Annotated in this window: 56 protein-coding genes and 2 pseudogenes (2 of these 58 only partly in view); 36 read left to right on the plus strand and 22 right to left on the minus strand. The window is 73.1% G+C overall.

Annotated features, from left to right (window positions below; genetic code table 11):
• Both ACQP0N_RS17410 and ACQP0N_RS17415 read left to right on the plus strand, forming a co-directional pair.
• Positions 1-481: the 3' portion of a DUF5919 domain-containing protein gene (locus ACQP0N_RS17410; protein ID WP_433111568.1), read on the plus strand. 410 nt of this gene lie to the left of the window's left edge; the window shows 481 of its 891 coding nt (coding positions 411-891); its start codon lies off the left edge, out of view; the stop codon is at positions 479-481.
• Complete coding sequence (locus tag ACQP0N_RS17415; RefSeq protein WP_433111571.1) at positions 478-1,284, plus strand: inositol monophosphatase family protein; 807 nt, start codon at positions 478-480, stop codon at positions 1,282-1,284. The genes ACQP0N_RS17410 and ACQP0N_RS17415 overlap by 4 nt, the downstream gene beginning before the upstream one ends.
• Positions 1,285-1,306: 22 nt before the next feature.
• On the opposite strand, the gene ACQP0N_RS17420 is transcribed toward ACQP0N_RS17415, so the two are convergent.
• On the minus strand, positions 1,307-1,642 hold the full coding sequence (locus ACQP0N_RS17420) for a hypothetical protein (RefSeq protein ID WP_433111573.1): 336 nt from the start codon (positions 1,640-1,642) through the stop codon (positions 1,307-1,309).
• Between the two features lie 125 nt (positions 1,643-1,767).
• Here ACQP0N_RS17420 and ACQP0N_RS17425 point away from each other — a divergent pair, with 125 nt between their 5' ends.
• Complete coding sequence (locus ACQP0N_RS17425) at positions 1,768-2,343, plus strand: RNA polymerase sigma factor (protein ID WP_433111576.1); 576 nt, start codon at positions 1,768-1,770, stop codon at positions 2,341-2,343.
• Positions 2,336-3,073: a hypothetical protein gene (locus ACQP0N_RS17430; protein WP_433111579.1), complete on the plus strand. Its 738-nt coding sequence runs from the start codon at positions 2,336-2,338 to the stop codon at positions 3,071-3,073. Before ACQP0N_RS17425 ends, ACQP0N_RS17430 begins: the two co-directional genes overlap by 8 nt.
• A gap of 4 nt (positions 3,074-3,077) precedes the next feature.
• On the opposite strand, the gene ACQP0N_RS17435 is transcribed toward ACQP0N_RS17430, so the two are convergent.
• From ACQP0N_RS17435 to ACQP0N_RS17445, 3 genes are all read right to left on the minus strand, one after another.
• On the minus strand, positions 3,078-3,578 hold the full coding sequence (locus tag ACQP0N_RS17435) for a cupin domain-containing protein (protein ID WP_433111582.1): 501 nt from the start codon (positions 3,576-3,578) through the stop codon (positions 3,078-3,080).
• 166 nt (positions 3,579-3,744) lie between these two features.
• Positions 3,745-4,689, minus strand: coding sequence for an NADP-dependent oxidoreductase (locus ACQP0N_RS17440; protein ID WP_433111585.1), 945 nt, complete (start codon positions 4,687-4,689; stop codon positions 3,745-3,747).
• 64 nt (positions 4,690-4,753) lie between these two features.
• Positions 4,754-5,608: a helix-turn-helix domain-containing protein gene (locus ACQP0N_RS17445; RefSeq protein WP_433111588.1), complete on the minus strand. Its 855-nt coding sequence runs from the start codon at positions 5,606-5,608 to the stop codon at positions 4,754-4,756.
• A 117-nt stretch (positions 5,609-5,725) separates the two neighbouring features.
• Here ACQP0N_RS17445 and ACQP0N_RS17450 point away from each other — a divergent pair, with 117 nt between their 5' ends.
• From ACQP0N_RS17450 to ACQP0N_RS17460, 3 genes are all read left to right on the plus strand, one after another.
• On the plus strand, positions 5,726-6,229 hold the full coding sequence (locus tag ACQP0N_RS17450; RefSeq protein ID WP_433111591.1) for a hypothetical protein: 504 nt from the start codon (positions 5,726-5,728) through the stop codon (positions 6,227-6,229).
• Positions 6,230-6,353: 124 nt separating this feature from the next.
• Positions 6,354-8,513, plus strand: coding sequence for an RNA polymerase recycling motor ATPase HelR (gene helR, locus ACQP0N_RS17455; protein WP_433111594.1), 2,160 nt, complete (start codon positions 6,354-6,356; stop codon positions 8,511-8,513).
• Between the two features lie 10 nt (positions 8,514-8,523).
• Positions 8,524-9,186, plus strand: a complete 663-nt coding sequence (locus ACQP0N_RS17460) for a hypothetical protein (protein WP_433111597.1) — start codon at positions 8,524-8,526, stop codon at positions 9,184-9,186.
• Between the two features lie 70 nt (positions 9,187-9,256).
• Here the strand turns inward: ACQP0N_RS17460 and ACQP0N_RS17465 are convergent, their stop codons facing one another.
• Both ACQP0N_RS17465 and ACQP0N_RS17470 read right to left on the minus strand, forming a co-directional pair.
• Positions 9,257-10,153 (minus strand): aldo/keto reductase, encoded by an 897-nt coding sequence (locus ACQP0N_RS17465; protein WP_433111600.1) that lies wholly within the window; start codon positions 10,151-10,153, stop codon positions 9,257-9,259.
• A 73-nt stretch (positions 10,154-10,226) separates the two neighbouring features.
• Positions 10,227-11,495 (minus strand): MFS transporter, encoded by a 1,269-nt coding sequence (locus ACQP0N_RS17470; RefSeq protein WP_433111603.1) that lies wholly within the window; start codon positions 11,493-11,495, stop codon positions 10,227-10,229.
• 161 nt (positions 11,496-11,656) lie between these two features.
• On the opposite strand from ACQP0N_RS17470, the pseudogene ACQP0N_RS17475 reads away from it, so the two are divergent.
• From ACQP0N_RS17475 to ACQP0N_RS17485, 3 genes and pseudogenes are all read left to right on the plus strand, one after another.
• Positions 11,657-11,761, plus strand: a pseudogene (locus ACQP0N_RS17475) (LacI family DNA-binding transcriptional regulator); the annotation flags it as partial.
• 272 nt (positions 11,762-12,033) lie between these two features.
• The gene (locus ACQP0N_RS17480; protein WP_433121679.1) at positions 12,034-12,645 is read left to right on the plus strand and encodes a substrate-binding domain-containing protein; all 612 of its coding nucleotides are present in this window, start codon (positions 12,034-12,036) and stop codon (positions 12,643-12,645) included.
• Between the two features lie 76 nt (positions 12,646-12,721).
• Positions 12,722-13,423, plus strand: a complete 702-nt coding sequence (locus ACQP0N_RS17485) for an alpha/beta hydrolase (protein ID WP_433111606.1) — start codon at positions 12,722-12,724, stop codon at positions 13,421-13,423.
• A gap of 13 nt (positions 13,424-13,436) precedes the next feature.
• Here ACQP0N_RS17485 and ACQP0N_RS17490 read toward each other — a convergent pair whose 3' ends face one another.
• Both ACQP0N_RS17490 and ACQP0N_RS17495 read right to left on the minus strand, forming a co-directional pair.
• Positions 13,437-14,561 (minus strand): FUSC family protein, encoded by a 1,125-nt coding sequence (locus tag ACQP0N_RS17490; protein ID WP_433111609.1) that lies wholly within the window; start codon positions 14,559-14,561, stop codon positions 13,437-13,439.
• 153 nt (positions 14,562-14,714) lie between these two features.
• On the minus strand, positions 14,715-15,344 hold the full coding sequence (locus ACQP0N_RS17495; RefSeq protein ID WP_433111612.1) for a TetR/AcrR family transcriptional regulator: 630 nt from the start codon (positions 15,342-15,344) through the stop codon (positions 14,715-14,717).
• Positions 15,345-15,411: 67 nt separating this feature from the next.
• Here ACQP0N_RS17495 and ACQP0N_RS17500 point away from each other — a divergent pair, with 67 nt between their 5' ends.
• The 12 genes from ACQP0N_RS17500 (at position 15,412) to ACQP0N_RS17555 (ending at position 25,671) form a co-directional block, all read left to right on the plus strand.
• Positions 15,412-16,575 carry an FAD-dependent oxidoreductase gene (locus ACQP0N_RS17500; RefSeq protein ID WP_433111615.1) on the plus strand — a complete coding sequence of 388 codons (1,164 nt, stop codon included), beginning with the start codon at positions 15,412-15,414 and terminating at the stop codon, positions 16,573-16,575.
• Between the two features lie 158 nt (positions 16,576-16,733).
• A complete protein-coding gene (locus ACQP0N_RS17505) occupies positions 16,734-17,540 on the plus strand; it encodes an LppM family (lipo)protein (protein ID WP_433111618.1) in 807 nt (268 codons plus the stop codon).
• Positions 17,541-17,688: 148 nt separating this feature from the next.
• A complete protein-coding gene (locus ACQP0N_RS17510) occupies positions 17,689-18,024 on the plus strand; it encodes a hypothetical protein (protein ID WP_355051204.1) in 336 nt (111 codons plus the stop codon).
• A 12-nt stretch (positions 18,025-18,036) separates the two neighbouring features.
• Positions 18,037-18,645: a glycine zipper family protein gene (locus tag ACQP0N_RS17515; protein ID WP_433111621.1), complete on the plus strand. Its 609-nt coding sequence runs from the start codon at positions 18,037-18,039 to the stop codon at positions 18,643-18,645.
• Complete coding sequence (locus ACQP0N_RS17520; RefSeq protein ID WP_433111624.1) at positions 18,642-19,256, plus strand: hypothetical protein; 615 nt, start codon at positions 18,642-18,644, stop codon at positions 19,254-19,256. The genes ACQP0N_RS17515 and ACQP0N_RS17520 overlap by 4 nt, the downstream gene beginning before the upstream one ends.
• 106 nt (positions 19,257-19,362) lie before the next feature.
• On the plus strand, positions 19,363-20,592 hold the full coding sequence (locus tag ACQP0N_RS17525; RefSeq protein ID WP_355051207.1) for a phage tail sheath subtilisin-like domain-containing protein: 1,230 nt from the start codon (positions 19,363-19,365) through the stop codon (positions 20,590-20,592).
• A gap of 1 nt (position 20,593) precedes the next feature.
• Positions 20,594-21,076, plus strand: a complete 483-nt coding sequence (locus ACQP0N_RS17530; protein ID WP_355051208.1) for a phage tail protein — start codon at positions 20,594-20,596, stop codon at positions 21,074-21,076.
• 321 nt (positions 21,077-21,397) lie between these two features.
• Positions 21,398-22,378, plus strand: a complete 981-nt coding sequence (locus tag ACQP0N_RS17535) for a hypothetical protein (RefSeq protein WP_433111628.1) — start codon at positions 21,398-21,400, stop codon at positions 22,376-22,378.
• Entirely contained in the window at positions 22,378-24,258 is a 1,881-nt protein-coding gene (locus ACQP0N_RS17540) for a contractile injection system protein, VgrG/Pvc8 family (RefSeq protein ID WP_433111631.1), read from the plus strand. The genes ACQP0N_RS17535 and ACQP0N_RS17540 overlap by 1 nt, the downstream gene beginning before the upstream one ends.
• On the plus strand, positions 24,225-24,905 hold the full coding sequence (locus ACQP0N_RS17545) for a phage baseplate assembly protein V (protein ID WP_433111634.1): 681 nt from the start codon (positions 24,225-24,227) through the stop codon (positions 24,903-24,905). Before ACQP0N_RS17540 ends, ACQP0N_RS17545 begins: the two co-directional genes overlap by 34 nt.
• Entirely contained in the window at positions 24,905-25,243 is a 339-nt protein-coding gene (locus tag ACQP0N_RS17550) for a hypothetical protein (RefSeq protein ID WP_433111637.1), read from the plus strand. The genes ACQP0N_RS17545 and ACQP0N_RS17550 overlap by 1 nt, the downstream gene beginning before the upstream one ends.
• A complete protein-coding gene (locus tag ACQP0N_RS17555; RefSeq protein WP_433111640.1) occupies positions 25,240-25,671 on the plus strand; it encodes a GPW/gp25 family protein in 432 nt (143 codons plus the stop codon). Before ACQP0N_RS17550 ends, ACQP0N_RS17555 begins: the two co-directional genes overlap by 4 nt.
• 160 nt (positions 25,672-25,831) lie before the next feature.
• Here the strand turns inward: ACQP0N_RS17555 and ACQP0N_RS17560 are convergent, their stop codons facing one another.
• Positions 25,832-26,128 carry a hypothetical protein gene (locus tag ACQP0N_RS17560; RefSeq protein WP_433111643.1) on the minus strand — a complete coding sequence of 99 codons (297 nt, stop codon included), beginning with the start codon at positions 26,126-26,128 and terminating at the stop codon, positions 25,832-25,834.
• Between the two features lie 78 nt (positions 26,129-26,206).
• Here ACQP0N_RS17560 and ACQP0N_RS17565 point away from each other — a divergent pair, with 78 nt between their 5' ends.
• Genes ACQP0N_RS17565 through ACQP0N_RS17590 form a run of 6 tightly spaced genes read left to right on the plus strand, consistent with a single transcriptional unit; the run spans position 26,207 to position 31,056 of the window.
• Entirely contained in the window at positions 26,207-26,506 is a 300-nt protein-coding gene (locus ACQP0N_RS17565) for a hypothetical protein (protein ID WP_433111646.1), read from the plus strand.
• A 17-nt stretch (positions 26,507-26,523) separates the two neighbouring features.
• Entirely contained in the window at positions 26,524-28,317 is a 1,794-nt protein-coding gene (locus ACQP0N_RS17570) for a hypothetical protein (protein ID WP_433121681.1), read from the plus strand.
• The gene (locus ACQP0N_RS17575) at positions 28,298-28,843 is read left to right on the plus strand and encodes a phage tail protein (protein WP_433111648.1); all 546 of its coding nucleotides are present in this window, start codon (positions 28,298-28,300) and stop codon (positions 28,841-28,843) included. Before ACQP0N_RS17570 ends, ACQP0N_RS17575 begins: the two co-directional genes overlap by 20 nt.
• A 9-nt stretch (positions 28,844-28,852) precedes the next feature.
• On the plus strand, positions 28,853-29,785 hold the full coding sequence (locus tag ACQP0N_RS17580) for a hypothetical protein (RefSeq protein WP_433111651.1): 933 nt from the start codon (positions 28,853-28,855) through the stop codon (positions 29,783-29,785).
• Positions 29,782-30,240: a hypothetical protein gene (locus ACQP0N_RS17585; RefSeq protein WP_433111654.1), complete on the plus strand. Its 459-nt coding sequence runs from the start codon at positions 29,782-29,784 to the stop codon at positions 30,238-30,240. The genes ACQP0N_RS17580 and ACQP0N_RS17585 overlap by 4 nt, the downstream gene beginning before the upstream one ends.
• A 45-nt stretch (positions 30,241-30,285) precedes the next feature.
• Entirely contained in the window at positions 30,286-31,056 is a 771-nt protein-coding gene (locus tag ACQP0N_RS17590; RefSeq protein WP_433111657.1) for a hypothetical protein, read from the plus strand.
• A gap of 39 nt (positions 31,057-31,095) precedes the next feature.
• On the opposite strand, the pseudogene ACQP0N_RS17595 reads toward ACQP0N_RS17590, so the two are convergent.
• From ACQP0N_RS17595 to ACQP0N_RS17620, 6 genes and pseudogenes are all read right to left on the minus strand, one after another.
• Positions 31,096-31,835, minus strand: a pseudogene (locus tag ACQP0N_RS17595) (PmoA family protein).
• A 136-nt stretch (positions 31,836-31,971) separates the two neighbouring features.
• A complete protein-coding gene (locus ACQP0N_RS17600) occupies positions 31,972-32,655 on the minus strand; it encodes a hypothetical protein (RefSeq protein WP_433111660.1) in 684 nt (227 codons plus the stop codon).
• The gene (locus ACQP0N_RS17605; RefSeq protein ID WP_433111663.1) at positions 32,639-33,520 is read right to left on the minus strand and encodes a carbohydrate ABC transporter permease; all 882 of its coding nucleotides are present in this window, start codon (positions 33,518-33,520) and stop codon (positions 32,639-32,641) included. Before ACQP0N_RS17605 ends, ACQP0N_RS17600 begins: the two co-directional genes overlap by 17 nt.
• On the minus strand, positions 33,520-34,503 hold the full coding sequence (locus ACQP0N_RS17610; protein WP_433111666.1) for a carbohydrate ABC transporter permease: 984 nt from the start codon (positions 34,501-34,503) through the stop codon (positions 33,520-33,522). Before ACQP0N_RS17610 ends, ACQP0N_RS17605 begins: the two co-directional genes overlap by 1 nt.
• Positions 34,504-34,535: 32 nt before the next feature.
• Entirely contained in the window at positions 34,536-35,879 is a 1,344-nt protein-coding gene (locus tag ACQP0N_RS17615; RefSeq protein ID WP_433111669.1) for an ABC transporter substrate-binding protein, read from the minus strand.
• Between the two features lie 19 nt (positions 35,880-35,898).
• On the minus strand, positions 35,899-37,029 hold the full coding sequence (locus ACQP0N_RS17620) for a LacI family DNA-binding transcriptional regulator (RefSeq protein WP_355051224.1): 1,131 nt from the start codon (positions 37,027-37,029) through the stop codon (positions 35,899-35,901).
• A 240-nt stretch (positions 37,030-37,269) separates the two neighbouring features.
• On the opposite strand from ACQP0N_RS17620, the gene ACQP0N_RS17625 reads away from it, so the two are divergent.
• The 8 genes from ACQP0N_RS17625 to ACQP0N_RS17660 all read left to right on the plus strand — a co-directional run bounded on the left by ACQP0N_RS17625 (position 37,270) and on the right by ACQP0N_RS17660 (position 48,059).
• Positions 37,270-38,598: a Gfo/Idh/MocA family protein gene (locus tag ACQP0N_RS17625; protein WP_433111673.1), complete on the plus strand. Its 1,329-nt coding sequence runs from the start codon at positions 37,270-37,272 to the stop codon at positions 38,596-38,598.
• Between the two features lie 20 nt (positions 38,599-38,618).
• Positions 38,619-40,052: a glucuronate isomerase gene (uxaC, locus tag ACQP0N_RS17630; protein WP_433111676.1), complete on the plus strand. Its 1,434-nt coding sequence runs from the start codon at positions 38,619-38,621 to the stop codon at positions 40,050-40,052.
• Positions 40,049-41,353 (plus strand): enolase C-terminal domain-like protein, encoded by a 1,305-nt coding sequence (locus tag ACQP0N_RS17635; protein ID WP_433111679.1) that lies wholly within the window; start codon positions 40,049-40,051, stop codon positions 41,351-41,353. Before uxaC ends, ACQP0N_RS17635 begins: the two co-directional genes overlap by 4 nt.
• Positions 41,344-42,837 carry a mannitol dehydrogenase family protein gene (locus tag ACQP0N_RS17640; RefSeq protein WP_433111682.1) on the plus strand — a complete coding sequence of 498 codons (1,494 nt, stop codon included), beginning with the start codon at positions 41,344-41,346 and terminating at the stop codon, positions 42,835-42,837. The genes ACQP0N_RS17635 and ACQP0N_RS17640 overlap by 10 nt, the downstream gene beginning before the upstream one ends.
• 52 nt (positions 42,838-42,889) lie before the next feature.
• Positions 42,890-44,065 carry a Gfo/Idh/MocA family protein gene (locus ACQP0N_RS17645; RefSeq protein WP_433111685.1) on the plus strand — a complete coding sequence of 392 codons (1,176 nt, stop codon included), beginning with the start codon at positions 42,890-42,892 and terminating at the stop codon, positions 44,063-44,065.
• A gap of 191 nt (positions 44,066-44,256) precedes the next feature.
• Complete coding sequence (locus tag ACQP0N_RS17650) at positions 44,257-45,612, plus strand: pectate lyase family protein (RefSeq protein WP_433111688.1); 1,356 nt, start codon at positions 44,257-44,259, stop codon at positions 45,610-45,612.
• An 81-nt stretch (positions 45,613-45,693) separates the two neighbouring features.
• Entirely contained in the window at positions 45,694-46,422 is a 729-nt protein-coding gene (locus tag ACQP0N_RS17655) for an HD domain-containing protein (RefSeq protein WP_433111691.1), read from the plus strand.
• A 149-nt stretch (positions 46,423-46,571) separates the two neighbouring features.
• A complete protein-coding gene (locus ACQP0N_RS17660; protein ID WP_433111694.1) occupies positions 46,572-48,059 on the plus strand; it encodes an FAD-binding protein in 1,488 nt (495 codons plus the stop codon).
• A 307-nt stretch (positions 48,060-48,366) separates the two neighbouring features.
• Here ACQP0N_RS17660 and ACQP0N_RS17665 read toward each other — a convergent pair whose 3' ends face one another.
• The 7 genes from ACQP0N_RS17665 to ACQP0N_RS17695 form a co-directional block, all read right to left on the minus strand.
• On the minus strand, positions 48,367-49,137 hold the full coding sequence (locus tag ACQP0N_RS17665; RefSeq protein ID WP_433111697.1) for an AfsR/SARP family transcriptional regulator: 771 nt from the start codon (positions 49,135-49,137) through the stop codon (positions 48,367-48,369).
• Between the two features lie 137 nt (positions 49,138-49,274).
• The gene (locus ACQP0N_RS17670) at positions 49,275-50,402 is read right to left on the minus strand and encodes a hypothetical protein (protein ID WP_433111700.1); all 1,128 of its coding nucleotides are present in this window, start codon (positions 50,400-50,402) and stop codon (positions 49,275-49,277) included.
• A 13-nt stretch (positions 50,403-50,415) separates the two neighbouring features.
• Positions 50,416-52,761 (minus strand): hypothetical protein, encoded by a 2,346-nt coding sequence (locus ACQP0N_RS17675; protein WP_433111703.1) that lies wholly within the window; start codon positions 52,759-52,761, stop codon positions 50,416-50,418.
• Positions 52,762-52,772: 11 nt separating this feature from the next.
• Entirely contained in the window at positions 52,773-54,209 is a 1,437-nt protein-coding gene (locus ACQP0N_RS17680) for a baseplate J/gp47 family protein (RefSeq protein WP_357169816.1), read from the minus strand.
• Entirely contained in the window at positions 54,202-54,705 is a 504-nt protein-coding gene (locus ACQP0N_RS17685) for a hypothetical protein (RefSeq protein ID WP_355051237.1), read from the minus strand. Before ACQP0N_RS17685 ends, ACQP0N_RS17680 begins: the two co-directional genes overlap by 8 nt.
• Position 54,706: 1 nt before the next feature.
• Positions 54,707-55,030, minus strand: a complete 324-nt coding sequence (locus tag ACQP0N_RS17690; RefSeq protein ID WP_355051238.1) for a hypothetical protein — start codon at positions 55,028-55,030, stop codon at positions 54,707-54,709.
• Positions 55,031-55,040: 10 nt separating this feature from the next.
• Positions 55,041-55,816, minus strand: the final stretch of a protein-coding gene (locus ACQP0N_RS17695) for a hypothetical protein (RefSeq protein WP_433111707.1). The gene runs 1,252 nt beyond the window's last position; only the last 776 of its 2,028 coding nucleotides appear in the window; its start codon lies off the right edge, out of view — the gene reads right to left on this strand; it ends in the stop codon at positions 55,041-55,043.

The following is a 55,816-nucleotide window of genomic DNA, read 5'->3' on the forward strand; positions in this document are numbered from 1 at the left end:
CCTTTTCGACCATGCCACGGACATCCGAGCGGCCGGGCTGTCACTGAACCTCATCTGTCAGCAGTACGGCGACAATCGCCTCCTGAGACTCCTCGCCGCCGGCACCCGCCTCCGCTGCCTGTTCCTTGACCCGGCCGGCGAGGCGATCAGGCGGCAGGAGCGGGAGGACGACTATCCAGATGGGCACCTCAGCGCGCTCACCGAACTCAACATCCAGAACCTGGCCCGTCGCATTCGTGACCGGCTCCCGGCGGACGCCCGGGACAACCTCACTATCGGCGTCTACGACGAGTCCATCCGCGCCAACGTCCTTCTGATCGATGGTCGACTCTGCGTTGTCCAGCACTACCTACCGCAGATGCGCGGTGTCGACTGCCCGACGCTGGTCATCGAGCGCAGCGCCACCCCCAGCCCTTCCGGCCTCTACCCGATATTCGACGAGATGTTCAACTCGCTGTGGGAGCGCAGCCGCCAGCTATGACCGGCTACGCGCACCTCCTCCCCCTCGCACAGGAGGCCGTCGACCTGGCGCACGACCTGATGCGCAGGCTCCAGCCCGGTGCGCTGACCTTCAAGGGTGACCGCGACATGGCCTCGGACGTGGATTACGCCATCGAGCGAGCGGTCCGCGAGCATCTGGCCGCCAAGGCGCCTGACATCGGTTTCCTCGGTGAGGAGTACGGCAGCAGCGGCGACACCAGCGCGCTGACCTGGGCGCTCGACCCAGTCGACGGCACCGTGAACTTCATCCACGGCTCGCCCCTGTGCGCGATCTCTCTCGGCCTCATCCACCGCACACACGCCGTCCTTGGTGTCATCGACCTTCCGTTCCTCGGCACCCGCTACCACGCCGTGCAGGGGCACGGCGCCTATGCCGACAACCGGCGCATCCGCGCCAGCCAGGTCACCGATCTGCGGGACGCCGTCGTCGCCATCGGCGACTATGCGGTCGGTGCCGGGGCCAGCCGGAAGAACACTGAGCGCCTCGCCATCACCGAGCAGCTCACCCGGCACGTCCAACGGATACGCATGCACGGGTCAGCCGCAATCGATCTCGCCTGGTTGGCGCACGGCCGGATCGACGCGTTCGTCATGCTCAACAACAACCCGTGGGACACCGTCGCGGGCGTCGTCATCGCCAGGGAGGCTGGCGCGCTGGTGGTCGACATCGACGGCACGCCCCACCACGTGAACGCTGCCGCCACGATCGGCGGCGGTGAGCTGATCCTTCCACCCGTCCTCACGCTCATCCAGCGATCACTCGCGCAGGCGAAACCCGCTTGAGCCCGGTTACGGCCTGACCGGCTCAGCGGGCGTGGCGTTCCGGGTGTGCCCGATTCCACACCCGCATCCGCTCCGGGTAGCCGGTGCGGGCCGCCTCGTACAGCGGCACCGCGTGTTTGCGGGCGATGTCGCCCGCCGCACGGGGTGTGCCGGTGCGACGACGGATCCACTCCCCGTCGTGGGCGATCGCGACGACGGTGGTGTCGGTGGCGGTCGTCTCCGGTTCCAGGTAGAACTCCACGCCCCGCCGGCTGGTGACGAACGCCTCCAGCGCGGCGAGGTCGTCCCGGGTGGCCTCACGGTCCAGCTTCGTCGGGGTCGCCTCGCCGCCGCGAGACCGCCGGTTGAACCAGCCCATGCCCAGCCCCTCTCCTTCGACGCCACTCCCAGTTGAGCACCGATTCCTGGCAATAGGCTGCACGGCGGGTGGGAGAAATCTGACTCCGCTGGGGCGGAACCCGACGGGCGCGGGTGGTGTCATCAGTGCGAGTCCGACCGGAGGTTCCCCTGGACGACGACGTGCTCGTCAGCCGCGCCCGAGCCGGTGACCTGGAGGCGTACGACCTCCTGGTCGCCCGGCACACCGCGTCCGCGTACCGGACGGCGGTGCTGCTCGGCGCGGGTTCGGACTCCGAGGACGTCGTCCAGGAGGCGTTCGTGAAGGGCTACCGCAAGCTGTCCCGTTACCGGGGAGAGTCGTCCTTCCGCTCCTGGTTGCTCGCGATCGTCGCCAACGAGACCCGCAACCTGCACCGGTCCCGTTCGCGGCGGGATGGCCTGGTCCTGCGGGCGGCGGCGAATCCGCCACCGGAGATCGTCGAGGACGACGCTGTCGACGCGGTCCTGGCCGCCGAGCGTCGGGCCACGCTGGTGGCGGCTCTGCGACAACTGCCGGTACGCGACCGCGAGGTGATCGTCTGCCGGTTCTTCCTCGATCTCGGCGAGCAGGAGACGGGCGTCATGCTCGCTTGGCCGCGGGGAACGGTGAAGTCGCGCACCTCCCGCGCACTGGCGAAGCTACGTGCCCTGCTCGCCGACGAGGAGGTGCGTCATGGATGACCTCGCCCGGGACGGCCTGGAAGCGGAGCTGCGTGACCTCGGCGGCTGGCTGGAAACGCCCGCCACGCCGGACATGACCGCACGGGTGCGCGACCGGCTCGTCGGGGACGTACGCGGGCGACGTCGGTGGCGCTCCCTGGCCGCGGCGGCGCTCGTGGCCCTGCTGGTCGCGGCGCTGCCGCCGACGCGTGCCGCCGTCGCCGACGCGGTCGGCGAGGTGCTGCGCTTCGCCGGCGTCGGCATCGACACGTCGTCCAGTCCGTCGCCGCCCGGGGACGAGCCGTCGCCCCTGCCGTCGCTGCGGTCGGTGGGACTCGAGGAGGCGCGGCGGGCGGTGCGCTTCCCGATCCGGGTGCCGGCCGCGCTCGGTCCGCCGGAGCGGGTGTCGATCGCCGACCCCGACGGCGCCGGCGCGTACCGGGTCGCGACGCTGCTCTACCAGGGCGGCACGGTACGACTCGACGCGTTCGACGGTCGCCTCGACCTGACCTTCCACAAGCGGACCAGCCGGCCGGGAGCGGAGTGGACGCAGGTCGAGGGCGACTTCGCCATCTGGGTCGACGGTCCCCACGTGCTCTCCTACGTCGACCGGTCGGGTCAGATCCGGCGGGAGACCGCCCGACTCGCCGCGTCGACCCTGATCTGGGAGCAGGCCGGCGTGACCTACCGGCTGGAGGGCGCACGCACCCAGGCCGAGGCGCTGGAGATCGCCGGCTCGCTACCCCGGTGACGTGTCAGAGGAATTCGCTGCGGTACGTCGAGGCCAGTTCCGCCGCGCGACGGCGGCGTTCCCCCAGCTCGTCGGGTGTCAGCTGCGGCGGCGGCGCGTCCGCGCCCGCGACGACGTCCCCGATCCGCATGAAGTACTCGTCCTGCCCGGCCGGGGTGCACATGCAGAGCATCCGGGCCGGCGCTCCCGAGACGTTACGGAAGTTGTGCGGCGCATTGGCCGGGATGTTGATCGTGGAACCGGCCCGTACGGTGTGCTGCTCACCGCGGAAGGTGAACTCGATCTCGCCCTCCAGAATCGTGAACATCTCCTCGAAGTCGTGCCGGTGCGGCGGCGGCCCGCCGCCGTCGGGGACGCGCATGTCGATCAGGCAGTACCTGCCGTTGGTCTGCTCGCCTGTGATCAACATGCCGTACGTGTTGCCCACCAGCGAGAGGTACGTCGTACCGGGGTCGTCCGGGTCGGCAACGGTCAGCGACCGGGACGGGTCGTCGTCGGGGATCATCCTGGTTTCTCCTTCGTAAATCTCGGTTCGAGAGCGACTCAAGCACTCGGATGCCGTCGGCGACGGCGCGTCGCGCGAAGGTCGGTCACGTCGTCGGGCCGCGCCGCAGCGGCTGTACCGTCTCCTCGGGGTTGGTCCAGGCCGTGGGCGCGCTCCTCGGGGTGGCTCAGGCCGTGGGCGCGACGACGATGGTCTTGCCCGGCAACTCACCCTCGCCGGCCCGCGCGTGCAGGGCCGGCAGATCGGCCAGCGGCACCCGCTGGCCGACCTCGACGCGCAGCTCACCGGTGCCGACGCGGGCGACCAGGTCGGCGAGCTGATCGGCGTCGCTGCGCACGAACAGGTCGATGCCGCGCACGCCGCGCCCCTCGTCGGAGGGGGCGGGCATCCAGACGGTGGTGTTGACCAGGGCGCCACCGTCCCGGATCACGGTGACCAGCGCGGCCAACTGCTCCGGGGTGACCGGCGCGAGGTTGAGGACCAGGTCGACCGGCTGGGTCACCGCTTCGGTCACGTCGGTGGTGGTGTGGTCGATCACCTCGTCCGCGCCCGCGGTCCTGACCCGTTCGGCGCTGCGAGGGCTGGCCGTGGCGATGACCCGGGCGCCCACCTCCTTGGCCAGCTGCACGGCGTACCCGCCGACCGCTCCTCCAGCGCCGTTGATCAGTACCCGCTGGCCGGCGGTCAGCTTCCCGTGGTCGAACAGCGCCTGCCACGCGGTCAGGCCCACCAGCGGGAGCGCCGCCGAATCGGCCAGGGGGATGTTCCCGGGCGCGCCGGTCAGGATCTCCACCGGCGCGATCACGTACTCCGCGGACGCTCCGGTCCCCGTCATCGGCAGGAAGCCGACGACCTGGTCGCCGACCGCGACGTCGTCCACGCCGTCACCGAGCGCGTCAACCGTGCCGGCGACGTCGAGGCCGGGAGTGTGCGGCAGCTCGACCGGGATCGGGCCCTGCATGAAGCCGGCCCGGATGTTGCCGTCGACACCGTTGAACGACGTCGCGGCGACCCGGATCCGGACCTGACCGGCACCGGGGGTGGGCAGCTCGACATCCTCGTACCGTAGGACCTCGGGACCACCGAACTCGTGAAAACGCACTGCCTTCATTGCTGGACCTGCTTTCGTTGGGTGTCGCTGGGGACGTCACCCACTCTGGCTGGATCCGGCGCGGTTAACCTGGGCCGGCTTGGCCCACCCTGACGATCGTCGGTTCGCCGGCTGCGTCGACGATCTCGGCGAGACGCGCCGCGTCGGCCGAGCCGGGCGCCGCGGTGAGCATCAGCGCCGCCAGATCGTCGCCCGGGATGGCGAGCATGCTGCCAACGAGCGTGACCGGGCCGGCGTCCGGATGGATGAAGGCGGCACTGCTCTCGTGGGCCGCCACCGATCGTGGCACCCGCCACAGGTCGTCGAACCGGCGACTGCGACTCCGTAGCTCGTCCACCAGCGCGGCGAGTGGCACGTCGGCTGGGTAGCGCAACTGCGCGCTCCGCAGCCGGGCGACCAGGACCGCCTCATGATCGGTCGCGTCGGCGGCGGACTGCATGAAGCCGTCGAAGGGATCGCAGAACGACCGCCAGGCGATGTTCCACTCCCACGGGTCCCCGGTGAGCTGCCAGTGCTTCAGGGCCAGGAAGGCGCCGTTCACGGCGACCAGGTTCATCGCCGCGTCGGAGACGAACATCGGAGTGTCGGTGAACCGTTCGAGCAGCCGCATCGCACCCGGGCCGACCTCGGTCGGCACCTGCCCGTCCGCGGCGGCGTACCCGGCCAGCGCGCAGAGCCGCTCGTAATCGGCCCGCCCGGCGCGCAGAGCGCGGGCGATGGCGTTCACCACCCCGGCCGAGGGGTGGCTGCGCCCCTGCTCCAACCGGCGCACGTAGTCGGCGGACATCCCGGCCAGCTCGCCGAGCTCCTCCCGCCGCAACCCTTGGGTCCGTCGACGGCCGACCGGCAGGCCGACCTTCTCCGGAGCGGTGCTCTCCCGCAACTGGCGCACGGCGGTGCCGAACTCGTGACGTTCCACGGCGCCAAGTGTGCCCGAAGAGGTGGTCGGCGCAGGTGGCGGCGTCCCCGGCCGAGGAACCCGCCCGGCCCGGGCGGTGTCTGACTGGTGCGGGACATCCGTATGAGAGGGGGCGCAATGATCACCTGGGGCAGTTTCGTGCTGGGGTCGGTACTGGTGCTGGCGGGCTGCTCGGTCGGGGAGCGGGCCACGCCGCCGGCGGCCGGCGATCCCAGCGCGCCGACCGGCTGCGCGGGACACGTCGAGACGGGTTCACTGCCCGACTGGGCGGACGAGGGGTTCCACGGGGACACCCGCATGCCACACGTCTTCGGCGCACGGGGTGAGATCGTGGCGGTGCTGTTCGGCCACCCGCTGGCGCAGGTCCGACCGGACGCGTCGAGCAACAAGATCCTCTGGGTGGCCCGACCCGCGACGACCTCGCCGGACCCGGGCGAGTCGACCACGCTGAAGATCACCGCGACGCTGGACGGCACCGACACCAGGGTGGCGCACGAGGTCGCCGGCGGGCCGGGCCCGTCGATCATCGACCTGCCCGAGGCGGGGTGCTGGCATCTCGACCTGCGGTGGGCCGGGCGCACCGACACGATGGATCTCGTCTACGCCGAACGGAAGCCGTGAGGGCGGGGACAACCCTCCCGCCATATCCAACATATACCGCATGGGGGGACTTGCGGCAAGGCCCCCGTCGTGCCGCAGAATGGCCCGTCCAAGGCCATGACCTGCGGAAACGGGAGCCATGAGGATGAACGTGTCGTCGGCGGCGGCCAGTGTGTTCGACCTACCGGGGAACCTCGCGGCCAAGGCCGACCCGGCGCTCGTCGCCCGGGACGAGCAGCACTTCGCCGTGATCGCGGCGAGCCTCGAGCGGTCCACCGCCGAGCTGTCCGACCGGCTCGACGCCGAGCGTCGGGCACCGGCGGGCAAGGGTCGGCAGGCGGTCGTCCGGGACGAGGAGATCCGACGGCTGACCGCCCGCCTGCGTGCGCTGTCTCGTTTCGGTCTGGATCTGTGTCTCGGCCGCATGGTCCACGCGGACGACCCCGAGCCCGTCTACATCGGACGGTTCGGCCTCAGCGACGGCGATGGCCGCCGGCTGTTGCTCGACTGGCGCTCACCGGCCGCCGCGCCGTTCTTCGGAGCGACCCACGCCAACCCGATGGGCCTGGCGAGCCGACGTCGGTACCGCTGGACCCTCGGCCGGATCAGCGACTACTGGGACGAGGTGTTCACCCCGGACGGGTTCGAGGGGCACGCCGCGCTGGACGACCAGTCGGCGTTCATCGCCAGCCTCGGCGGCAACCGGTCGGCCCGGATGCGCGACGTGCTCGGCACCATCCAGGCCGACCAGGACGCCATCATCCGGGCCGGATCACGGGGCGCGCTCGTCGTCGACGGCGGTCCGGGCACGGGCAAGACCGTCGTCGCCCTGCACCGCACCGCGTACCTGCTCTACTCCGACCCGCGCCTGCGGCAGGGGCGCGGCGGGGTGCTGTTCGTCGGGCCGCACCAGCCCTACCTGGCGTACGTCGCCGACGTCCTGCCCAGCCTCGGCGAGGAGGACGTGCAGACCTGCACCCTGCGGGACCTCGTACCCCAGGGCGCCTCGGCGACCGTCGAGAGCGACCCTGAGGTGGACCGCCTCAAGTCCTCGCTCGGCCTGGTACGGGCGATCGACGCGGCCGTCCGCTTCTACGAGGAGCCGCCGACGACGGCGCTGACCGTCACGGCCGGCGACACCGACATCCGGCTGAGCGCCGACGACTGGGCCCAGGCGTTCGAGGCGCCCGGACCGGGCACCCCGCACAACGAGGCCCGCGACGAGATCTGGGACGAGCTGCTGAGCATCCTGGTCGGCAGGTACGACGGCGACGAACCCGAGAACCTCGTCCGCGCGTCGCTGCGGCGCGACGCGGAACTCCGTACGACGGTCAACCGCGCCTGGCCGCTGCTCGACGCGGCCGACATCGTCGCGGACCTGTGGTCGGTACCCGCCTATCTGCGCAGGTGTGCCCCCTGGCTCGGTCCCGACGACGTCCGCCGGCTCCAGCGTGCCGACGCCCGCGCGTGGACGGTGTCCGACCTGCCGCTGCTGGACGCGGCACGACAGCGGCTCGGCGATGCGGAGGCGTCGCGGCGTACCCGCCGCCGCGAGGCCACGATCGCCGCCGAACGGGCACGCATGGCGACGGTCGTCGACGAGCTGATCGAGGCGCACGCCTACGACGACGGCGAGGGCGTGCTGTCGAGCCTGCGCCAACTGGACCTGCAGGACGCGCTTGTCGACGAGGCCGTCCTCCCGGGCGTCGCCGCGGATCTGCTGGCCGGCCCGTTCGCGCACATCGTGGTGGACGAGGCGCAGGAGCTGACCGACGCGCAGTGGCAGATGCTGCTGTCGCGGTGCCCGTCGCGCAGCTTCACGATCGTCGGGGACCGGGCCCAGGCCCGGCACGGATTCACCGGTTCGTGGCGGGAGCGACTCGCCCGCGTCGGGCTCGACGAGGTGACCCTGACCTCGTTGACCGTCAACTACCGGACGCCCCGGGAGGTCATGGCGCAGGCCGAACCGGTCATCCGGGCCGTACTCCCGGACGCGAACGTGCCGACCTCGATCCGCGGCAACGCGATCCCCGTCACCCACGGATCGGTACGCGACCGGGACGCGATCGTCGACGGCTGGCTCGCGGAGCACGCCGAGGGGATCGCCTGCGTCATCGGGGACCCCACGTTCCGGCCGACGACGAATCGCGTCCGGTCGCTGAGCCCGGAACTGTCCAAGGGGCTGGAGTTCGACCTGGTCGTCCTCGTCGAGCCGGAGGCGTTCGGCGAGGGCGTCCAGGGGGCGGTCGACAGGTACGTCGCGATGACGCGCGCGACCCAGCGGCTCGTCGTGCTCGCCGACTAGGCTGCCGGGCGTGCCGGACGACGTGCGGGAGGCGGCGGCGCACGACAACGCGCGATGGTGCGACGTGGTGTGCGCCAGCCACGGGCTGGTCGGCCGGATCGACGCTGACGCGTGGTCGGTGCCCCGCCGCTCCCCACCCTGGTATCCGGACGCGGTCACCCTGCGCCCCGGCGTCGACCCCGAAGCGCTGCTCGCGCGGATCGACGCCGGGGCCGGCGCGTCGGTGAAGGACAGCTTCGCCGACCTCGACCTGACGGCGTACGGGTTCCGGATCCTCTTCGACGCGCAGTGGATCCACCGCCCGCCCACCGAGCCCCTGGACGGCCCGCCGCTCACTCCGGTCACCACCGGGCAGCAGCTGGCGGCCTGGGCGAGCGCGCACGGCGGTGGAGAGCTGTTCCGCCCGGCGCTGCTGGCCGACCCGCGAATCCGGGTGCTGGCCCGCTACGACGAGAACGGAACGGTCAGCGGCGGTGCGGTGGTCAGCGGCGACGACCCGTGCGGCGTCTCCAACCTGTTCAGCACCACGGACGACCCGGACGAGATCTGGCGTGCGGTCGTCGTCACCCGCCCCGACGTCACCCTGCTCGGCTACGAGTCCGCGCCCGACCTGCCCCCGGCCCGCCGAGCCGGCTTCCTCCCCATCGGCCCCCTGCGCGTCTGGCTCCGGTGACCATGAAGTTATTGACGTGACACGCCGGCATCCCTGACAACAACTTCATGATCACCGGGACAAGGTTCGGTCAGCCCAGGCGGGTCAGGTCCTCCGGGGTCAGGTGGAGGGCGGCGGCGGCTACGTTCTCCACCAGGTGTGCCGGGTCGCCGGTGCCGGGGATGGCGAGGACGTGCGGGCCCTGGTGCAGGGTCCAGGCCAGGCGTACCTGCGAGGGGGTGACGCCGTGGTCGCGGGCGACCGCCTCGACGGCCGCGCCCGGCGCGGCGGTCGCTCCCGCCTCGCGGGACGTTCCGGCCAGCGCGAAGAACGGCACGTAGGCGATTCCCCGCTCGCCGCAGGCCCGGACGAAGGCGTCCTGTTCCCGGTAGGCGTCCACGCCGTAGTTGTTCTGGACGCAGACCACGGGCGCGATGCCGGCCACCTCGTCCAGCTGCTCGGGCCGGACGTTGGACAGCCCGAGGTGCCGGATCAGCCCGGCGTCGCGCAGCTCGGCCAGGGCGCCGAACCGCTCGGCCAGCGGCACCGCCCCCGGCCCCCGACCGAGCCGTAGGTTCACCACGTCGAGCTGGTCGCGGCCGAGACGACGCAGGTTCTCCTCGACCTGCGCGCGCAACTGCGCGGGAGTGACCGCCTCGCGGAACCCGTCCACCGGGTCGTACCCGAAGCCGACCTTGGTCACGATCACCAGCTCGTCCGGGTACGGAGCGAGGGCGGCGTGGATCAGCTCGGTGGCGTACCGGGCGGGACCGGTGCCCACCCGCAGGGTTCCGCCGGGCGAGACGTAGAACGCGGCCGTGTCGATGTGGTTGACGCCCAGCTCGACGGCGCGGCGCAGCAGCGCGATCGCGCGCTCGCGGTCGGGGTTCGCGGTGATCCGCATCGAGCCGAAGCCCATCCGGCGCACCGTGCGGTCGCCCAGGGTCCAGGTGCCCGCCGCGGCGGCGGTGATCTCGTCGGTTGGCATCGGGCGACCGTAGCCAGCACGGGCGCGCGGCGCACTCGGCCGCGCGCCCGATACCGCTACGCCCTGATCCGGGCTAGTTTTGTTGTGCTGCCGACGACTGCTCCCGCTCGGCGGCGCGCGGCGGGCGCAGCGCCGGCACCAGGGCCAACGTCGGCAGGAGCAGCAGCGGCACCACCAGCAGCGCCCGCAGGACGCCGACGTGGTCGCCGAGCAGGCCCAGCAGCGGCGGGCCACCCAGGAAGGCCGTGTAGCCGATCACGGCGACGACGCTGACCCGTACCGCCGCGTGCGCCTCCTCGTCGGCCGCCGCGCTCATGCCGACGGGGAAGCCGAGAGACGCGCCGATCCCCCACAGCGCGACGCCGACGATGGCCACCGGCCCCGAGCCGGCCAGCACGGCCAGCGTCGCGCCGGCGGCGGCGAGCAGGACGGTGCCGGTGAGGACCGGCACCCGCCCCCAACGGTCCAGCGCGACCGTGCCGGCGGTGCGACCGAGGGTCATGCCGACGACGAACACACCGAAGACCGCGGCACCGGCCGCCTCGCTCAGGTCCCGGCCGTCCACGAACGCGACCGCCAGCCAGTCGTTGGCGCTGCCCTCGGTGAAGGCCGCCACCAGCACGAACAGCCCGATCAGCAGGGTGCGCGGCTCGCGCCAGGCGGCGAGCTGGGCCCGCCGACGGCCGGCCGGGCTGGTGTCCGTCGGCCCGTTGGCCGCGTCCACGACGGGCTGGGGCAGGTACGCCCGGGACGCGAAGAAGGTGCCGACCAGGACCACCACGGCCACCACGGCGAGGTGCGCGCCCACCGGCACGTCCAGGCGGGCCGCCCCGGCGCCGACGCCAGCGCCGGCCACCGACCCGAGGCTCCAGGCCGCGTGGAAACGGGGCATGACGGTACGCCCCAACCGACGCTCCACCGCCGCGCCCTCGACGTTCATCGCCACGTCACACGCGCCGGAGCCGTAGCCGAAGGCGACCATGCCCAGCGCGACGACGGCGGCCGACCCGGCGACCGTCGCGCCCAGCCCAGCCACGATCAGGCCCACCGCGACCAGCACGGTCGAGAGGGTCACGGTGCGGGCGGAGCCGAGGCGCTGGGCGAGCAGCCCGGACGTCGGCATGGCGAGCAGCGCGCCGACGCTCAACGCGAGCAACAGCAGCCCGAGGCGGCCGGCGGACAGGTCCAGCGCCTCCCGGACGGCCGGCACCCGGGAGAACCAGCTACCGACGGCCAGGCCGTTCAGGGTGAAGGTCAGGGCGACGCCGTTGCGGGCGAGCACGACGGCCCGCGCCGGCGCGGTGGCGTCCGGGGCGACGGCGGGACTGGTGGGGGCACTCACGGGGTGGTCCTCTTCCTAGGGGTGATCTCCTGGCACGATCGCACACCTGAGAGCGCTACCACCACAAGCGGGCCCCACCCCTTACCGCAAGCCCGCAGGTCGGGGGATGATGGCCGGCAGGCGCACGCCCGCCGGGGGCGGGCGTCGTCGGGGAGGACACGATGACGGCAGCGGCACCGCGCCCAGCCACCCTGGAGGACGTCGCCCGGGCCGCCGGAGTGTCCCGGTCCACCGCCTCGCGGGTGATCGCCGGCACCGGGTTCGCCTCGCCGGCCGCCCGGGCACGGGTGGTGACGGCCGCCGACCAGCTCGGCTACGTGCCCAACCCGGCCGCCCGCGCACTGGTCCGCGGCGGCGGCGTACGGCTGGTGGTGGCCGCCCTGGGGACCAGCGCGGCCGTGCTGGACGACCCGTACGTGGACCGCGTGGTCGGCTCGGCCGCCCGGGTGTGCGCGCCGGCCGGCGTCGGGGTGGCCCTGCACTGGCTGCCGCTGGGCGACCCGCGCGGCCTCGACCAGCTCGCCGCCGACCGCAGCGTGTGCGGGGTCGTGCTGGTCAACACCACCGAGGACCTGCTGGCGGCCGTACCCCGGGCGCTGCACGGCCGGATCGCCTCGATCGGCATCGGCTCGGCCACGGTGCCGTCGTTCGACGTCGACAACACCACCGGCGCGGGCGCGGTGTTACGCCACCTGTACGGGACGGGCCGCCGTCGGATCGCCATGGTGACCGGTCCGCGGTGGCTGCCGTGCGCGCAGCGGCCGGTGCGGGCGTACCGCCACCTGATGCGCGAGGCCGGCCTGCCGGAGCGGGTCGTGTGGGGGACTTCACGGCAGCGCGGGGCCGGGAGGCGGCCGGCGAGGCGCTGCGGCGCTGGCCGGACGTCGACGCGATCTACGCGATCAGCGACGAGACGGCCCTCGGGGTGATCGCGGAGCTGCGCGAGGAGGGCGTCCGGGTGCCCGGTGACGTCGCGGTGGCCGGCTTCGACGACATCCCGCTGGCCGGCATGACCGCGCCGGCGCTGACCACCGCGAGCCACCCAGTGGGCCGGATCGCCGCCGCGGCGGCCGCCGCCGTGCTGGCCGGTCGCCCGGGAGCGCCCGTGACGCTCTTCCCGTCCGACCTGGTGACCCGGGACAGCGCCTGAGCGGCCGCCCGGTTAACCGGCGGCCGGCCGGGTAACCGCCTCGCACCTCTCGTCGACCGCGAGGAGTTGGTGGCCCGTGTCCGACCCCGCGCCGCCGAGCCGGGCGCCCGCGCAGGGTCACCGGCACGGCCGGTTGACCACACGCCCACACCCGCCGGTGGTGGCCGGGCCGAGCGGCATCGTGCCGCTGCCCGGCGGTGACGGTGGCCGGCCCGCGATGGCGTACGTGCCGGAGCCGGCCGCCGACGGGGCCGCGTACCGGCTGGTGGTGCTCCTGCACGGGGCGGGTGGCTCCGCCCGGCACGGCCTGGACCTGCTGCTGCCGGTCGCGGACGCGCACCACCTGCTGCTGATCGCCCCGCAGTCGTCGGCGACCAGTTGGGACCTGATCGCCGGTGGCCTCGGGGTGGACGTCGGGCACATCGACGCGTTGCTGGCCAGCGCGTTCGACGGCTACCCGGTACAGGGTGTGACGCTCGGCGGTTTCTCCGACGGCGCGTCGTACGCGCTCTCGCTGGGCCTGGCCAACGGCGACCTGGTCGACGCGGTGCTGGCCTTCTCCCCCGGCTTCGCCGCGCCGCCGGTCGTCCGTGGGCGACCACGGATCTTCGTCTCGCACGGGGTGGACGACCCGGTGCTACCCGTCGACGTGTGCAGCCGCCGCTTCGTGCCGCACCTGCGCGGGATCGGCTACGACGTCACCTACGAGGAGTTCCCGGGCGGCCACGAGCTGCCCGCGGACATCCGCGCGAGGGCCACCGGGTGGCTCACCGGGTGACCCTCGGTGTCGGTCAGACGGCGGGTAGGCCGAGGGCCGCGTCCACGCGGGCCAGGACGGCGACGTCGTCGTCGGGGTGCACGCCCCGCAGCAGGTCGATCGCCGTCGCCCGGACCTGGCCGATGATCATGGCGAGGGGGAGGGTCTGGGTCGACCCGAAGAGCTGCCCCGCGGTACGGACGGCAGCCAGCGCCGCCTCGTCGGCCCGCAGGGCGTGCCGGTCGGCGACCTCCTCCTGCCCGTCCAGGTCGGCGGCGAGCGCCGCGCCGGCCTCCCGGACCGCCTCCACCAGGCAGCGCAGCGCGTCGCCCAGTTCGGGCGGGGTGGGGGTCCCGAGTCGACTGAGCGTCACGCCCGCGCGGGCCAGCACCCGGACGTTGCGGACCACGTAGTCGATCTGCCGGACCGACTCGTCCACCGACCGCAACCGACCGATGTGCCGGCGTCGGCGCACGTTGAGCCGCAGCGCCTCGCCGGCGGCCAGCACGCCGTCCCGCAGCCCGTCGACCCGGGCGTCCATGCCCCGGGCCCGCGCCAGGGCGGCCACCGCCGCCGGCTCGTCGCGCCCGTCCAGCGCGTCGGCGATCTCGCCCAGCAGACCGGCCAGCTCGTCGAACGTGCGCCGCACCTCGACGACGAGCGGCGCGAGCGGGTGCCGGGCGTCGACGAGGAGGCTGACGGCGAGCGCCACCGCGCCGCCGATCAGCGCGTCGACGAAGCGGAACGGCACCAGTGACCCGTCCGGCGGCGCGACCACCACCAGGTAGAGCGCGGAGACGGCGGCCTGCACGAGGGTGACGCCGGTGGCGCCGAAGGCGACCGCGAGCAGGACGGTGAGCAGGATGACCGTGCAGACCGTCCACGTGCTGCCGGGGCCGAGCGCCTGCACGACCAGGTCCGCGACGAGCACCCCGGCGGCCACCCCGAGCACGACCTCGACGGCCCGCCGGATGCGCTGCCCACGGGCCTGACCGAGGACGATCAGCGCGGCGGCCGGCGCGAAGAACGGCTGTGGATGCCCGAGCAGGCGGGTGGCGAGCAGCCAGGCCACGGTCGCCGCGACGGTCGCCTCCAGCACCGGCCGCCACCCCTGGCGCAACCGGTGGCCGGCGACCCGCAGGCCCGCGAACCACGCCATCGCCACCTCCCACCGGTCGACCGACGCGTTGTACGGCCGTCAGCGATCACCGGCGTCCGCCGGCTCGCTCCCTCCGCGATCGTCCACCATCGCGCGGCGCAGCCGCCTACCGGGCCGCCCGCCGACCGCCGTCGCGCGATCACCGGCCCCCGGTCACCTCCCGGTCAGGGCGCGCAGCAGCGTACGGACGGCGTCCGCGAGATCGGCGCGGCTGGCCGGGGTGCCCGGGGTCGGGGCGGTGAGCGCGCCCGTGCCGACCAGCCGGTCGAAGAGCAACCCGTCGACGTACGCGACGAACTGGTCGCCCTGCCGGTCCGGGTCGGTGGCGCCGGCTCGGGTCAGCAGGTCGCGGGACTGGGCCCGGATGCCGGTGCCGTGTCGCAGGATGCCGCGTAGTTCGGGGCGGTGCACCGCCTCCAGCAGGCAGGCGTAGCGGGCCAGGGTACGGCTGCGTCCCACGCTCAGCCACCGGTCGAGCACCTCGGCCACCCCGGCGGCGAGCTGGTCGAGGTCGTCGCCGTCCAGGCGCGGACCGGGCTGTGGGGTGGGCGGCTCGGTCGGCAGGTCGTACGCGGCCAGGTCGATCCGGTCCCGCTCGACGAGGCGCTGCACCACCGCCTCGATCAGCGCCTGGCGGGTGCGTAGGTACGCCGAGGTGGTGCCGGGCGGCAGCTCGGCGCGGGCGTCGACGGCCCGGTGGGTGAGCGCCCGCATGCCGCCATCGGCGATCAGCTCGATGGCCGCGTCGGTCAACAGCGCGATCCGGTGGGCGCGGGCGTTCAACGGGGTTCCTCCTCTGCGCGGTGCGCAGGTAGTATCGCTCTTCTACAGGTGTAGAAAGGTGGTCGACATGAGCGACTCGCACGCCGTGGTGGTCGGCGGCGGCATCGGCGGGCTGAGCGCGGCTCTCGCCCTGCACCGGCGCGGCTGGCGGGTCACCGTGCTGGAACGCGCCCCGGAGCTGCGCGAGGTGGGCGCCGGCCTGACTCTGATGACCAACGCGCTACGCGCCCTGGACGCCCTCGGCCTCAGCTCGGCCCTGCGGTCCAACGCGCACGCCGAGGCCCCCGGTGGGGTCCGCGACCGACAGGGCCGGTGGCTGTCCCGCATGGACGCGGCAGAGATGGTCCGACAGCTCGGCACCAGCGCGCTCGGCGTCCACCGGGCCACCCTGCACCGCATCCTGCGCGAGGCGCTGCCCGCGTCGTCGCTGCACACCGGGGCCGAGGTCGAGCACGTCGACTCCGACCCCGACCGCGCGACGGTGCGCTACCGCGGGCCCGACGGCCCGCGAACCCTCCACGCCGACCTGGTGGTCGGCGCCGACGGCCTGCGCAGCCGGCTGCGCGCCCAGCTCTGGCCGGAGATCCCCGCCCCGGTGTACGCGGGCTCGACGGCCTGGCGGGCCGCGATCGCGTTCCCGGAACCGATCCCGACCGCGATCACCTGGGGCCCGGCCGCCGAGTTCGGCATGGTGCCGATCGGCGACGGCTGGCTCTACTGGTACGCGGCCCGCAACGCCCCGCCCGGCGGCCACGCCCCGGACGAGCTGGCGGCGGTTCGGGAGCACTTCGGCACGTGGCACGACCCCATCCCCGCGCTGTTGGCGGCGACCCCGCCCGGGGCGGTGCTGCGCAACGACATCCACCACCTGGCCACACCGCTGCCGTCCTACGTGCGGGGCCGGGTGGCGCTGCTCGGCGACGCGGCCCACGCGATGACGCCGAACCTCGGGCAGGGCGCCGGCCAGGCCATCGAGGACGCGGTGGTGCTCGGCGCGGCCTGCGCCGGGGGCGCGCAGGGGTTGCCGGCCGCCCTGGCGGCGTACGACGAGCAGCGTCGCCCCCGCACCCAGGCCATCGCCCGCGCGTCCCTGCGCGCCGGGCGGTACGGCCAGCAACTGCGGAGCCCTCTCGCCCTCGCGGCCCGTACCGCCGCGCTGCGCCTCGTCCCGGCCAGCGTCACGCTGCGGAGCATGACCTGGTGCGTCGACTGGCGACCGCCGCAGGGCTGAGTCGCCCGTCAATACGGCCGGCGGCGCAAAGCTTCAGTCTATTCTTCGGGACCGCTCACTGCCTCGGCCAAATACGACAGTGCGCCGGTACAATCGGCGACTACCTAGTGACCGATCGCTGACTGCTCATAGTGAATTGGATCACACACACTGAGCGCATGAACAGGAGCGTCAACCGCGGTAGGGCACTCCGCGTCGCGGTGTGCCTCCTTCTTCTCGCCGCGTTGAGCGGCTGCATGCAACTCAACATGGGGCTCACCGTGAACGCCGACGACACGGTCGACGGGCAGTTGCTGCTGACCGCCCAGAAGTCGGTGCTGAGCTCCCAGAACAAGAACATTCCGGCCGCGTTCGCCGAGCTGCGGAAGAACATTCCGGCGCTGCCTCCCGGCGAGGAGACGGGCTACGAGGACAGCAAGCTCTTCGGCGCACAGATCAATTACCGCAAGGCGCCGCTGGCGGGCTTCGACAGCGAGAGCGTCAAACTGGTCCGGGACGGCGACTTCTACCGTTTCACGTTACCGCTGGATCCGAAGAAATACGGCGGGAAAGCCGCCCAGCAGAATCCAGAACAGCAGCAGGCCTTCCTCAAGCTGATGTCGTTCGAGATCTCGGTGACCTTTCCCGGACGGGTGATCGACACCAATGGCACCGTCAACGGTCGATCGGTCACCTGGAAGGTCGACTCCAACCAGGACAAGCCGATGGAATTGCGTGCCGTCGCCGAGGCGCCGCCGCGCCCCTCGGCCTCGCCGGCAGCCGCCGACACCGACTCGGGTGGTTTCCCGTGGCTGCTGGTCGTCGGCGGCGTACTCCTGCTGCTCGTCCTCACCGCTGTGGCCGTACTCCTGTTGCGTCGCCGTCGTTCGACGGCGCCGGCGGCAGCCGGTCCGACCGCGACCGACCCGACCGCGCCCGGCCCGACCCCGCCGGGGCCGCCCGCCGGCGCGCCCGGGCCCGGCTGACGCATCCGGTGGCCGGCCTCGGCCGGCCGCGTCCCCGCTCCGGCCGCCCCGCGACGACGGCGACCGGCGTCGGTGCTCCCCGCGCGGGAGCGCCGGCCTCACCACCACCACATCCCGGTCGCACCACTGCAGAAAAGGGGGGATCGCCGTGAACGATCTCTTCACCTGGGCAGCCCTGGGCAGTCTCGCGGGAGCGAGCGCCGCCACCCTGCTGGCCACCAACGTCATCGGCGGGTTGATCGGTCCGAGCGGCGACAAGCTCCGCAAGTGGATCGCCATCGCCATCGCCCTGCTGCTGTCCTACCTCTCGGCGGCGTTCGCCGACGAGGTCGGCGGCGAGAAGTGGGTCATCGCGTTCTTCAACGCGCTGGTCATCTTCTCCGCCGCGCTCGGCGTCAACCAGTTCCCGCCCGGCAACCGGCAGGCCACCCCCACCCAGCTCGCGAGCGGTCGCGAGCCCCGCGTCTTCCGCTCCTGGGTCTGAGGGGGTGTCGTCATGATCTTCGGAATCCTCAGCGCGGTGATCCAGATGGCTGCCGGCGCCGTCTTCGGCCTCCTGGCCGGCGGGCCGATCGGCCTGCTCGTCGGGGCCGTCGTGGGCCTGCTGGTCGGGGCCGTGTTCGGCTGGGCGGTCACCTCCGCCGGGGTGTACGCCCCGGACGCGCGCGGCATCGTCCTCTTCGTTGTCGACCATACGTGGAGCCTGCTCAACACGCTGGTCGGAGCCATCTACCTGGTCGTGCACCTCGTCTTCGGACACTCGTTGGACCGGCCCACGTCGGCCGCCAGCGGCCGGGTCTGCGTGGTGGAGGGGGTCTCCCCGCGCTACGCCACCACCATCGGCACCGTCTGCGCGGGATCCAACTCCGGCATCCAACGCCACGAGGACGTGCACATCTTCCAGGCGCGACTGCTCGGACCGCTGTACATCCCGCTGGTGCTGGCGAACTACGCGCTCTTCACGATCGCGCCGATCTGGCTGCTCTACCACGACCACACCAACGCGCCGATCAACCGGTTCACCCGCTACTTCGAGATCGGCGTCTACCCGCACGTGTGGAACGAGGCCATCGCGTACCGCATCCAGGGGACGCCGCCGCGATGACCGTCGACGGGCGCGGACCGATCGAGACGGCCACCGCCGAGCTGGTCGAATGGCTGACCGGCGCGGCGGGGGAACCAGTCCCGATCGGTCCACCCCGCGCGGGCGGCGACGCCGACGGGCTGACCCTGTGGCCCCTCGAACTGCGCCCGGCCCAGCAGACGCGCTCCAGCGGCGCGGTCCGCGAGCCGTACCGCTTCACGGTCCGCTACCTGCTCAGCGTGGCCGGTCCGGCCGGGCTCGCCGTGCTGGACCGGGTGCTCACCGCCACGACCCGGGACGGCCGCTACCCGGTGGTGCTGGAAGCCGGAGCGGCGGCGCTGTGGCGCGCGCTGGACGCCGCGCCCCGCCCGGCGCTGCTGATCGACGTACCGGCTCAGGTGGACCACCCGACAGCGGCCGCGCCCCGGTCCTGCAGCCGCTGCGGCTGCGTCAGGTCACGGTGCGCGCGCTCGCGGGCCGGGTCGTCGGCCCGCAGGACCAGCCCCTCGCCGCGATGCGCGTCGAGGTGCCGGGCACGACGTCCGCGACCCGCACCGGGCCCGACGGCCGGTTCCAGATCGCCGGGGTCCCGCACGACCCCGAACACCCCCGCCCGGTACGGCTGCGGCTGAGCGGTCGCGGGCTCGTGCTCACCGCCGACGTGGACGCGGACGACGACGACATCGTCATCGTCTGCGCTCCACCGACCCACTGACGCCCACCCGCACAGGAGGACCGATGCCCAGCTACTTCTCCCCCGGCATCTACGTCGAGGAGGTCCCCAGCGGCGCCCGACCGATCGGCCCGGTGAGCACCAGCATCGCCGCGTTCGTCGGCGTCGCCCCGAACCGCGACGCCCACCTGGGCAAGGCCGTACCGGTCAACAACTGGACCGAGTTCCTGCGGCTCTTCGCCGACGGCGACCAGGTCGAGAGCACCCCCCTCGCGCGGGCCGTCTTCGGTTTCCTGGACAACGGGGGCGCGCGCTGCTGGGTGGTCAACGTCGGCGACGGTGGCGCCATCACCGGCACCGGCAAGCAACGCGGCGGCCTGCAACTGCTGGAGGCCGTCGACGAGATCTCCATCATCGCCGCTCCGGGCTTCTCCGACCCGGTGTCCCACGACGCGCTGATCAGCATGGCCGAGCGGACCCGCACCATGGTGGCGATCTGCGACCCGGCCCCGGACATCGACGACATCTCCGCGCTGACCCGGGTCGCCACCCCGTCCTCCGGCAAGCCGCCGAAACCCGCCGAGGGTGGCGGCCCTGCCGCTGGTCCGGGCGGCGGGGAGGGACCCCCGGCGTACCGGCCCCGGCAGTCCGAGTTCGCCGCGTTCTACTACCCGTACCTACAGGTCCGTGACCCGATCACCGGCGAGCTGGAACTGACGCCGCCGAGCGGGCACCTGGCCGGCATCTGGGCCCGCACCGACGCCCTGCGCGGCGTGCACAAGGCGCCGGCCAACGAACCGGTCCGGGGCGCCGTCGACCTCGGCTACCGGGTCACCCGCCCCGAGCACGACGTGCTCAACCCCAAGGGCGTCAACGTGATCCGCTACTTCGCCGGCGAGGGCATCCGCGTCTGGGGCGCCCGTACGCTCGCCGCCGAGGCCAGCGAGTGGCGCTACCTCAACGTCCGGCGACTCAGCATCGCCATCGAACAGGCCATCGCCAACGGCACCCGGTGGATGGTCTTCGAACCGAACGACTTCACCCTCTGGCGCTCGATCCGGCGCGACATCGGGGCGTTCCTCACCCGGGTGTGGCGCGACGGCGCGCTGCTGGGGCGCAGCCCCGAGGAGGCGTTCTTCGTCAAGTGCGACGAGGAGACCAACCCGCCGGACGTCCGCGACGCCGGCATGGTGATCGCCCACATCGGTATTGCCGTCGTCAAGCCCGCCGAATTCGTGGTGTTCAAGCTCAGCCAGTGGGCCGGCGGCACCGAGACCGAGACGATCGGAGGCTGACATGGCCACTCCCGCCACCCCGCAGCCCGGCGCGCCCGTCGACCCGTACCGGGCCTACAACTTCCGGTTGCTCATCAACGGCGTCACCAACGGCCACTTCACCGAGATGAGCGGACTGGAGGTGAACATCCCCGGGCAGCCGTACCGGGAGCACGGCCCCGGACCGACGCGGATGGTCCCCGGCCAGGCCGAGTACGAGCCGGTGACACTGCACTTCGGCCTCACCGCGTCCCGTGAGCTGTGGGACTGGGTGAACGCCACCGCCAAGGGCACCCTCAACCGCCGCAACGTGTCGGTGGTGCTGCTCGACGCGGCGGGCACCGCCGAGGTGCTGCGCTGGAACCTGATCGACGCGTGGCCCACCCGGTGGCGCGGAGCGCACCTCAACACGGTGAGCCACGAGATCGCCATCGCGTCGCTGACGCTGCGCTACGAGGGCCTCGAACTGGAGGCCGGCGGTGCCGCCGCGCCGACGCCCGCGTAGCTGGCTGGCCGGTCGCCTCCGCTCGGTGGCCGGCGCGGTGCAGCGCCTCGCCGGACGCGTCGACACCCCGACCGCCGAGCCGGAACATCCGGCGGACCCGCCGCGTCGTCTCGGCGAGCCGCCGCAGCACTGGGTGGACCTGGTGGCCGCGCACGCCCCGGCCTGCTCCGTGAGCTGGACGTCGACGTCGACCAGGCCGTGCCGACGCGGAACGAGACTCCGCCGGGCGCGGCGCCAACGCGGCGGCCGGACCGCTCGGGCGACTCGGGCGACCCGGGCGACCCGGCGTTCAGACCGGTCGCCAGTCGGACCGACCGGCCGGTGGCGGGTCGGACCGACCGGCCGACCACCGCCCACGGCCGATTCGGCGACCCGCAGCCGCGCGCCCGACCGGGCAGCGCTCGTGATCACGTCCACCCTCGTCCCGAGGCGGGCGGTCCCGGACACCCGGACGGCGGGTCCGAACGACGGCTCGCGATCGTCCGCCCAGCGATCCCGGACGGCAGCGGGACGGCCCGGTCCGATGGCTCCGCGTCGGCGAACGGGCGTGCCAGCGCGGCGAGCGTCGGCGGGCCGTTCCGCGCGCCCGGTGCCGCCCACCACCCCGGGGAGGCGGTCGCCATCCCCGGCACCGCGCCACATCTGCCCCCCACGCCGGTGCCGCCCGGCGAAGGTTTCGGCACCTCCGCAAGGGCTCTCTCTCGACGACCCGCTCTGGACGCCACGACGTCGCGGCACGGACGCGGCGACGGCAGGGCGGGCGGACCGTCCTGGCCCGCACTGCCGGACGAGCCGGCTGGGCCGGCCCGACTCGCGGAGCACCCCACTGAGGGTCAGCCCCACGCCGGCCACCATCTCGAACAGCACCGCGACCGGCTCCCCGAGCACCACCTCCGTGGACGCTCCCGGCAGTTGCCCGAGCAGCACGCGAGCCGGCTCCCTGACCAGCAACCAACGGGCCGGTACGGGGAGCCGGAGGGGCCCGCACAGCACGACGCACCACGCCACGGCCCGCGCACCCGGCCGGACCGCGACCAGCGCGCCGACTACCCGTACGCCGCTGTGCGGCACGGCGGCGAGGTCGGGCGGTGGGACGCCCGACCGGGGTACCGGACGGGCACCGCCGAGGTCGACGGCACCGGGCACTGGCCGGTGAGCGCGCCGTTCCCGTCGGCGGCCGTCGGGCCCGGCGTGGACCCGTGGCCGGCTCTACCGGATGACGGACCGCTGTGGACGGTGCCCGGCGCGGCGCTCGACGCGGGCCACGAGCGCCGGCTCGACCGGGAGCAGGCGGGCGGCTGATGGAACGCGTCGCCTTCCTCATCGACTCCACCGGGGAGCGGGTGGACTGCCTGCTCAACCCGGAGACCGTGCAGGTGACCCGGCTCGCCGGCGTACGCCATCGGGGTGCGGGCGGCGCGCAGCTCACCGGTTCCGGTCTGGCCGACGACCCGCTGGTCTTCACCGGCGGTGGTCGTACGGAGTTGGTGCTGGATCTGCTCTTCGACGTCGACTTCGTCCAGGCGCAGGTGCGCCCCACCGACGTACGGATGCTGACCCGACCGTTGTGGATGCTGGCGGAGAACTCCGACGTCGAGCACGGCTGGTTGCGTCCGCCGCTGGTCCGGCTGGTCTGGGGCAAGACGTGGAACGTGCCGGGCGTGATCGTGGCGGTGGCCGAGCGGTTCGACGCGTTCACCGGTACCGGCTCGCCCCGGCGCTCCTGGCTGCGGCTGAAGCTGGTCCGGACCGCCGAGAGCGCCGACCAGGCGCAGGCCGGCTTCGCCGAGGAGCTCGCCGCGGCGAGTACGCCGGTCGCCGCACCGGGCAGCGCCGTGGTCGCGGCCGGCGACGGCGCGACCGAGCCGGGCCACGCCGGTGTCCGTTTCGACCTGCTGGCCAACGACGCGCTCGGCTCGCCGCTGCGGTGGCGGCTGCTGGCCGAACACAACCGGATCACCGACCCGCTCGCGGTGCCGGCCGGTACGACCCTCGCGGTTCCCCCGTCGGCCCGGGCGGCTCCGCGCCGGAGTCGGCGCTCGGCGCGATGGCACGGGCCGGCGGGTCGTTCGTGGACGCCTCGATCGCCGCCGCCGCGAGTTGGGCCGCCTCGGTCGCGGCCGCGACCGGGACCGGCCCGACCGGAACGGCCACCGCGACCCGGACCGGCCCGACCGGAACGGCCACCGCGAGCGGGACCGCGTCGGCCGGCGGCGCACCAGTCGCGGGGGTACGCCGTGACCAGCGTCGCGCCCCGCGCGCTGACCGTCCTGCTCGACGGCGTCGAGCTGAACGCCGTGGCCCGCCAGCGGATCCGCTCGCTGCGGGTGGCCGCGCGGCTCGACCAGCCGACCCAGGCGGAGCTGGTCCTCGCGACCGCCGCCGGCACCGCGGCGCTCGACCCGGCCGTGCGCCCCGGAACGACCCTCGACGTACGGCTCGCCGACCACGCCGACGCGCTGTTCGTCGGGGAGGTGACCTGCGTGGAGGTCGAGTACGCCGCCGATGGCGCGGTCGTGCTGCGGCTGCGGGCGTACGACGCCCTGCACCGGCTGCGCAAGCGGCAGGATCTGCGGGTCTTCACCTCGGTGACGGCGGCGGAGCTGGCCCGGGACCTGTGCGGCGGGGTGGGGCTGACCGTGACGGCCGAGGACGACGGCCCGCGGCTGGAACGGTTGGTCCAGCACCGGCACAGTGATCTGGAGCTGCTCTGCGAGGTCGCCGGGCGGGCCGGGCTGCACCTGGCCGCCGACGGCGACGGCGTACGACTGGTGACCCTCGCCGGCTACGGCGAGCCGGTCCCGCTGACCCTCGGCGGGGGTGTGCACACCCTGCGGTTGTCCACGAACGCGGACCAGGCCAGCGGCGCGAGCGTCGCGTTGGGGTGGCACCCGCAGCGGGCCGAGCCGATCAGCCAGCGGGCCGACGAAGCGCGCTGCGGTCGGCCGTCCGGTGACCGTCCGGACCCGGCCGACGTGGGGGCCGACGGCGTGCGCACCGCCGTCGACCAGCCGGGGCGCAGCGACGACGAGGTGGCGGCGCTGGCCCAGGCGCGACTGGACCTGCGCGCCGCCGCCCTGTCCACCGCCGAGGGGTGGCCGAGGGTGATCCGGCGCTGCGGCCGGGCCGGCGGATCGACCTGGCGGGGGTGCCCGACCCTCTCGCGGGGGCGTACGTGCTGACCGAGGTGGTGCACACCGTGGACGGCGAGGGGCACCTCACCCGGTTCTCGACCGTGCCACCGGCCACGACGCCCACGGCGGTCGGCGGCGCGGTCGTCACGCTCGGCACCGTGACCGACGTGGCCGACCCGGACGGGATGGGCCGGGTACGGCTGACCCTGCCCGCGTACGGGGATCTGGACGCCGGTTGGCTCGGCGTGCTCTGCCCGGGTGCGGGGCGCGGCAAGGGTCTGGTGGCGCTCCCCGATCCGGACGACACCGTGCTGGTGGTGCTGCCCGGCGGCGAGCCGGCCTCGGGCATCGTGCTGGGTTCGCTGTTCGGGGCCGTCGAGCCGTACGACGCGGGCATCGACGACGGTCGGGCGCGGCGCTGGACGCTGCGCACGGCCGGCGGACAGTCGATCGTCGTGGACGACGTACAGCGCAGCCTGCGGCTCGGCACCGAGGGCGGCAGTTGGCTGGAGCTCACCCCCGACCTGGCCACCCTGCACGCGGCGACGGACCTGGTGATCTCCGCACCGGGCCGGGCCATGGTGGTCCGCGCCCGCAGCGTGGACTTCCTGCACGCCGAGGCGACCGAGGACCCGACCACCGCGGCGCGGCAGGCCCGTTCGCTCGCCCGCGCCCACCACGAAGGAGGCGGCTGATGCGTTGGATCCACCGCGACTCGGTGATCGCCTGTGACCACGACGGCCGGGTCGAGAACCAACCGTCGCAGCGGTGGGTGACCGTCACCGCCGTGCCGGTGCTGGTGGACGACGACCCGGAGGGACGGAAGATCGTCGCCTGCCCGAACTACGGCCCGACCATCAAACCGTGCGCGAAGACGCGGACCGTCCACGTCGGCTACAGCGACTGGCTCCGCGTCGACGGACACCGGGTGGTGCTCTCGCACCTGGAGGGCTTCACCGACGGCACACCGCCGGACGCGATCCACCACACCGTCCGCGACCCCCGGCAGCGCTTCCTGGGGGCGGACCGGTGAGGGCGTTCCGCTTCGTCGGGGCCGGCTTCGACGCCGGCCGGGCCGGCGGGTTGGCGCTCACCGCCGCCGGCGGGCTGGCCATGACCGAGGGCGACGAGAGCGTACGCCAGGCGCTGTTCCTGCTGTTGTCGACGACGCCCGGCGAGCGGCTGATGCGACCCGGGTACGGCTCCCGGCTGCACCGGCTGATCTTCGCGCCCAACGACGACACCACGGCCGGGCTGGCGATCCACTACGTGCGGCAGGCCATCGCCCGCTGGGAGCCCCGGGTCGAGGTCATCGACGTCGACGCCGGGCCCGACGTGGACGACGCGTGGCGGCTGGTGATCCGGCTCGACTACCGGGTGCGGGCCAGCCTCACGCCCGGCCAGTTGGTGTTCTCCGTGGATCTGCTCCCCGCCGACGACGAACCGGGAGAATCGTCATGACGCTGCCCGTGCCGCACCTGGACGACCGGGGGTTCCTCGATCTCGTCACCGAGGCCCGCGAGCGGATCCGCCAGTCCTGCCCCGGCTGGACCGACCTGTCGGCACACGACCCGGGCATGGCGCTGGTGGAGGCGTTCGCGCACCTGACCGAGGTGATGATCTACCGGCTGAACCAGTTGCCGGAGAAGGCGTACGTGCAGTTCCTGAACCTGCTCGGGGTGGCGCGGCACGCGCCCACCGCGGCCTGGGCGGACGTGGTGTTCACCCGCGCCGGCGCCGACACCTCGGCGGTGCGGATCCCGGCCGGGCTGCGGGTCGCGGCGGCGCGTGGCGCGGATCCCCGGCCCGTCGTGTTCGTCACGACCGAGCCGGCGACGCTGCCGGCCGGCGAGTCCTCGGTGACCGTCCGGATGCACCACTGCGAGCCGGTGGACGCGGAGCTGCTGGGTCTCGGCACCGGCCAGCCGGGGCAGGTGCTGCGCGCGGCCCGCGCTCCCTGGCCCACACCGGCGAGCCGCTGGACCTGCTGCTCGGGGTGGAGGTGCCGACCGGCTCGGTGGAGCTGGGGGCGGCGGCCCGCGAGCACGAGGGCCGCACGTTCGAGATCTGGCAGCCGGTGGACAGCTTCGCCGGGCTCGGCCCGCAGGCCAAGGCGTACCTGGTGGACCGCTGCTCGGGCACCGTCACCTTCGCCCCGGCCCTGGACCTGCGGCCGCCCGCCGACGGCACCGCCGGGCCGACGCCGGTGGCGGCCGTGCCCCGGCCGGGCGGCAGGTCCGCCTCTGGTACCGGGCCGGCGGCGGTCCGGCCGGCAACGTCGCCGCCGGCACGCTGACCACCCTGCGCGATCCACTGCCCGGGGTACGCGTCGACAACCCCACCCGGGCCGCCGGCGGCCGGGAGATGGAGGCGTTGGAATCGGTGCTGCTGCGCGGCCCGTACGAGTTCTTCGCCCAGCAGCGCGCGGTCACCGCCCGCGACTTCGAGGTCCTCGCCACCAGCGCGGGCGCGGTGGCACGGGCCCGCGCGTTCACCCGCTCGGCCGTCTACAGCTTCGCCCGCCCGGGTGAGGTCGAGGTGGTGCTGGTGCCGTACGTGCCGCCGGAGGCTCGACCGGGCGGCCGGCTGCCGGTGGCGGTGCTGCGCGAGTACGAGGTGCCCGAGGCCCGCCACCGCGTCGAGGCGGACCTGGAACAGCGCCGGATGGTCGGTATCCGCTCGCGGGCGAGCTGGGCCCGGTTCAAGGCGGTGTCGGTGCGGGCCCGGGTGGTGGTGCGGCGGGAGGAGGACGTGGACGCGGTCCGGCGGCGCATCCACGACCGGCTGCACCAGACGCTCAGCCCGCTGCCCACCGCGCTCAACCCGAGCGGGTGGCCGTTCGGCGAGCCGCTGCGGGCATCCAACGTGTACCGGTTGTTGGAGCAGGCCGAACCGGGCGTGCGGTACGTCGAGTCGGTGCGGTTCGTGGTCGACGAGGCGCCCGACGCCAACGTCCGCGCCCTCGCCGTCGACGCGTACCAGCCGCGCACCTGGTACGCCGGGCGTGGCCCGGTGTTGTTCCGCTCCAGCAACGCGGGCTCGGGCTGGGAGCCGGCCGGCCGGTTCGACGACGACGAGACGGTGCTACGGGTCGCGCCCGCCCCCGCACCGGTGCGGCCCGGCATCGTGGCGCGTCCCGGCTCGGTGGCCGTGGTGACGGTGCGCGAGTCGGGTGGCTCCCGGGTCCGACTGAGCACCGACCTGGGTGAGACGTGGTCGCTGCTGACCGACCTGGACTCGCGGATCTCCGACGTGGCGTGGCTGGACCGCGACGGCGCGGGAGCGCTGCTGGTGGCCACCGACACCGGGCTGTACGAGGTGTCGCTGCTGCCCGGCGCGGTGCCGTTGCAGATCCTCGTCGACCCTTCCGACGCCGACCGGGGCTTCTACGCGGTCCGCGCCTTCGTCTCCGAGCGCGGCGCGCCGGGCGTGGCGGTCGCGGCGCAGGCCAGCTTCGGGGTGTACCTGTCGACGGCCGGCGGCCGGCCGGGCACCTTCACGCACGTCGGGCTCTCCAACGTGGACAACCGGGTCCTCGCGGTGCAGTACGACGGCCCGGCCACGCTGCTGTGGAGTGGCGCGGGCGAGCCGGACCCGAAGAAGCCCGGTCAGGGCTGTCACCGCACCCGGCTGTTCGAGTCCGACGTCAAGTGGCAGTCCGTGCAGGCCGGCTGGATCGGCGGCACCTGCCGGGATCTGGCGTTCGCCGGCCAGCAGGTGGTGGCCGCCACGCAGAGCGGCGGGGTGCTGCGGCTGGACACCCTGGCCGCCCAGCCGCAGTGGCAACCGGTCTCGGTCAACTGCGGGCTGCCGTTACGCGACCGGACCCGGTTCGTGCCGGTCGACGCCGTCGCCGTGAGCGGCCCTGCCGCGGCGGCCGGCGGCGCGGGCGGTCCGGCGACCTCCGGCGCGGGCGGACCGGCGGCGGACCGGCTGGTGCTGGCCTGCGGCGAGCGCGGCGTGTACCGCAGCGCCGACGCGGTCACCTGGACCGCCAGCGCCAACCAGGCCACCGCCGACGTGGTGACCGTCCCGGACACGTGGCTGCTCTGCTCCGGCGAGCACGACATCGAGGTGGTGCGCCAGGATGCGACGCTCGGCGATTGAGCGGCTGCTGCCCGCCGCGTACCAGCGGGCGTGCGTGCCGGGCAGCGTGCTCTGGGCGCTGCTGGACGTCATGGAAGGGCTGCACGCCCCGGACGAGACGATCCTCGCCGAGGTGGACGCCCTGTTCGACCCGTACCGGGCCCCCGACGACATGGTCGTACGCCTGACCCGCTGGGTGGCGATGGACCACGTCGTGGCGTCGCACCGACCGGACGCGCCGCTGCCCCTGCCGGTCGGGCGGCTACGGGACCTGGTGGCCCACGGCGCGCTGCTGGCGCGGTGGCGTGGCACCCCGTACGGGATGCGACGGGCCCTGGAGGTGGCCACCGGGGTGAGCGGCTTCGCCATCGACGAGCCCGACGAGAGGCCCTTTCACATCGTGGTGCGGGTGCCGGCGGACGCCGCCGACCACCTCGCCGTGATCACCCGCATCGTCGAGGCGGAGAAGCCGGCGGCGACCACCGCCGAGGTCGTCCTCGCCGCCTCGCCACCATCGGATCAGCCGACCGCGGCACCGTCCGCTTAAGGAGCCTTCATGACCACCGAATGGGCCGTCGTCGGCGCCGCGTCGCAGTTCACCCTGGACGCCGCCAACCACGGCGAGCTGACGTTCACCGTCTCCAACCCGGGCCTCGCGCCGGACACCGTCGTCTTCGACGTGGCGCCCGGCGAGGGCAGCCAGCGGGCCTGGTTCACCGTCACCGAGCCGCAGCGGGTGGTGCCCGGTCAGGGTTCGGTCTCGTTCCTGGTCCGCCTCGCGGTGCCGGCCGGCACCGCGCCCCGCCGCTACGACATGACCGGGTTCGCGTACTCGGCGAACACCGCGCCGGAGGAGAGTTCGCGCTCCAGCGGCCGGGTGACGTACGAGGTCCGGGCGGTCGCCGCGCCGAAGCGGACGCCGTGGCCGTGGATCGCCGCCGCCGCGGCGCTGGTGCTCGTGGTCGCCGGGGTGGTCGGCTACCTGCTGACCCGCTCCGACGGCCCACCGACGCCGGGCACGCCACGGGTCGTGACGCTGGAGGCGGAGAGCCTGGTCGACGGGGCAAAGGTGGAGTCCCCGGCGAAGACCGCCGCAGGCATCGACGCGCAGCCGAACTGCTGCGACATCACCTGGTCGGACGACGCGCAACTGTTCTTCACGGGCCTGGCGCCCGGTGACCGGGTGAACGTCACCGTCGAACTGCCGGCCGACGCCCTCTGGCGTTTCTCCACCACGCGCACCACGAGCTTCGACTACGCCAACACCATCTGGCAGATCGACGGCGTGCAGCTCGGCAGCACCTTCTTCGGCTTCAGCCCCACGGTGATCCTGCAGGACTTCACCGACGTGGGAACCGTCCGGTTGGCGGCGGGCCGGCACACGCTCACCCTGGTCGCCGTGGGCAAGACGCAGGGCTTCGACAGGTACTTCGCGGGCGTGGACCAGATCCGCTTCACCGAGGTGACCGGGGCGGTCGCGCGGCGATGAGCGGTCGGCAGAAGGTCGTCCTGGTGACGCTGGCGGTGCTGCTGGTGGCGTTCTTCGCGCTCGCCGTCGGCGTCGGCGGCGGCGAGCAGGGCCGCGCGAGCGACCGGCCGGGAATCGTGCAGCGGCTGGGCCGGCTGGCCGGCGCGAGCAGCACGATCGACCCGGCGACCGTGCAGGCCGACTGCGACCGTACCGGCGACGTGCTCACCTTCGTCGGCGGCTGCGCGGTACGGGTCGCCGACCCGGGCGAGCTGCGGACCCTGGTGCTGCGCAGTGGCCGCACGTTCGCGGTGAGCGCCCCGGCGCCCGGGGACGCCGACCTCACCGTGCGCTCGGAGGTCGAACCGGACGACGGCGGCGAGGCGGTCGCCCGGATCGCCGTCGACAGCGCGACCACGGTGCTGCTGGGCTGCCCGGGAGGTGTGGGATGCACGGTCACCGTCGCCGCCGAGTGACAGGTCCACCCGCCGGCGCGCTCCCCGACCGTACGGAGGCCCGCCATGGGTGACCTGCGCAAGCCGTTCCTGCTGCTCGCGCTGGTCGCGATCACGCTGGTGGTCCTCGTCGAGGTGGGATCGTCGCTGCTCACCGGAGGCGGCGACGCCACCGGCGCGCTGCTGGTCGGCGCGGCGGACCTCGGCGTGGAGGTGGACGCGGCCGGGGTCAGCGAACCCTCCGGACGGGGCACCAGCTACCTGGCGTTGATCGACGCGGTGGCGCTCTGGACCACCGGCCTGTTCTGCCTCAGCCTGGTGGTGCCGGAGCGGGTGCAGGGCCGCATCCAGGGCGTCGCGACGCTGATCTTCTCGATCCTGCTCATCCTGGGCTCGCTGATCCTGCTGATCATCGCGTTCGTGGAGCTAATGATCATGGTGTCGCTGTTCCTGGCCGTGCCGTTCGGCACCCTGGCGTACCTGGCGCTGTGGGGCTTCTTCCCGGTCGGCGACGCGGCGGTGCTGCTCGGCCTGGCGCTGCTGCTCAAGCTGGTCTGGGCGGGGTTGTTGGTGCTGGCCCAGCCCCGGTTTCTGCAGAACAAGGGCCTCGTCCTGATAATCATCACCACCCTGCTGTGCACCGTCGTGCTGGAATTCCTGCACAATCTGGTGCCGGTGATCCTGGTGAGCATCCTCGACGGCATCGGCGCGATCGTCTTCGCCATCATCGCCATCATCTGGGGCCTGGTCCTCCTGATCGGCTCCATCCCGGCGATAGTCAAGGCCATCCGGGTCACCGCCGTCGCCGTCCCCGCCGCCCTACCCGGTCGATCATGAAGTTGTTGTCACCACGCCCGGCGTGTCGGGACAACAACTTCATGATCGACGCGCGCTGGCGAGGGTGGCGCATTGGTCGGGAGGCAGGGTGCCGTCGGCGATCCACACCTGGTAGCGGCCGTGGCGGGTGGTTCCGGCGGGGACCTCCGCCGGCTGGTCGAAGGCGAAGGCCACGCACACGCCGGGGTACATGGCGGTCCGCACGAACCACCGGTCGCCGGGGCCGAGGCCCGCGAAGACCAGGGTGTACGCCCCACCGCCCGGGCCGGTGCCGGCCAGCGCCAGCCACGGGGTGGCGCTGCCGTTGACCGCCTCCTCCCCGCCGCCTCGGCGGTGAACACCGTCGCCTCCTCGTCGGCGACCGCCCGCCAGAAGAACCCGCCGTAGCCGGCCCCGCCGGGGCGACCGTTGGTGGCCGGGCTGCCCAGGCGCACGGACCTGTCGGGCGGCGCGGTGAGCGCGGAGTCCAGGTCGAGCCGCCAGACGTCCGGCGTCACCGCCGACACGGCCAGCCGACGCCGCTCGGTGAGCAGCACCCGTCCGCGCGGATCGCGCCACTGGAGCTGATGGGCCAGCCGGTCGGCCGAGCGCCGCGTCCAGCCGGTGTGGACGATCCGCCCGTGGTCCTCGCGCCACGTGTAGCCGACGTCGCGCACGTAGGTGCGCCCGCCCCACAGGTTGACGCCGTCGACGTCCTGCACGGCGAGGGAGGCGCCCAGGTGCCAGACGTGGTCGGCGGGGAGCGCGTCGGTGACCGCCGTGCCCCCCAGGGTGCGCACGGGGTGCAGGTACGGCCGGGGCCGTGCCGCGCGTCCAACGCGGGGTCGACGACGTACCGGGCCACCTCGGTCCCGCCGACCAGCAGCCGAGCCGGTTCCTCGGCGACCGGAGCGGGGTCGGCGGCGGGATCGGCGGTCACGGCAGCTCCGTCCGGGCGGCGGCCGGTTCGCGGCCGCCGGCGTCAGCGGCGAAGGCGCGACCGATGTCCGTGGTTACCGTCATCCGGTTGGCGACGGCGTGCAGGGCCGCCAGGGCGTAGCCGGCGAGGATGGGCACGGCCACCGGTGTGACCAGGACGGCGAGCAGCCCGGCCAACGCCGTCACGCCCGTGAGGGCGGCCCACCGGGTGGGCGCGTCGAGGCAGGCGCGGGCGCTGGACCGGGCCGCGACCCGCCACCGCCCGCCCCCGTTACGGCCCGCCTCGACGACGACCAGCCCGGCGTACCCGGCCAGAGCGGCCGCGACCAGCCCGGTCACCGCCAGCGCCGGTGGGCCACCGGGCACCCGATCGGCGGTCAGCGCCGCCAGGTCGGCGGCGAGCAGCCCGAGCACGCCGAGCCCGAGCAGGCTGACCGGCACGCCGGGCAGCACCGAGCGGCCGAATCGGCGCAGGGTCGTACGCGCCGACGGCCAACCGCCGGTACGCGTCCAGTCGCGCACCGCCGCGCTGGCCGTACCCGCCGCCCCGGCGGCGGTGAGCAGCGGCGCCGCCGCGAGGGTCAACAGGATGCCGAGCAGCGCCAGGTCCGCGGCGTCGCGGGCGACGTCCCGCCAGTCCCGCCGTTCGGCGACGTCGACGGGTTCAGCCCTTGATGCCACTGGTGTTGATCCCCTCGACGAGCATCCGTTGGAACGCGACGAAGAACAGGAAGACCGGCAGCAGCGACAGCACCGACATGGCGAACATCGGCCCGACCGCGCTCTGACTCGTCGAGTCGATGAAGAGGGTCAGCGCCACCGGCACCGTGTAGTCCTGGAGTTGGGACAGGAAGACCAACTGGCGGAAGAAGTCGTTCCAGGTCCAGATGAACGAGAAGATCGCGGTGGTGACCAGCGCGGGTCGGCTCAGCGGCAGGATGATGTGCCGGAAGATCCCGTACGGGCCCGCGCCGTCGATCCGCGCCGCCTCGTCCAGCTCGCGTGGGACGCCGCGCATGAACTGCACCATGAGGAAGACGAAGAACGCCTCGGTGGCCAGGAACTGCGGGATGAGCAGCGGCAGGTAGGGCCACTCGCCACCGACCAGACCGAGGGTGCGGAACAGGATGTACTGCGGCACGATCAGCACGTGCTGGGGCAGCAGCAGCGTACCGATCATGACGGCGAACCAGAGGCCACGCAGCCGGAACCTCAGGCGGGCGAAGGCGTACGCGGCCAGCAGGCAGGAGAGCCCGTTGCCGACGACGGTGAGCAGGCTGACCAGCGCGCTGTTGAGGAAGAACCGGCCGAAGCCGACGTCGAAGTTGGACCACCCGGCGGTGTAGTTGCCCGGGGTGAACCGCTCGGGCAGCAGCCCGACGTTGTTGACGATCTCCTCCTGGGACTTCACGGAGGTGCCGACCATCCAGATCAGCGGGTAGAGCACCACGGCCACGATCACCACCAGGATCAGCAGCCGCAGCACGGGCCGGCCGCCGGGGCGTCGTCCCGCTCCGGGCGGCGCCGCCGCCGTCGGAATCGCCATCACCGGTCCTCTCCGTCGGAGTAGTGCACCCAGAACCGCCCGGTGCTGAAGAAGATCCCGGTGAGCACCGCGATGGCGAGCAGGAACACCCAGGCCATCGCCGAGGCGTAGCCCATCTCCAGGTCGGTGAAGCCGGTGATGTAGAGGTTCAGCGTGTACATGAGGGTCGAGTCGACCGGGCCGCCGGTGCCGTTGCTGAGCACGAACGCGGCGGTGAAGCCCTGGAAGCCGTTGATCGTCTCCAACACCAGGTTGAAGAAGATGACCGGGGAGAGCATCGGCAGGGTGACGGCGCGGAACTGCCGGAACCGACCGGCGCCGTCGACGGACGCGGCCTCGTACAGCTCGGTGGGCACCTGCTTCAGCCCGGCCAGGAAGATGACCATCGGGGCGCCGAACTGCCAGATGGCCAGCACCATCAGGGTCTCCAGGGCCCAGTCCGGGTCGTTGACCCAGGGCCTGCCCTCGATGCCGAAGAGGCTCAGCAACGAGTTGAACGCACCGTCGCGGTTGAACATGTTGACCCAGACGATGGCCAGCGCCACGCTGCCGCCAAGCAGCGACGGCAGGTAGAACAGGCCGCGGAACAGCCCGACGCCGCGCCACGCGCGGTTGAGCAGCAGCGCCACGCCGAGGGCGGCGGCCAGTTTCAGGGGTACGGCGACCAGCGCGAAGGTCAGGGTGACCCGCACCGCGTGCCAGTACGACGGGTCGGCCGTGAACATCCGCTCGTAGTTGGCCAGCCCCACCCACCGCGCCTCGGAGAACGGGGTGAGGATGTCGTAGTTGGTGAAGCTCAGGTAGAGCGACAGCAGCATGGGAACGGCCGTGACACCCATCAGGCCGATGAGCCACGGCGACAGGAAGACGTACCCCGCCAGACCCTCGCGGTGCCGGATGCCGCCGGACCCACGCCGGGTGGGGTGGGTCCGGGCGGATCCGGGGCCGGGTCGGGTCGGGTCGGGCGCCGTGGTCAACGCCACGATCGGCTCCTCTCCTCGCCTCGTGGGGCGGGTCAGGCGATGGCGCCCTTGCAGGCCTCGAGGAACTGGGCGGCGGCCTGCGCGGGGGTGGCCCGGCCGTACTGGGCGCTCTCGGCGGCCTTGACCAGCTCGGACTTGACCGTGCTGTGTCCCTTGATGGGCACCTGTGGCGACTCGCCGAACTTCTGGGTCAGCTCCGCCTCGACGGCGATCGACTGCTTCATCGCGGGATCTGTGGTGCCGTCGCTGACCACCTGGCGCAGGTCCAGATTGGACGGCAGGCCCCGGTCGGTGCCGAGCAGGGTGACGGCCTCCCGGTCGTTGGCCAGGAAGTTGATCACATCGACCGCGACGTCCCTGTTCTTGCTGCCCTTGAACACCGACCAGTACATCGAGGCCCGGGCCCACTGCGCGCTCGGATCGCCGGGGTAGGCGATCACACCCAGCTCGTCCTTGGTGTTCTTCTTCAGGTCCGGCATCTGGTTGGCCCAGACCCAGGACGTCGCCGACTTGCCGGTGACCACCAACTGTTTGGTGACGTCGCTGGAGTTGCCCTCGTGGATGACGTCGGCGGTCGGGGTGGCCTTACGGTCCCGCGCGCCCTTCCACAGGTCGAACCAGGCGGTCACGTCCTCGGCGGTGAAGCCCAGATCCTTGCCCTTGTACAGGTCCTTGCCCTGCTGGCGCAGCCAGACCCAGAACGCCTTGTAGTCGGCGCTCGGATCCTGGGTGCCGGGAACCCCCGTCCTGGCGGACACCTCCTGGGCCCAGGCGATGTGCTGCTCCCAGCTCATCCCGGTGGTCGGCTCGGGCAGGTTGTGCTTCACCAGCAGCGTCTTGTTGTAGACCAGACCCTGCGTGTTCTCCCCGGCGGCCAGGCCGGCGAGTTTGCCGTCGACGACGCCGTACTGCCACAGGCTCTTGGGGAACGTGGAGGTGTCCAGCTTGCCGGACTTCTGGTACGAGGTGAGGTCGAGCGTGGTGTTGCGGGCCGCGTACTCGGCGAGGTAGTTGTCGTCGATCTGGAACAGGTCGGGCGGGTTGCCGCCGGCGGTCAGCGTGGCGAGCTTGTCGAAGTAACCCTGGTTGGCCTGCCAGGTCTTCTCGAAGGTCACGTTCGGATGCTTCTTTGTGTAGAGGGCGAGGGCGTCCTCGGTCAGCTTGGCCCGGGCGTCGCCGCCCCACCAGAAGATCGAGAGCTTGACGGGGGCGTTGGGGTCGGCGTCGTCGTCGTCGCCGCACGCGGCGGCGCCGAACAGCAGCGGCGCGGCGACCGTCGCGGCGAGCAGGCCGCGCAGCAGCCGCCGCCGGGGCAGCGGGGTATTTTGAGGACGCCCGACGGGCGTGCTCGTGGTGGGGGACGTTGCGGGGTGCATGTGCGCTCACTCCTCGGCTTTAGGAGGCGACGGCATCACCCGAGGCCGCGGTCGGGATGCCCGGGCCCGCAGGGCAGTGCGGGTCCGGGCCATGGGAAGCGGCCCGGGGACGTGCCGGCCGGGCATGCGGACCCGGCCCGGTCGAGTCTCGGATGACCAGGTCGGTCTGGAGCATTACCTGTGCGGTGGTACGCCGGACGCCGACCGCCGTGCCAGCACCGGGCCCCCGCGCGCCGCGCGGTGACTCGATGTCCTGTTGCAGCAGCATGTCGACGGCCGTCCGGCCGGCGGCCCCGGTGGGTGTGGCCACCGTCGTCAATTTGGGTCGGGTGAGCCGGCTCAGGGCGATGTCGTCGACCCCGACGACACTCACCTGCTGCGGCACCCGGACCCCGAGCGCGTCCAGCCCCTCGATGAGGCCGATCGCCATCAGGTCGTTGTAGGCGAGCACGGCGGTGACGCCGCTGCGCCGTACCTGCTCGGCCACGGCGGAGCCGCCGGTCTCGGTGGGAGCGTTGGGGCCGAGCACGGTCAACTCGCCGCCACCGGTCCGGACGGCCGTGGTGGCGGCGCGCCGCATCTCCCGGTTGGTCCACGAGCTGCGCGGCCCGCCGAGCAGGGCGATGTCGCGGTGACCGAGACCGATCAGGTGTTCGACGGCTGCCCGGGCTCCCTGCCCGACGTCCATCAGCACGCACGGCAGGCCGGTCACCTGACGGTTCACCACGACCAGCGGCACCTCGCGGCTGAGCTGTTCGATCAGGCTGTTGCTCATCCGTGGGCTGCACAGCAGCACCCCGTCGACCTGCTTCGCGAGGGCGTGGACCAACTCCTCCTCGGCGGTCGGGTCCTCGTTGGTGTCGGCCACGAAGACGTGGTAGTCGCGATGGCGTGCCTGGCTCTCGGCCGCCTTGATCAGCGGTGGGAAGAACGGGTTCGCGATGTCGGCGATGATCAGCCCGATGTTGTGCGTACGCCCGGTGATGAGGGCGCGGGCGGCGCGGTTCGGCCGGTAACCCAGGTCCTCCGCGCAGGCCAGCACCCGGACCCGGGTCTCGGGGTTGACGAGGTGCGGGGCGGAGAAGGTGCGGGACACGGTGGAGATGTGCACCCCGGAGGCGCGGGCGACGTCCCGGATGGTGACTGGCACGGCGGCCCCTTCGTCCGAGTGCGGCGGTGGTCACGCGGGTGCCGCCAATTAATGCAAACGGTTGCTCCACTGTCAACGGTCAATGTTTGCAGCTCTGTTGCAGCGAGACGCCCAACGGTGGCCTTCAACCCCGCAAAAACCCACAATTGCCGCCGATTGTGCCGCTGTCGTTGACGCCATCACATTGATCGTGGTTACTTCACTGCAAACCTTTGCAGGGGTCATCCGGAGGGCGATCGCATGTCACCGAGATCCGGCGGGCGGGTCCGCTACGCCGTCGTGGGCACCGGCGCGCGAGCGGAGATGTTCGTCCGGGCCCTGGTGCTCGACCACGCCGACTCCACCGAGCTGGTCGCCCTCGCCGACGTCAACCAGACCCGGATGGACGCGCACAACCGCTGGCTGGGCGAGCTGGGACACCCGCCGGTGCGCACGTACCCGGCCGGCGAGTTCGCCTCCATGCTGGACGCCGAACGCGTCGACGTCGTCCTGGTGACCAGCGTGGACGTCACCCACGACGAGTACGTGGTGGCCGCGCTGCGCGCCGGCCGGGACGTCGTCACCGAGAAGCCGATGACCGTCGACGCCCCCCGCTGCCGGCGCATCCTGGACGCGGTGACCGAGACCGGCGGCCGCGTCACCGTCGCCTTCAACTACCGCTACAACCCGCTGCACGAGCAGGTGCGCCGGCTGCTCGCCGACGGCGCGGTCGGCGAGATCGGCTCGGTGCACTTCGAGTGGCTGCTCGACGTGCGCCACGGCGCCGACTACTTCCGCCGCTGGCACCGCGACAAGGCCACCTCCGGCGGCCTGCTGGTGCACAAGGCCAGCCACCACTTCGACCTGGTCAACTGGTGGCTGGCCGCCACACCGGTCGAGGTGTACGCGGCGGGCCGGCTCTTCTTCTACGGCGAGGACGGCCGCCGGCACGGCTACGCCCGCGACTACGACCGGGCGTACGGGGCCCCGGCCGCCGCCGACGACCCCTTCGCGCTGCGGCTCGACGCGCACCCCCGGCTGCGCGAGCTGTACCTCGACGCCGAGGCCGAGGACGGCTACCAACGCGACCGCAACGTCTTCGCCCCCGGGGTGAGCATCGAGGACGACATGGCGGTGCTGGCCCGCTACTCCACCGGCGCGACAATGACCTACCACCTCACCGCGTACGCCCCCTGGGAGGGCTACCGGGTGATGGTGAACGGCAGCCGGGGACGCCTCGAACTGGAGGTGACCGAGAACGATTACGTCGACCGGGGCACCGCCGGCGCGGTCAAGGGGGCGGCCCTGCACGGCGTCGAGGCGCCCGCCGAGGGGGGCGGCGCGACGCTCACCGTGCGCCCGTTCTGGGAACCTCCCCGACGGATCCTCGTCGAGGGTCGTACCCGTCAGGGGCACGGCGGCGCGGACGCCCGGATGACCGCGGTGCTCCTCGGCGGCCAGCCCGATCCGTTGGGCCGCGCCGCGACGGCCGACGACGGCGCGTTGGCCCTGCTCACCGGCCTGGCCGCCAACCGGTCCCTGGAGACCGGACGGCCTGTGCGCGTCGCCGACCTGCTCACCACCCGCTGAGAAGCAGAACGAGGAGCCCCGTGCCGACGTCCGACCACACCGACCTGCTCCTGCCGGCCGAGCCGGGCCAGCGCGCGCTGGCCCGGGAGCTGTACGCCCTCGCGGCCCGGCAGCCGATCATCTCGCCGCACGGGCACGTCGACCCGGCCCTGCTCGCCGAGGACCGCCCCTTCCCCGACCCGGCGCGGCTGCTCATCGTGCCCGACCACTACCTGACGAGGATGCTGCTCAGTCAGGGCGTACCCCCGGGCGACCTGGGGGTGCCCACCCGCGACGGCAGCCCGGTCGAGGCCGACGGACGGGTGATCTGGCGGCGCTTCGCCGCGCACTGGCACCTGTTCCGGGGCACCCCGTCGCGGCTGTGGCTGGAACAGACCCTCCGCACCGTCTTCGGGGCGCACACCCCGCTGCGTCCCGACACCGCCGACGCCCTCTACGACGAGATCGCCGCGAGGCTCGCCGAGCCGGAGTTCCGGCCCCGGGCGCTGTTCGAGCGGTTCGGAATCGAGGTGCTCGCCACCACCGAGTCGCCGCTGGACGACCTCGCGGCGCACGCCAAGCTCGCCGCCGACGGCTGGGGTGGGCCGGGCGGTCGGGTGGTCACCACGTTCCGCCCGGATGACGTGGTGGACATGGAGTTCGACGGCTGGTCGGCCAACGTGGCGCGGCTCGGCGCGCTGACCGGGGAGGACACCGGCGCGTACCCCGGTTATCTGGCCGCCCTGCGGGCCCGCCGGGCCGCGTTCGTCGCGGCCGGGGCGACCTCGTCGGACCACGGGCATCCCACCGCGCGCACCCTGGACCTGACTCCGGCGGAGGCCGCCCGCCTCTACGACCGTGGGCTGCGCGGCGCGGCGGACGCCGCCGACGCCGAGGCGTTCCGGGCGCACATGCTCATGGAGTTCGCCCGCATGTCCCTCGACGACGGCCTGGTTCTGCAACTGCACCCGGGCGCGGTACGCAACCACAACCGCTGGCTGTACGAGCGGCACGGCCGCGACGTCGGCGGCGACGTGCCGCAGGCCACCGAGTACGTGCACGCGCTCGCCCCACTGCTGAACCGCTACGGCAACGATCCCCGGCTGACGGTGGTGCTCTACACCCTCGACGAGGACACCTTCACCCGCGAGCTGGCGCCCCTGGCCGGCGGGTACGCCGCGCTGCTGCTCGGGGCGCCCTGGTGGTTCCTGGACTCTCCGGAGGCGCTGCGGCGGTTCCGGGAGGCGGTCACCGAGAGCGCCGGCTTCTACAACACCACCGGGTTCGTCGACGACACCCGGGCGTTCTGCTCCATCCCGGTACGCCACGACGTGGCCCGCCGGGTCGACGCCGGCTTCCTGGCCCGGCTGGTCGCCGAGCACCGGCTCGCGATGGACGAGGCCGCCGAGACGATCGTCGACCTGGCGTACCGGATACCCAGACGGGTCTTCCACTTCGAAGGGGCCGACCAGTGACCACCACCATCACCTCCGTCGAGGTGCACGACGTACGGTTCCCCACCGCGGCCGGGGGTGACGGGTCCGATGCCATCAACCGGGGCGACTACTCGGCGACGTACGTCGAGCTGGGCACCGACTCCGGCCCGGTGGGCGCGGGGTTCACCTTCACCAACGGCCGGGGCAACGAGATCACCTGCGCGGCGGTGCGGGCGCTGGCCCACCACGTCGAGGGTCGTACGGTCGAGCAGATCGCCGCCGAGCCGGTGGCGTTCTGGCGCTCGCTCAGCGCGGACGCGCAGTTGCGCTGGCTGGGCCCCGAGAAGGGCGTCATCCACATGGCCACCGGCGCGCTCGTCAACGCCGTGTGGGACCTGCGAGCCAGGATCGCCGGCAAGCCGATGTGGCGGTTCCTGGCCGAGCTGCCCACCGACGACCTCGTCGCCAGCGTCGACTTCCACCACATCAGCGACGCGCTGACGCCCGACGAGGCGGCGGCCATCCTCGACAAGGGACGCGACGGCCTGGCCGACCGGTTGGCGACGCTGGAACGGGACGGTTTTCCTTCGTACACCACCTCGGTCGGCTGGCTCGGCTACCCCGACGACAAGGTGCGGGCGCTGACCCGGCAGGCGTACGACGACGGCTGGCGGGCCATGAAGATGAAGGTCGGCGGCCCGCTCGCCGACGACCTGCGCCGGGCCCGGATCATCCGCGCCGAGATCGGCCCGGACGCGCTGCTGATGATGGACGCCAACCAGGTCTGGGACGTCGACGAGGCGATCACCGCGATGACCGCGCTCGCGGAGGTGGACCCGTACTGGATCGAGGAGCCGACGCACGCCGACGACATCCTCGGGCACGCCCGGATCAACCGCGCCGTCGCCGAGCTGACCGGCGGCCGGTGCCGGGTGGCCACCGGTGAGGTCGCCGCCAACCGCGTCATCTTCAAGCAGTTGCTCCAGGCCGAGGCGATCGGCGTGATGCAGGTCGACGCGTGCCGGGTCGGCGGCGTCGACGAGGTCCTGGCCGAGCTGCTGTTGGCGGCGAAGTTCGGGGTGCCGGTCTGCCCGCACGCGGGCGGAGTCGGCCTCTGCGAGTACGTCCAGCACCTGGCGGTCTTCGACTACCTGCGGGTGGGTGCCAGCCTCGACGGCCGGATGATCGAGTACGTCGACCACCTGCACGAACACTTCGCCGACCCGGTCCGCACCCGCGGCGGCCGCTACCTGCTGCCCGACCGGCCCGGCTACAGCGCCACCATGAAACAGTCGTCGATCGCCGAGTTCCGGTTCCCGGACGGTCCGGCATGGCGGTGACCGTCGGCGCGTCCCGCCTCGGCCTGGGGGTGCTGCGCCACCTGCCCGTCGACTCCCGTCCCCTCGTGCGGCCGGGCACCGTGCCGACGGGCGTCGTACACCTGGGGTTGGGCGCCTTCCACCGCGCGCACCAGGCGGTCTACACCGAGGCGGCGGTCGGCGCGGCCGGCGGCGACTGGGGCATCGTGGCCGTCGCGCCCCGCAGCACCGCCGTGGTCGACGCGCTCGCCGCCCAGGACAACCTGTTCAGCGTGAGCGCCCTGTCCGCCGCCGACGCCACCACCCGGGTGGTGGGCGCGCTGAGCGGCGTACGGCACGCGCCGAGCGACCCGGACGCCGTGGTGGCGTTGCTCGCCGACCCGGCGGTCCGCGTCGTGACGCTCACCGTCACCGAGAAGGCGTACCAGCTCGATCCGGTGACCGGCCGGCTGTCGCCGGACTCCGCGCTCGCCGCGGACCTCGCCGGTCATCGGCCCCCGGCCACCGTGCCGGGTCTGCTGCTGCGCGGGCTGGCGGCCCGCGCCGAGGCGGACGCCGGGCCGCTCGCCCTGGTGAGCTGCGACAACCTGCCGGCCAACGGCCGACGGCTGCGCGGCCTGGTCGACAAGGCGATCGAGCGGGCCACCGGGACGCCGGCCGGGTTCGTCGACTGGGTGGCCGCCAACGTGACGTGCCCGGGGACCATGGTGGACCGCATCGTGCCGGCCAGCACCCCGGAGACCATCGACAGGGCCCGCCGGGCGCTCGGCGTCACCGACCTGGCCGCGGTCGCCGCCGAGCCGTACGCGCAGTGGGTCATCGAGGACGACTTCCCCGGCGGGCGGCCGGGCTGGGAGCACGCCGGGGCGGTGCTGACCGACGACGCCGGGCCGTGGGAGCGGTTGAAGCTGCGCGCCCTCAACGGTGTGCACTCGGCCGTGGCGTACCTCGGTGCGCTGGCCGGGCGGGAGACCATCGCCGACGCCCTGGAGATCCCCCACCTGACCGACGTGCTGCGCCGGCTGATCGCCGAGGACGTCGCGGCCAGCTTCACACCGCCGGACGGCGTGCGGGTCGTCGACTACGGCGAGCAGGTCCTGGCCCGGTTCGGCAACCCGGCGATCCGGCACCGCACCCTCCAGGTCGCGATCGACGGCTCGCAGAAGCTGCCGCAACGCATCCTGCACACCATCGCCGACCTGCGCGCGTCCGGACGGTCCGCGCGCTGGGGCGCGCTGGTCGTGGCGTCCTGGTTGCGCTTCGCGCTGGGGTACGCCGACGACGGCCGCCCGTTGCCGTTGCAGGATCCCCTCGCCGGGCCTATCCGGGCCGCCCTGGACGCCGGCGCGCAGAGCCCGGCCGGCGCGGTGGACGCCGTCTTCGCGCTCCGCGAGGTCATCCCGGCCGAGGTCGCCGACGACGACGAGGTACGCGCCCAGGTGACCGCCTGGCTCACCGCGCTCGGGCGACACGGCGTCGAGGCGACCCTGGCCGGCGTCCGGTGAGCCGGCCCGGCGGCACGTCGACGGTCTCGGCGGCGGCGTTGGCTGGTGTGCCGTGAACGGGTGGGTGCCGCCGACGACGGTGGCGGTGATCGGGGCGAACGGGCACGGTCACTGGCACCGGCGGGTGATCGCCCCGCTGCACGCCGAGGGCCGGCTGCGGCTCGTCGCCCTGGTCGACGTCGCACCGGTGCGCGACGAACGGGAGGCGCCGGTCCCGCCCGGCGTGGACGTGTTCACCGACCACCGGGCGATGCTCGCCGCCGCCCGCCCGGAGGTGGTGGTGATCTGCACCCCGCCGCACACCCACCTGCCGATCGCCCGGGACGCGGTGGCGGCCGGCGCGGACCTGCTGCTGGAGAAGCCGCCGGTGCTGTCGCTGGCCGAGCACCACGAGCTGACCGACGCGCTCGCGGCGGCCGGCCGGGTGGCCCAGGTCGGTTTCCAGGCGCTCGGCTCGGCGGCGCTCACCGCGCTGACCGACGCCCTGGCCGCCGGCCGCCTCGGCACGGTCACCGGCATCGCCACGGTCGCCGCGTGGCAGCGGCCGGACGCCTACTACGCCCGATCCGCCTGGGCCGGCCGTCGGACGTTGGACGGCCGACCGTCGCTGGACGGCGCGCTGGCCAACCCGTTCGCGCACGCGGTGATGCAGTGCCTGGCCGTCGCCGAAGCGCTGGGCGGGGTGCCACCGTGGCCGGTCGCGATCGAGGTGGAGCGCTACCGGGTCCGACCGATCGAGGTGGAGGACACGGCGGTGCTGCGCGTCCGGTTCCGTGCCGGCCCGCCCGTACTGGCAGCGGTCACGATGGCCTCGGCGCAGTTCGTGCCGGGCGAGGTGACGGTGACCGGTACGACCGGGCGGGCCGTGCTCGAATACCCGACCGACCGGCTGCGGCTGCCCGGCGACGCGGCACCCCGGCACGTGCCCGGTCGACAGGGCCTGCTGGAGAACCTGCTCGCCCACCGCGTCGACCCGGCCACGGTGCCGCTGATCGCCCCGCTGGCCCGTACCGCGCCGTTCACCGCCCTGCTGGACGCGCTGCGGGCCGCGCCCGAACCCCGACTGCTCGACGGGGAGCTCGTCGACGCGGTGGGCGACGGTGACGAGCGGGTGTTGCGGATTCGCGGCGTGGTCGAGGTGCTGCGTCAGGCGGCCGAGCAGGGCGCGCTGCCCAGCGAGCAAGGCGTGCCGTGGGCGGTGCCGACCTACCGCGCGGACCTGGCGTAGCGGTGGCGAGGGTGCTCAGATTGCCCTTTGCTCTGCTTCAACCGGGGCAACACTTTTGCCCCGCAGGTGTTGCCTTGGTTGAAGCAATGCAAAGGAGGCGACGGGTCGGTGCCCGCCCCTCCCGTCGCCGGCACCACTGCAACATTTCTGCAAACAATTTGTATACCGCCATCAGCGAACGGAAAATCCCCATGCGCGCACCCCTCGTCGGGGCGATGGTGATCGCCGTACTGGTCGGTGCCACACCGGCCGTCGCCGCTCCCCGCCCCGACCTGTCAGCCGCCGACCGGCTCCCCTGGTCGGCCCGTCAACTCGGCCGGCAGACCCTGCCGGAGCGGGACGGCTGGGCGGCCGAGGGCGTCGGCACCACCGGTGGTTCGGCGGCGGCACCGGAACGGACGCGGGTGGTCCGCAGCAGGGCTGAACTGGTCGCCGCCCTCGGTGGCGACAACGCCACCAACGCCACCGACGCCACGCCAAAGCTGATCTACGTGGCGGGTGCGGTCGACGGCTTCGAAGCACCCGACGGTACGGCGCTGAACTGCGCCGACCTGGCCGACCCGGCGTACCGGCTGGACGCCTATCTGGCCGCGTACGACCCGGCGGTGTGGGGTCGGGTGGCCCCCGCCGGGCCGCTGGAGGAGGCCCGGGTGCGGTCGGTGGCGAACCAGACCCGCCAGACCCAGATCAACGTGGGCCCCAACACGACGATCGTCGGGCTGCGCGGGGCCCGGCTGACCGGCCTCACCCTCATGATCGACCGGGCGTCGAACGTCATCGTGCGAAACCTGACCTTCGTGGACGCCCGGGACTGCTTCCCCGCCTGGTCGCCGACCGACGGCGAGACCGGCAACTGGAACAGCCAGTACGACCAGATCTCCGTCCGCCGCAGCGAGAACGTGTGGGTCGACCACAACACCTTCACCGACGGCGACAACCCGGACAGCGCCCAGCCCAGCTACTTCGGGCGGCCATACCAGGTGCACGACGGGTCGCTGGACGTCACCCACACCGCCAGCGGAGTCACCGCGTCCTGGAACCGTTTCACGGGACGGGACAAGCTGATGCTGATCGGCTCGTCCAACACCGTCGGCCCGGACGTGGGCCGGTTGAAGGTCACCGTGCACCACAACCTCTTCGACGGCGTCCTGCAACGGCTCCCCCGCGTGCGGTTCGGTCAGGTCGACGTCTACAACAACCACTACCGGCTCGGCGGGGACGGCTTCCAGTACGCCCTCGGCGTCGGGGTCCAGTCGGCGATCTACGCGGAGAACAACTTCTTCACCCTGGATCCGGCGGTCGACCCGGCCGACCTGCTCTACGACTGGGGTGGCACCGGGCTGACCGAGCGGGGCTCCTGGGTGCGCCAGGGCACCGGCCGGGCCCGGCCGGTCGACCTGCTGGCCGCGTACAACGCGGTCCACGATCCCGACCTGGCCGCCGACGCGGGCTGGACGCCCACCCTGCGTCGTGATCCCGTGCTACCGGCGCCGCTGGTCCCTCTCGTGGTGAATCCCCTGGCCGGGGCCGACCGGTTGCCGATCTGACGGCTCGACCCGCCGAAGTTCGTGGTCGGGTCGACGACGTAAGGGCTCATCGATGTGGTGAAGATCGGCTATAAGTGACGCATGGACTTCCCGCCGCACCTGGGCAGCATGCCGATGCACGCGATCACCGAGATCCACGGCGAACCGGGCCTGCTGGAGCGCTTCCGGCTGGAGATCCAACAGTTCGACGACGCCGCCCGCGAGCGGTTGACGGCCGCGCTCGACCTGGCCGCCGAGTTGCACCGCGACGACCGGCGCGTCCGTGAGCCGTACCTCAACCACCTGCTGCGGGTGGCGATCCGGCTGATGCACCACTACCAGGTGCGCGACGTGGACGTGGTCGTGGCCGGCCTGCTGCACGACGCGGTCGAGGACCATCCGGTCGAGTTGGCCGGCGGTGCCGCCTACGCCGACCCGGCCGGGGCCGCGCTGGCCGCGCTCGCCGCGCGGTTCGGGACGCGTGTCGCGACGCTCGTCGCCGCCGTCACGAACCCGGTGTACGACCCCGAGCGGGACCGCAACACGCAGTACCGGGAGCACCTGGCGGTCAGCCTGGACCGCGAGCCCTGGGCCCGGGTGATCAAGGTTTCGGACTTCACCGACAACGGCGTCGGCGTGATCCACACGGTCGGGCCGAAGGTCGTCTCGTCGGCCCGCAAGTACCGGCCGCTGGTGCCGCTCTTCCGGGATCTGATCGGCCGGCCGGACACACCGTTGTCGGCGGGGGTCAAGCGGCACATCTTCGGTCAGCTCGATCTTGCCGAGGAGCGGTTCAGCGCCATCCTGGACCAGCCCGCGCACGCCAACTGACCTGCCGTCGCGTCACCCGACCGGGTTCTGTGACAGGTTCTCGGATCTGCGCCGCAGCCTGCGGAATTACGGTGGTTTTGCGTCAGTTGGGAGGCAAAGCTCCTCTCGGTCGAATCTCTGACGCGACCCCCGTCGAGAGGATTCGGACCATGCGCGACCTTTCTCGTCGCGATCTGCTCAGGGCGACGGCCGTCGGCGCCGGAGCGATCGCCCTGCCCGGCGTGATGGCTGGCAGTTCGGCGGTGGCGGCGGACGGCCCACCCGTGGACGACTCGTACCCGCCCGCGACGTTGACCGGCCGGATCGTCCGCCCCCAGAGCCCCGACTACGCGGAGGCGAGCATCGGCTGGGACGAGCTGTTCGTGCGCTACCCGCTGGTCATCGTCTTCGCTCAGGAGACCCAGGACGTCGTCAACGCCCTCACCTGGGCTCGGCAGCACGACGTGGCGCTGCGGGTACGCAGCGGCCGGCACAGCCTGGAAGGCTGGTCGAACGTCGACAACGGCCTCGTCATCGACGTCAGCGAGCTGAAGGACGTCCACATCGACACCGCCACGCGCACGGCGAAGCTCGGCGCGGGGCTCAACCAGTCGGAAGCGATCACCGCGCTCGGGGAGTACGACCTCGCGGCGACGACCGGAACGGAGGGGACCGTCGGCCTGTCCGGCGCGACCCTCGGTGGCGGCTTCGGGTTCCTCACCCGCTACCTCGGCATGGCCTGCGACAACCTGATCGGGGCGGAGATCGTCGTCGCGGCGGGCGCCAACGGCGCCAGGGTGCTCGAGGTGGACCCGTGGAACCACGCGGACCTGCTCTGGGCGCTGCGCGGCGCCGGAAACGGCAACTTCGGGATCGTCACCTCCCTGACCTACCAGGTGGCCCCGCTGGAGAGCGTGGCGTACCTGCAGGCGACCTGGTCGGGCCTCGACGACCTGCACGACGTCTTCGACACCTGGCAGCGCGTCGCGCCGTTCACCGACCCCCGCCTCGGCAGCCAGGTCGAGATCCACCCGACCGAGATCCTGGTGTTCGGGGTGCTCGCCGAGGGCTCGGAGGCGGAGGTGAGAAGGCTGCTGGAACCGCTGCTCTCCATCGGCAACCCCGAGGTCAGCGTGCAGATCGGCGGTTGGAGCGAGACGTACGCCGGATTCCAGGTCCCGAACGACGAAGAGCCGGCGAAGTGGAAGTTCTTCTCCCAGTTCACCAGGGAGCCCTTCCCGACAAGGGCGATCAGCATCGTCCGCGAGTTCATGGAGAAGGCGCCGTCGCCGGACAGCAACTTCTTCACCCAGGCGTTCGGCCGGGGCGCCCAACGGCAGGAGCCCTTCGGCGGCTCGGCGTTCCCGCACCGTGACGCGCTCTTCTACTCCGAGCCCGGCGCTGGTTGGGGCACCCGCGGCGAGCCGGACAGCGGCGACGCCATCACCCCGATCGCGCAGACCTGGATCGCCGAATTCAGCCAGGCGCTGCGACCCTACGTGGACGGCGCGTACGTCAACGTGCCGAACATCGGCATGGCGGAGTGGGAGGAGGCCTACTGGGGGCGCAACTTCCCGCGACTGCGCAAGATCAAGGCGAAGTACGACCCGCACAACGTCTTCCAGTACGAGCAGAGCATCCCGCCCGCGACCCACTGACCCGGCTCACCAGCGGCCCGCCCGCCCGCCAACCCGACGCCCCTACCCCACCCCCTCGCGCGTCCTTTGCTCTGCTTCAACGGAGGCAACACTGACGGCGTCTCAGTGTTGCGCGGGTTGAAGCAGAGCAAAGGGCGCGCAGGAGACCCGTGGCCGCCGCCCGCGGGCGGCCGGGCGGACTGGGCGGACTGTTGGCGGGGGCAGACCGACGGCCGGGCAGGAGCCAGACAGGTAGAGGCCAGGCCAGACAGGTAGAGGCCGGGCGGGACACGCGGGGGCGCGTTGTCGGTATGGGTGGTGCGGTTGCTCAGGGATACGGGACCGCGGCGCCGGAGCGGCCAGCCTGCACCAGACGCTCCAGCCAGGGTGTCGGAGCGACGCCCAACTCCCGGCCCAGGTCGGCGCGGAACAGCTCGAACCGCCGCACCGCCTCGTTGATGTTGCTTTCGGCCAGGTGCACCGCGATCAGCGCGCGGGTGGCGCTCTCCCGCAGCGGCTCCAGGTGCACGGCGGTCAACGCCACCTGCACCGCCTCACTGAAGCGTCCCTGGGCGGTGAGGCGTTCGGCGAGAGCTTCCAGCGCGTACAGCCGGGTCTGGCGCAGCCGTTCCCGCTCCGTCAGAACCCAGTCGTCGTACCAGCCGGGCAACAGCTCGCCGGTCGCCAACGCCGGCACGGTGCCCACGGGTGAGCCGCCGGCCAGCAGGACGGCCGCCGCCGTGCTCAGGGCGGCCACGTCACTTGTGACGTCGGCGGCCAGGGCCAGCCCGTCGTCCTCCTCGACCAAGGGCTCGGGCGTCACCCGGTGCAGCCGCCACAGCATCGTGCGCAGGTTGGCCCGCGCCCGATCCTCGTGGGAGGCGGGCCAGAGCGTCCCAGCAGCCTCCGAGCGGGCACACCGCTGGCGTACGCCGAGGTAGGCGAGCAGCCGGCGGGCCCCCTGCGGCACCACCACGGACCGGCCGTCGCGTTCCAGCACGAAGCCGCCGAGCAGCCGCAACGCGTAGCGCGCTGGTCGCGCCGCTTCGGTCTCCTGCGCCCCGGGGCGGAGGTCCTGTGACACCTCGTGAACTGCCATCCGCGCGCCCTTCGTGCCCGATCGCCCCGTGGGATTCTCACGGTCGGGTGTGGAGGGTCGGTACGCCAGCGCAGTGTCGTCACACCGACCCGGCGAACGGCGCGGATCAACCGTTCGCCGGAGTCGTCGCCGGCCGTTCAGCGCAGCTTGCTCAGCGTCTGGGCGTACCCGGTCCACTCGGCGGCGTCGCCGGCCTCGGCGCGTACCCCGGCCTCCTTCATGATGCCGAGCACCCGCTCGGCCGGCGCCTCGGCGAGCTTGCCGAGCGTGCTGATCCCGGCGCGGGCCAGCGCCGCGCGGGCCTTGGTCGGCACCCCGGCGAGCATCGCGATGTCGGCGTCCGCGACGTTCTCCAGCCCCGCGTCGACGCCGAGGGCCGCCGAGACCGCCGACTGGGCCCCGACGGTGGTCCGGACGATGACGGCCTCGCGCTCGCTGACCTCGGCGATCATCGCATCCAGGCTCGGGTAGCTGCTGTCGGCGGGCAGCACCTTGAGCACGTCGCGGATGGTCCGGCCGTCGGCCACCTCGTCCTCGCCGAAGAAGCGGATGAACTCGACCACCTTCACCTCGCGCGGGAAGCGCTGCCGCACGTCACCGTGCTCGACGGCATAGCGGGCGACCTGGGCGGCGCCGCGCACCTTCGGACCGACCACCACGTCCACGCCGAGGGTCTCCACGGCGGGCAGCACGATCGTGCCGGCCTTGGTCTGCCAGATGCTGACCTTCTTGTCCATGAACATCGTGGTGCCCATGTACTTGCCGAAGTCCAACGCGCCGATGTAGTTGGGGATCTGCTCGAAGGTGTACGGGCCGGGCACGATCTTGTTCTCGTGCACCGTCGAGTGCAGCCGGTTGATCTCGGCGCGGATCTCGTCGAGCAACCGGCGCAGGCTCACCCGCATCGCCGCCATGCAGGTGAACGCCTTGGCCAGGTCGGTGCCGAGGTGGTCCAGGTCGTGCTCGATGCGGTGGAACCGCTCGTTGAAGCCCTGCTCCCCCGGTGTCTGGCCGGCCTGTACGACGTCCTCGCCGTCCACCCAGTCGGTGTGCGCGAACGTGCGGGCGAACGGTGGTGGGGCGCAGCCCGGCTCCACCGCCGGGAACGACTCGGCGTAGCTGAACACCCGCTTCGCGGTGCCGACGTTCTCATAGATCCAGGAGGAGACCAGCACGCTGGCGTCCGAGGCGGGAATGCCGTGGCGCGTGAACGCCTCGTACAGCTCGGTGACGGTCACCCCGTCGTAGTTGATCTCGTTCGCCATCGTGGTGTCCCTCTCAGAGCTGGTCGTACACGCCGCGGTGCCGGCGCTGCTGGAAGGTGCGGAAGGTCCGGGCGACGGCCGGGCGCAGCGGCTCGGCCGTCCCGTCGTCGTCGAGGTCGACGTGGTCACGCCGAATGCCGAAGGTGTTGATCTCCACCCCGAGCGGGCAGATCCTCGTCAGGGTGTTCATCAGCCGTTCGTACTGCTCCAGGGTCAACGTCACCCCGTCGGGCAGCTCGACCCGGAACTCGTACGGATCGGTCCGGCCGGTCCGTACGTAGGAGAGCGCCACCACGGCGACCAGGCCGGCGTGGGTGGGGCGCAGCGCGGTCCGCGCGCCGACCGCCTTGATCTCCGCCGTGCCGCCGCCGAGTCCCACCGTGTACCAGCGGAACCCGGTGGCCCGGCGCTCGCTCAGGTTCAGCCCGGCCTGCGGCAGGCCGATGACGCCGCACACCAGCAGCACCCGGTTGCCCGTCTCGACGAGCGGAAGCACGGCGGCGAGGTGCTGGTCGCGCAGCAGCCCCACCAGCCGGGCCAGCCGGTCGGCGGCGGCCGGTTGGCCGGCGATCAGCGCGGACGCCAGCGCGGCCGGCAGTTCGATGGTCTCCACCAGCTCGTCGGGGAGGCGGTTCAGCGCGGCCACCACGGGCGCCGGGTCGCGCACGGCGGGCAGGCCGGCGGCGGCGAGGACCGCGTCGACCGGCTGCCCGGCCGGTCGGGTCGGCACGGCCGCCCACCGGGTCCGGGCCGCCGCGTCGGTCAACGGGGACCACGCCGCCTCCCCGGCAGCCACCCAGGCCGTGCGTGCCGCGGCCAGACCGGCCAACAGCAGGGCGTTGCCACCCGGGTCGCCCGGGGCATGGAACTGCGCCTCGACCGGCGCGTCGACGCCGACCGAAGCGGTGAGCGGCGCGGTCACCGCGAGCCCTCGGGTGGGCAGGTGCGACAGGTACATCACGGTGGTGCTGAGCCGGTGCGTGGTCGGCAACCCGCAGACCCGCCACAGCCAGGCCAGCTCGCCGTCGGCCGAGACGGTGGGCACGCCGGCGGCGCGGGCGGCGGCGATGAGCGCCTCGGCGGTCCGGTCGGCGGTCACCGTCCGGCCGGTGTCCAGCACCCGGTTACGCAGGTCGGTGGCCTGCGCCGGGGTCGGCCAGCTCACGTCGACGCCGAGACCCAACTCGTAGCGGCTCCCACCGGCGTCGTCCTGGGCCCGGCTGACCTGCCACACGATCGTCGAGCCGAGCGCCCGGCACACCCGCCCCGCGCGGTCCAGGGCCGTGGCCAGCGGCGGCGCGATGCCGTGCGCGCTGTCGAAGGTGTACGACTGGCGCAGGCTCGCCCGCAGGGCCGTGACCTCGGCGAGCCGGCTGGCCGGCAGCGCCCGGGAAGCGTGGACGGTGTTGTTCGGCGGGGTGTTGGCGGGCAGCACGAGGCGGTCGCGCCGCAGTTGGGCGAGGAAGTTGGGGCGGTGCTGCGGGTCGCCGACGGCCACCAGCCGGACCGCCACGGCGAACTGGTCGTCGTCCTCGCGCAGCGTGAAACGTGCCCCGCCGGGCAGGTCGGCGAAGAGGCCCGTGTTCGGGTCGGTGTCCGCGCCGGGGCCGTTGAGCAGCCGGCGTACCGCGCCCGGGGTGGGCAGCAGGAACCGCCGGTACAGCCCGAGCCGGTGGGCGTACGCGTCGTCCGGCTCACGGGCCGGCGCGGCCAGACGGCGGGCGTACACCTCGCCGTTGGTCGGCTCGTGCACCAGCTCGTCGACGAAGCGGGCCACCCCGACGTCCGCGCCGATCCGGTCCAGCGCGTCGCGCCGGGCGTGGGCCAGGGTCCGGTACGCGTGCACCTCCCGGGCCGCCCGACGCAGCCGGTGCTTCTCGTACGACACCAGGTAGAGCAGGCGACCCAGGTTGCCCTCGACCACGGCCAGCTCGACGAGGGCGGGGAGCGCCGTACCGGTGACCGCCGTGGCGGCCGCGCCCTCGACGGCCCGCTCGGCCGACACGGCGACCGCGAACGGCGCGACCAGCGGCTCGTCGGCGGTGTCCGGCACGTACGCCGGCACCGACGCGCCCTCGGCGGACCAGGGCGCGAACACCACCGGCGGCAGCACCCGCTGCCCCGCGCCGCCCGGGTCGACGGTGACCGTCACCCGGACGCTCTCCTCGGCCAGGTCGCGGCGCAGCACGACGGTGAGCAGCGGGTGTCGACTGGTCCAGTCCACAGCGGCCGTACCGGCACCGGCCAGCGGCACCACGACCCGCCGGACCGTCCCCGGGTACGGACCCTCCAACTGGTCGATCAGGTTGCGTTCGACGGACGCGTCGACGCCGTCCACGGGTACCCGGATGTCGGTCATCGCGCCCCCGCTCAGACGATCCGGAACGGCCGGGGGTCGTCCCGGTCGACGTAGACGGGCACCTGGTTGGCGGCGAGCACCGCGTTGTCGCCGACCGGCAGCCGCTGCACCCCGTCGCCGGTGGGCGCGCTGCCGGTCACCACCACCGCCGAGTCGGCCGGGAAGCGGACCAGCCGCAGGTTGCGCACGTCGGCGACGCCGGGCTCGTTCATCAGCGTCCAGATCACCTCGGCGGCGCGGACCGGCTCACCGAAGGGCAGCTCGTCGACGTACCGGCGCAGCCGGGCGTGCAGCCGGGCGCGCAGCTCGGTGGCGGCCGTGGAGGCGTTGATCGTCTCCTTCGAGCCGGTGGGCAGCGGCAGACCCCGGATCACCAGGTCGGCCTCGACGCCGATGCCGACCTCGTCGGCGCGGTCCACCGAGGCGAAGATGCCCACCGGGCGCAGGTCCTCGATGACCGACTCGACGGCGGCGTGCAGCCCGTCCGGCCCGTCCCAGATGGCGGCGGCGGTCGGCGCGACGAGCACCGTGACGTAGTACGGGTTGCCCAGGTCGCGTTCGGTGCTGAAGACCCGCTCGATGAAGTTGAAGTTGCCGAAGATGGACTGGTTGAGGTCCAGTCCGCCCCGGCCGTCGAAGACCTGCACCTGGCGTACACCGGGCACGGTGGCCACGGCGAGGCCGATCGCCTCGGCCGTCCAGATGGAGCGGGGCGCGGCGAGCAGCAGTTGCCGGTAGCGGGCGTCGGAGACCTGCTGTTCGCCGCCGGTGAGCGCGACGGCGTGGGTGATCTCGACCAGCTCCTTGCCGGCGGCCTGCTCGGCGTCGTCCAGGTCGGCCAGCAGGGTGTCGGCGCGGTTCCAGCGGTCGATCTTCTGCTGCGGCTGGGTGGGGTCGAGGTTGTGCGCCGGGCCCGGATAGAAGGCGGCGACGGCCGGTTCGCGCTCACCGACGGCGGCGGAGAGCACCACCGTCTCGTCCAGGGCCACGTGGTGCCCGCCGGGGGTGGACAGTCGGGCGCCCCGAGGCAGCGTGAGCTGTGGGTGGCCGGTCGGCAGCGCGGCCTTGAGCTTGAGCTTCACCGTCCCCCGGGCCGGCAGGTACGGCCGGGGTATGCCAAGTTCCTCGCCGAGGCGGGTCAGCGCGTCGGCGGTCGCGGACACCACGAAGGAGTTGTCGTAGACCGCGCCGAGCGCGGCCCACATCCGGGCGTCCTCCAGGGCGGCGAGTTCGAGGACCTTGCGCAGCACCGCGCCACTGGTCAGGTCGACGTCCTCGCCGAAGAGCAGCCGGGCGGTGGCCAGCTTCTCGGCGAGCAACCGGGCGAAGGACTTGGGCACGAAGCCGGTCTCGACGACGCCGAAGCCCGTCGAGCCGGTGGCCCGCAGCGCGGCGGCGTCGACGGCGAGGACGTCGGCCAGTTCGGCCGGGAGGGTCGGGTCAGACACTTGGCAGCTCCCCGAGGCGCACCGAGAGCCGGTCGTCGGTGATGGTTTCGAACTGGACCTGGACCTGGAGGGTGCGCGAGGCGCGCAGCGCGGCGGCCGAGGCGTCGTCGGCGCGGCCCGCGCCGAGCCGGCCGTCGTCGAGGTTGACGTCGACGATCTTGCGGACCCGCGGATCGCGGTCGAGCAGGGTGATGATGCCGATGCGGACCTGCTCGCGGATGAGGTTCGGCTCGATCTGCTCGGCGAGGGCGTTGAGGCCGTCGAAGCCGAACGTCGCGTCGAAGACGTTCGAGCCGCGCAGCGTGGTCAGCGCCACCGCGAGGCTCTGCGCCACGTTGCCGGTGCCCTCGACCAGCGCCAACGTCCGGCCGTTCGGTCCATCGTCGAAGACGATGTCCCGGGCCAGGTCGACGCCGGGCATGGTGGGTTCGAAGGCGAGGCCCCAGCCGAGGTAGCGGCGCTGGGCGGCCTGCCGTTCGCGCTCGGTACGGTCCACGTCAGGCCGCCTTCAGCTTGCTCTGGCCGGCGCTGGCGGACAGTCCGGGGCTGGAGCCGTCGGTGGCGCCGCTGAGCGAGTCCAACGCCACGGCCACGTTGCCGACCGTGAGCTTTCCGGCCGCCCCGGTCGCGGACGTCACCGTGCTGCACTGCTTGGTGGAGTTGCTGGTGGTGATGGTGCAGCCGGCCACCGACTTGCCGTTGATGCCGTCGAGGCGGACCACCGGCTTGTGGTCGACGGTCAGCTTGCCCTGCCCGGTCGGAGAGACCTTCCCCTGGTTGGGGCAGTGCACGTCGCTCGACGTGGTGAGCACGAATGCCATGTCGCTCTCCTCAGTGGACGTTCATCGCGTTGCTGACCTGGACGTCGACGTCGTCGGCGGCGATGCTGACCGTGCCGCCGCTGATGTTCACCGCGCCGTTGCCGGCGTCCAGGTCGATCTGGGTGGCGGTGATGGTGATCGAGCCGTCCTGCTTCATGACGATCGAGGACCCGCCGCCGGCGTGCTCGATGGTGATGCTGTCGGCCTCGTCGGCGCGCGCCGGGCGCTGGCCGCGACCCTTGAGCTGGGCCCGACCCACCCGCACGGTCAGCTCGCCCAGCTCGATGACCCGGTTGCCGTCGCCGTCGGTGAGGTCGTGCGCCACCTTGCCGTCGTGGTCGGCGGGGGTCACCGTGTCGGCGATGGACGAGCGGCTGCTGCTGGCCACCCCGACCGGCAGCGACAGCCACCAGTCCCCCGGCTCGGAGACCGGGGCGTGCCCGGTGGGCCAGAGCGCGCCCACCTCCACCGGGTCGTCCGGCGCGCCGTTGCGGTAGGCCAGCGCCACCCTGGTGCCCGGGTAGCGGGGCAGGATCAGCCCGCACCCGCCCCAGGCGAACGGGGTCAGGTAGGTCACTCCGGGCAGCGGCGCGGGCTGCTGCCGGCGTACCGGCAGGCGGCGGACGCCGTTCGGGCGGCCGTCCGGGCGGACGAGGCCCTCCCACACCGTCTCGGTCTGGGCGGGCGGCTCGACCGCGCCGCTGGCGTTGGTGGCGACCGCGCGTACCTCGCCGATCTCCAGGCCGCGCGTCTCACCCCGGGCCGCGCGGGCGGCCCGGCGCACCG

Source organism: Micromonospora sp. CA-246542, from assembly GCF_050942905.1.
Taxonomy (GTDB): domain Bacteria; phylum Actinomycetota; class Actinomycetes; order Mycobacteriales; family Micromonosporaceae; genus Micromonospora.

What these genes read in the sequence shown, in the direction of transcription:
- ACQP0N_RS17415 (WP_433111571.1), top strand. Translation starts at nt 478, where the DNA reads ATGACCGGCTACGCGCACCTCCTCCCCCTCGCACAGGAGGCCGTCGAC.
- ACQP0N_RS17420 (WP_433111573.1), bottom strand. Translation starts at nt 1,642, where the DNA reads ATGGGCTGGTTCAACCGGCGGTCTCGCGGCGGCGAGGCGACCCCGACG.
- ACQP0N_RS17430 (WP_433111579.1), top strand. Translation starts at nt 2,336, where the DNA reads ATGGATGACCTCGCCCGGGACGGCCTGGAAGCGGAGCTGCGTGACCTC.
- ACQP0N_RS17435 (WP_433111582.1), bottom strand. Translation starts at nt 3,578, where the DNA reads ATGATCCCCGACGACGACCCGTCCCGGTCGCTGACCGTTGCCGACCCG.
- ACQP0N_RS17440 (WP_433111585.1), bottom strand. Translation starts at nt 4,689, where the DNA reads ATGAAGGCAGTGCGTTTTCACGAGTTCGGTGGTCCCGAGGTCCTACGG.
- ACQP0N_RS17450 (WP_433111591.1), top strand. Translation starts at nt 5,726, where the DNA reads ATGATCACCTGGGGCAGTTTCGTGCTGGGGTCGGTACTGGTGCTGGCG.
- helR (WP_433111594.1), top strand. Translation starts at nt 6,354, where the DNA reads ATGAACGTGTCGTCGGCGGCGGCCAGTGTGTTCGACCTACCGGGGAAC.
- ACQP0N_RS17465 (WP_433111600.1), bottom strand. Translation starts at nt 10,153, where the DNA reads ATGCCAACCGACGAGATCACCGCCGCCGCGGCGGGCACCTGGACCCTG.
- ACQP0N_RS17490 (WP_433111609.1), bottom strand. Translation starts at nt 14,561, where the DNA reads ATGGCGTGGTTCGCGGGCCTGCGGGTCGCCGGCCACCGGTTGCGCCAG.
- ACQP0N_RS17500 (WP_433111615.1), top strand. Translation starts at nt 15,412, where the DNA reads ATGAGCGACTCGCACGCCGTGGTGGTCGGCGGCGGCATCGGCGGGCTG.
- ACQP0N_RS17505 (WP_433111618.1), top strand. Translation starts at nt 16,734, where the DNA reads ATGAACAGGAGCGTCAACCGCGGTAGGGCACTCCGCGTCGCGGTGTGC.
- ACQP0N_RS17515 (WP_433111621.1), top strand. Translation starts at nt 18,037, where the DNA reads ATGATCTTCGGAATCCTCAGCGCGGTGATCCAGATGGCTGCCGGCGCC.
- ACQP0N_RS17520 (WP_433111624.1), top strand. Translation starts at nt 18,642, where the DNA reads ATGACCGTCGACGGGCGCGGACCGATCGAGACGGCCACCGCCGAGCTG.
- ACQP0N_RS17525 (WP_355051207.1), top strand. Translation starts at nt 19,363, where the DNA reads ATGCCCAGCTACTTCTCCCCCGGCATCTACGTCGAGGAGGTCCCCAGC.
- ACQP0N_RS17530 (WP_355051208.1), top strand. Translation starts at nt 20,594, where the DNA reads ATGGCCACTCCCGCCACCCCGCAGCCCGGCGCGCCCGTCGACCCGTAC.
- ACQP0N_RS17540 (WP_433111631.1), top strand. Translation starts at nt 22,378, where the DNA reads ATGGAACGCGTCGCCTTCCTCATCGACTCCACCGGGGAGCGGGTGGAC.
- ACQP0N_RS17550 (WP_433111637.1), top strand. Translation starts at nt 24,905, where the DNA reads ATGCGTTGGATCCACCGCGACTCGGTGATCGCCTGTGACCACGACGGC.
- ACQP0N_RS17575 (WP_433111648.1), top strand. Translation starts at nt 28,298, where the DNA reads ATGCGACGCTCGGCGATTGAGCGGCTGCTGCCCGCCGCGTACCAGCGG.
- ACQP0N_RS17580 (WP_433111651.1), top strand. Translation starts at nt 28,853, where the DNA reads ATGACCACCGAATGGGCCGTCGTCGGCGCCGCGTCGCAGTTCACCCTG.
- ACQP0N_RS17585 (WP_433111654.1), top strand. Translation starts at nt 29,782, where the DNA reads ATGAGCGGTCGGCAGAAGGTCGTCCTGGTGACGCTGGCGGTGCTGCTG.
- ACQP0N_RS17590 (WP_433111657.1), top strand. Translation starts at nt 30,286, where the DNA reads ATGGGTGACCTGCGCAAGCCGTTCCTGCTGCTCGCGCTGGTCGCGATC.
- ACQP0N_RS17605 (WP_433111663.1), bottom strand. Translation starts at nt 33,520, where the DNA reads ATGGCGATTCCGACGGCGGCGGCGCCGCCCGGAGCGGGACGACGCCCC.
- ACQP0N_RS17615 (WP_433111669.1), bottom strand. Translation starts at nt 35,879, where the DNA reads ATGCACCCCGCAACGTCCCCCACCACGAGCACGCCCGTCGGGCGTCCT.
- ACQP0N_RS17625 (WP_433111673.1), top strand. Translation starts at nt 37,270, where the DNA reads ATGTCACCGAGATCCGGCGGGCGGGTCCGCTACGCCGTCGTGGGCACC.
- ACQP0N_RS17640 (WP_433111682.1), top strand. Translation starts at nt 41,344, where the DNA reads ATGGCGGTGACCGTCGGCGCGTCCCGCCTCGGCCTGGGGGTGCTGCGC.
- ACQP0N_RS17650 (WP_433111688.1), top strand. Translation starts at nt 44,257, where the DNA reads ATGCGCGCACCCCTCGTCGGGGCGATGGTGATCGCCGTACTGGTCGGT.
- ACQP0N_RS17655 (WP_433111691.1), top strand. Translation starts at nt 45,694, where the DNA reads ATGGACTTCCCGCCGCACCTGGGCAGCATGCCGATGCACGCGATCACC.
- ACQP0N_RS17660 (WP_433111694.1), top strand. Translation starts at nt 46,572, where the DNA reads ATGCGCGACCTTTCTCGTCGCGATCTGCTCAGGGCGACGGCCGTCGGC.
- ACQP0N_RS17665 (WP_433111697.1), bottom strand. Translation starts at nt 49,137, where the DNA reads ATGGCAGTTCACGAGGTGTCACAGGACCTCCGCCCCGGGGCGCAGGAG.
- ACQP0N_RS17670 (WP_433111700.1), bottom strand. Translation starts at nt 50,402, where the DNA reads ATGGCGAACGAGATCAACTACGACGGGGTGACCGTCACCGAGCTGTAC.
- ACQP0N_RS17675 (WP_433111703.1), bottom strand. Translation starts at nt 52,761, where the DNA reads ATGACCGACATCCGGGTACCCGTGGACGGCGTCGACGCGTCCGTCGAA.
- ACQP0N_RS17690 (WP_355051238.1), bottom strand. Translation starts at nt 55,030, where the DNA reads ATGGCATTCGTGCTCACCACGTCGAGCGACGTGCACTGCCCCAACCAG.